Below are 54,082 nucleotides of genomic sequence, written 5' to 3'. Positions count from 1 at the left end.
CATCATCGAAGTTCACCCACAGGGTTTGCCGGCGTATCGGGTGCAACTGCCGGACGCGGCCTACAGCCTGCATGTGCAGAACAGCCTGGAGTTCGTCAGCCCCCGCATTCGCTTGCGCTACGAGGCGCTGAACCGTCCGGCACAGATTCGCCAGCTGGACCTGGCCAGCGGCGAACAGGTCGTACTCAAGCAAACCCCGGTCCTGGGTCCATTCGATGCCGATGACTACGTGAGCCAGCGGCTGTGGGCGACGGCACCAGACGGCACGCAGGTGCCCATCAGCCTGGTGGTCAAGCGCCAGGCCCTCGGCCAGCCGGTGCCGCTGTACCTGTATGGCTACGGCGCCTATGGCGAGAGCCTCGATCCGTGGTTTTCCCATGGGCGCCTGAGCCTGCTCGATCGCGGCGTGGCGTTTGCCATTGCCCATGTGCGTGGTGGCGGTGAGCTGGGGGAAGCCTGGTATCGCGCCGGCAAGCAGGAGCACAAACACAACACCTTCAGCGACTTCATCGCCTGCGCCGAGCATTTGATCGCCAATGGCGTCACCCGCGCCGATCAACTGGCGATCAGCGGCGGCAGTGCCGGTGGCTTGTTGATCGGTGCGGTGCTCAATCAACGCCCGGATCTGTTCAAGGTCGCGATTGCCGAAGTGCCGTTCGTCGATGTGCTTAACACCATGCTCGACCCGGACTTGCCGCTGACCGTCACCGAATACGACGAGTGGGGTAATCCCGAGGAGCCCGCCGTCTATGATCGGATCAGGGCCTATGCCCCGTACGAAAACGTCAGCGCCCAGGCGTATCCGGCGCTGCTGGTGATCGCCGGTTACAACGACAGCCGCGTGCAGTATTGGGAAGCAGCCAAATGGGTGGCGAAATTGCGCGCCACCAAGACCGATGACAATCCCTTGCTGCTCAAGACCGAACTGGGCGCCGGCCACGGCGGAATGAGCGGGCGCTACCAGGGGTTACGTGACGTAGCCCTCGAATATGCATTTGTTTTGAAGGTTTTGGGGTTGGTCTGAGGAACTCCGTGGGATGGCCGGGTCTTAGCTGCATGCGCAGGGCTCTGATACCACCACCCAATGTGGGAGCAAGCCTTGCTCCCACAAAGGAATCGCCTTACATCCAAACCCTTGCAACCGCCCCAGACACAAGAAAAAGACCGTGACGACATGTCAGAACCAACCTTACTGAACAACGAAATCCGCGACTGGCTGATGGACTGCGGCCTGTTCGACCAGTTGCAGCCTGTCGACTTCGCCGCGGCGTCGGGCTACTTCAGCATCAGCGCCATTGCCCAAGGGGAAGCGATTTTCCGCGAGGGCGATGCCGGCAGCTTCATGTGCATCATCCATTCAGGGCAAGTGGCCGTGCAGAAAACCGGCCCCGACGGTCAACCCGTCACCATCGCCACGCTGCGCAGCGGCCGGGCATTCGGGGAAATGGCGGTGCTGGACGGAGAACGGCGCTCGGCCAGTTGCATCGCCGCCAGTGATTGCCAATTGCTGAACCTGGGCAAGGATTCCCTGGAAAAAATGCTCAACGATGCACCGAAGATCGCCGCCAAGATCATCCGCGCCCTCGCCGTTTCCCTGTCCAAGCGCCTGCGCATGGCCGATGGGCAGTTGTTGTCGCAGCAGGTTTAGCTCTCCTCTATCAGTTGAAATGCAGAACCTGTGGGAGCGAGCCTGCTCGCGATAGCGTCGGATCAGCCAACATCAATGTTGACTGGTTTATCGCTATCGCGAGCAGGCTCGCTCCCACAAGTTTTTTGCCATTCAGTGATCTCATTAACAAGCATTGGGCCTACCCCCCCGGCGACTTGGCCTTCGGTGGTTTTGGCTCCATCCCTGGTATCGGCTGGTCCTTGGGCGGCTTGGGCATTTCGATTGGCGGCAGCAACGGCGGTCCGCTTCCGGGGCTGGGCGTGGGTACGCCGCTGGGCGTGACCGGCGGGTATGGCATCGGTGTGGGGGTGCCGGGGGAACCGGGAATGCTCGGTGGGCTCACCGGAATCGTGGGCTGCTGGGCCTGCACCCAACTTATCGAGAGCGCTGCCAGGGCAATGGCCGTTAGAATGGTGCGCTTCATCAATGGCTCCGTGGCGATTGTCTGTCTTCAGGCTAGTCCTTACCGCGCCGCTTTGCCCTTCCTTTGCATGAGACATCCATGAAACGTTTCGTTCTACTGGACACCACCCCCATCCCTGACAACGGCGGTGCCCTGTGCCTGTTCGAGTATGGCGACGACTTCGTCATCAAGATCCAGGGCGGTGACGGCGGGCAGTTGATGAATACGCGCATGCACGGGTCCGAAGACGCCCTGGCCGAGATTCCTTGCCGCAAGGTTGCCGGCCGTCCCGGCTCGCGCGTACTGATCGGTGGCCTCGGCATGGGGTTCACGCTGGCCTCGGCGCTCAAGCACCTGGGCAAAAATGCCGAAGTGGTGGTGGCCGAACTGGTGCCCGGCGTGGTGGAGTGGAACCGTGGCCCTTTGGGCGAAAAGGCCGGTCGCCCACTGTCGGACCCGCGTACCGTGATCCGCATGGAAGATGTGGCCAAGGTGCTGCAAGCCGAACCCCAGGGCTTCGACGCCATCATGCTGGACGTCGACAACGGCCCCGAAGGCCTGACGCAGAAAGCCAACAGCTGGCTGTATTCAGCCGGCGGCCTGGCCGCCTGCGCCAAGGCCCTGCGGTCCAAGGGTGTGCTGGCCGTATGGTCGGCCAGCGCCGACCGGCAGTTTTCCGACAAGCTGAAAAAGGCCGGCTTCAAGGCCGAAGAGGTGCAAGTCTTCGCCCACGGCAACAAAGGCACCCGCCACACCATCTGGATTGCCGAGAAGCTCAAGGGCTGAGCTAAACTCTGTTCAACCGTCATCAGTCTTTTTTACAAAGGTGAACCCATGAGTTCGTCAACGCCACCGTCCAACACCGCCAAGCTGGATCGCATCCTCGCCGATGCCCAGCGTGACCGGGAAATGGGTTACCGCGACAAAGCCCTGAAAATGTACCCCCACGTCTGTGGCCGCTGCGCCCGTGAGTTTTCCGGCAAGCGCCTGAGTGAACTGACCGTTCACCACCGCGACCACAACCATGACAACAACCCGCAGGACGGTTCCAACTGGGAACTGCTGTGCCTGTACTGCCACGACAACGAACACTCGCGTTACACCGACCAGCAATATTTCGGCGACGGCTCCCTGAGCACCCCGAAAATCGCCAAGGCGACCCACAACCCGTTCGCCGCACTGGCCGGGTTGATGAAAAAGGACGAGTAGCCAGCCATTTGTGGCGAGAGGATTTATGTGGGAGCAAGGCTTGCCCGCGATGAAGCCGATGCGGTCTTTCAGAATCCGAGCCGGCTGTTTCGCGAGCAAGCTTTGCTCCCACAGGATTTTGCGAACAACACGAATCCACTGTGGGAGCGAGCCTGCTCGCGATGGCAATCAAACGATCACCATCAATCTACAAGCTGCCCCCCCTCTTCCAATCCCCGTATAATCGCGCCTTTTCCCCAAAGGCACCCCGCCCGTGGCCAACAAACGCTACAGCTGCATCGGTCTGTTCAACCCCAAGTCTCCGGAAAACGTCGGTTCGGTCATGCGCGCCGCCGGCTGCTACGGCGTGGCATCGGTGTTCTACACCGGCAAACGCTATGAGCGCGCCGCGGACTTCGTCACTGACACCAAGAAAGTCCACTACGACATCCCGTTGATCGGCATCGATGACCTGAAAAAAATCCTGCCCCTGGGCTGTGTGCCAGTGGCCGTGGAACTGGTCGAAGGTGCTCGTCCCTTGCCCGAATACACTCACCCGGACCGGGCGCTGTATATCTTCGGCCCGGAAGATGGCTCGCTGGATAAAGACATCCGTGACTGGTGCGAAGACGTGGTGTACATCCCCACCACCGGTTGCATGAACCTGGCGGCCACGGTCAACGTCGTGTTGTACGACCGCATGGCCAAAGGCAATAACACCCGTTCGGGGCCGCAATTCCGCTGATCGGTGCGCAATTGGATTGAACAAGGGAATCGCTCGGGCAGTCAGTTTTATACCAACCCCACACCGGAGACAGATCATGAGCGATAACAACCCGTTCGAGCCGATTGAGACCACCCCTTTCCAATCTCATCCGCCGCAAAACGTGCATGGCTGGGAACGCATTGGCTCATTGGCCGGCGGAGTCCTGATGATGGGCAAGGGCTTGCGCCGTGGCGGCGTGATCGGTTTGGCCCAACTGGCGATCGGCGGCATGGCCCTGGCGCGCGGCATCACCGGGCACTGCTCGGCCAAGACCTTGCTGGAAAAGAATCGTCAGAACCTGCACCACGCCCGTGCCCGCATCGAGCAGGCCGGTGATGAGCTGAGCCGCATGAAAGCCAGCGCCGAGGCCGCGACCAGCACGGCTACAGTGACGGGGAATGATTCGTTGAGTTCGCCGAAGGTTGGGCTTTGATTTTATTGGCTGATGGCCCCATCGCGGGCAAGCCTTGCTCCCACATTTTGAGTGCAACGCTGGTCAATGTGGGAGCGAGCCTGCTCGCGATAGCGGTATTACTGAAGTAACCGAGTATCCAGCACAGTAGAACTCTCCCCCAGAACGCTCTCGCTGAGCTGGACAAACTCCTGGGTATCAACCGTCTCCAGACGCATGGCGGCGTGCAGCACGTCATCGAGCGAGCGCTTGTTGCGGGTTTTCAAACGAATCTCGCGGTCCAGCTCCTGCAACAGCAACACCGCCTTGGCCACCGTCGCCGGGCGGACCTGCTCGCCACGCAAGGTGCTGACGCCTTTGCTGTCCCGAGCCAACCGGTCGTTCAGGCTCTGGTAGCGCTCATCACTCATGCCGCCCGCCCGACGCAGCAATTCGATGGCGTAATACTCGGCCAGCCCTTCGCTGATCCAGTCACTGCGCTCACGATCGTTGACCCGCGCCAGCATCTGCACCAACTCGCGCAACATCGGGCTATTGCCGCGTTCGCTGACCAGCGGCGGACGACTGTGCAGATAAATCGATTCATGCCCGGCCTGGGCGCCACGCCACATCGGGTCTGACGCGCCGATGATCAGCAGCTTGCCGGGATGACGCGGCACCAACGCCTGCACTTGCGGCCAGACGAACGTCAGCAGCGTCAGCACATCCATCCGGCGCATGCCCTGGCCTTGGGGTGAGGCCACCGTCACCTCGGTCTCTCCCAGGCGTGTGCGCCGGCTGCCGAGTTTGCCGGCGAGCATCCAGCCGGTGGGACGATCGAACAGCCGCGCGGGGTTGTCGATGCGAAAGCGTTGCTTGCCGATGCGCGGCCAGGCCGTTTCGATGCTTTTCCAGCCGTCGGGCAGTTCAAATTGCAAACGTGACACCAGCTCAGTGCCATCCTGCTGATCCAACTTGGCCGGCGGCACAAGATCGTCGCCGCGCAGAAGCCCCCATCCCGGGGTCATACGGGTTTCAAACGTACCGTTCTTGCGAGTATTACTGATGCGCACGCGATAGCTCAGGCTCGCCTTGTCGGCACTGGGACGCCAAACGCCGCGTGTCTCATTGCCCGGGATGAGCTGCCATTGACCGTCGGCCTTGAAGTGGCTGTAGCGGCTGCCATCGCCGAGGTCGAAGTCCAGGCTGCGCACTGCCGAACCCCGAGCCAGGGTCAGGCGCACTTCGGCCTGATCGCTTTGCGGCAACAGGTGCACGTGATAATCCAGATCGACTTTCTGCGCCGCCCACAGCGGCCCGCACACCGCCCACAGCCCGGCTGCGAGCATCCTTTTCAATCCTGCTGCCATGGGTTCTCCCTGATGGTGCGATGCCCGGCATTCAGCCGGCGCGAAAAATCAGATGATCTTCCCAATCGTCCTCGGGCACGCTGCCTTCGGCCAGCATGCGCCCGGATTGGGAAATGCGTTCGTGGTGCACGGCATCGCGATCGCCACAGACCAGGTGGTGCCATAACGGCAGATCCTTGCCCTCACTGACCAGGCGATAACCGCAGGTCGGTGGCAACCATTTGAACTCATCGGCCTTGCCCGGTGTGAGCTGGATGCAATCGGGAACAAAGTCGCGGCGCCGGGAATAGTCGGTGCACTGGCAGGTTTTCAAGTCCAGCAATTTGCAGGCGATGCGCGTGTAGTAGACGCTGTTGTCGTCTTCGTCTTCGAGTTTTTGCAGGCAGCACAGGCCACAGCCGTCACACAGCGATTCCCATTCCTGCGCATCAAGCTGATCGAGGGTTTTACGTATCCAGAACGGTTCGACTTTGGCGGCCATGGCTCAAGCAATCAGCATCAGATGGTGAAAAGGCCGTCAGTCTAGTGCCGGGGCCTCTTCAGGCCAAGCATGGGCGACTGTCGGTAGGACGTTGTGTTGGCGAAGTCCGTAAATGGATTGGCCGAGAACATCGATGGGGTGACCGCTGAAGATCACTGTGGGAGCGAGCCTGCTCGCGATAGCGCCGGATCAGCCAGCATTGATGCCGACCGGCAAACCGCTATCGCGAGCAGGCTCGCTCCCACAAGTTGATTGGCTCGGTCTAATATCCCCGATCGAAATCCACTTCCCCGCGCAAGGTTTCGCCGGCCTGGTAGGCCCGCAGGTTTTCCAGGAACAACTGCACCATCATCGCCGGCGACGTCGGTGCCGAGCTATGGCCGGTCAACAGCAGGCCCCAGGCCGTCCAGAAAGGATGCCGCTGTGGCAACGGCTCCTGGCGGCAAACGTCAATGACGGCGCCGGCCAGGTGCCCTTCCTTCAAGGCTTGCACCAGATCGGCATCGACCACGGCCACGCCGCGCCCGACATTGATGAACAGCCCGGTGGGCTTGAATTGCCTGAACAGCGTCGCGTCGTATATATCGTGGGTGTCCGGCGTGTTGGGCAGCAGGTTGATCACATAATCCACCTCCCCCACCATGCGCGGCAGATCCTTCAGCGCCCCGACCTCGATGAACGGCGCCAGCTCACGGGCCTCGCTGGCAATGCCATACAGCTGCACACCAAACGGCAGTAGGAACTGCGCTACCCGCTGGCCGATATCGCCGGTCCCGACGATCAGTGCCTTGCGCCCGGCCAGACTCTGGCCCTGACGGTTGTCCCACTTGCGCTCGACTTGGCTGACCAGCCGCGCCAGCACCTCGCGCTCATGACCGAGCATATAGGTAAGGACGTACTCGGCCATCACCTGGCCGAAAATGCCCACCGCACGGGTCAGGCGATAATCACGCGTCAAGCCCTCGGCCAGCAGCGGCGTGATGCCCGCCCAGGTCGATTGCAGCCACTGGGGCTGATGGCCTTGACGCAACAGGGTGGCCAGCAGATCGGGCTGGCCCAGCCAGACCGGGCAGTCGGCGGCCAGTCGCGACAGTTCGGCGGAGTCGCCACTGGTCAGGACTTGGATATCGGGTGCAGCCTGTCGCAGAAGCTGGGCGTACACCGCGTGATCGTGTTCGGCAATCAGAACGCGCATGGATCAAACCTTTCAAAAACTATGCAGACGACCGCCGACAGAGTGTCGCTCCATCCTTGCGGCCATCGCCAATAAACCATTCCAGTGTTTCAAGAGGCCCGGGAAAGGTGCCTCGGGGTACCGTCAGACCGGGTCGTTGCGTCGCAGCAACTCTTCCGGAAGATGCTCGATGTATTCGTCTTCAGCCGGTGGCATCTGCAAGTGATAACCCTGGGTATCGAGGTTTTCCAGCACCAGGTTGATGTCTTCCCGCGACAGCTTGCGCTCGGGGCTCAGCACCAGGTCAAAGGCATGGATCGCCTTGCCAAAGGCAGCCATCAGGGGCTCGGGCACACGCTCCAGGGCATCGCTTTTGAGCACATACAGGTACATCTCGTTTTTCTTCGAGCTTCGGTAGATCGAGCAGATACGTTTCAAGGCTGTTCTCCGGCGGTGGCCAGGCTGTCGAGCAGCGCCTGGCCCATCAATTCGCGGCGCCAGCCACGCAGCGAATCGGGCAATTGGTAAGGGCCCTCGGGAAAGCCGCTCTTGATCAGCGCCTCGAGGGTTTTCTTGCGCAGCATCAGTTCAGGGGCGATTCCCAGGCGCTCGGCCTCAACCTGCCCCAGTGCCCGCAGACGCTTGACCAGCGCCGAAGCCTCAATGGGCAAGGGCTCGGCCACGGCTGGCGGCCATTGTTCGGGCGGCACGCTGGCGGCGCGTTTGATCAGCTCCAGCAGGAACTCGCCGTCCTGGCGCACGGTACGCGGGTGCATGTCTTCGATTTTCGCCAACGCACCGAGGTTATCCGGCTGAGTGCGGGCCAGGGGCCACAGCGAATGCTCGCGAATGACCCGGTTACGCGGCAGGTCACGAGCCCGCGCTTCCCGCTCGCGCCAGGCGCATAGCTCGCGCAGCACGGCCAGTTGGGCACGGGAAAGTTTCCAGGCCAGCTTGGCCTCGCGATAAACCTCATAGGGGTCGACTTCGCGACGCAGGTTGGCCACCAGCTCGGCGCCATCCTCCAGGACCCAGGCGTATTTTTCGTCAGAAAGCTTCGGGCGTAGCTGTACGAAAACTTCCGCCAGATGCACTGCATCTTCAGCGGCGTAGCTGATCTGCGTTTCCGACAGGGGTCTTTGCAACCAATCAGAGCGGGTTTCGCCCTTGGGCAAGTCGATGCCCAACACGTCCTGTACCAGCCGGGAATAACCCATGGAAAAACCCAGGTTCAGGTAGGCGGCGGCCAATTGAGTGTCGAACAGCGGCGCAGGCAGGCTGCCGGTCAAGCGCAGCAGCACTTCAAGGTCTTCGCTGCAGGCGTGCAACACCTTGAGCACTGCCGGGTTTTCCAGCAACGCGGCCAGGGGCTTCCAGTTGTCGATGGTCAAGGGGTCGATCAGATAGGCACGCTCGCCGTCGCCGATCTGCAACAAACCGGCAATGGGATAAAACGTGTCGACCCGCATGAATTCAGTGTCGAGGGCGACGAATGGCAACTGCTGCCATTGGGCGCAAAACTGACCGAGGCTATCGTTGTCGCGAATCCAGTGAATATCGATGGCCACACGGCTCTCCCTTGAAGAATGGCGCGCAGTATATATCGCCGTCAGCGATTGCGAGCATCCATAGAGCGGGAGCCTGAGAGAAATCGCCTGCGCGAAGGCAAGAATAGTCCTACATCGGGAATTAACCGGCCTTGCACAACGCATAAACCCGCGTCAGCGCAAACCCAGGCAGAAAATCCTGATACCACAGCAGGGTGAAACCGGCCTGGCGGAACTCGGCTTCAACTTCAGCCTTGTCGGCCAAGCCGCGGTGCGGTGCAGGTCCGATGTTGAGGCGACCTTCAATTTGCACCGACACAATCACCGTGTCACGGCTGACCCGATGAAATTCGCGCAACAGCGCCAGCCGATGCTCACTGGCCTTGACGTGCCGAAACAGTTGCAGACACAAAATACAGTCCACCGCGTTAGCCGACAGGCCGAGGGTGAATGCCGAACTGGGAAAGGTCGTGACCCGCTCCAGCAACGCGCCGCCATGGTGGGTGCGGGCGTGATCGAGCATGTCTGGCGAGGGGTCCGCCGCCAGGATCACCCGGTTGGCATGTTCGGCCAGCACCGGCCAGAACCGGCCCGCGCCACAGGTCACATCCAGCACCAGCCCCGGTTCTCCTGCGGCTTTCAAGGCATTGCGGACCAATTGCTCGTCACGCCAGAACGCCAGGCGCAGTCGCCTGGGCGCCGCTTGACGGCAAATGCGCGCGTGTTCCCGGTCATGATGCCTGGCGAACTCGATCTCTACGGGGGATGGGGGTTGCCCAGACATACCAACCGCTCTTGGGAAAGATGAATAGGAACAGGCTAACCACCCGTACGTGAAAAAAAAGTCGAGGCGCTCACTGCCGGGCCAATACCCCGTCAATGACCGCGCCACGGCAACCGGCAAACAGGTCCAGGTCCCGGTTGTAGACCTTGCTGTTGACTTCCAGCAGCCCGAGCATCGAATGAAACAGATTGTCCTGGCTCAAGGGCTTGTCCCGGCTCAGTTGCAGGCAATGGGTGTCGACGGAGAAGGACTTCTGATAGCTGTCGGAAAACCAGGCCAGCATCGCCACGTGTTTCTGTTGTTCCGGGGCGAGCATGTAGGGCGTGCCATGGAGAAACAGGTTGTACTCGCCCAGGGACTCGCCGTGGTCGGACAGGTACAGCATCGCTGTGTCGACCTTGTCCTGATTGGCCCGCAGCAGGTCGATCAGGGTCGATAACACATGGTCGGTGTACACCAGCGTGTTGTCGTAGCCGTTGACGATGCTCTGGCGGCTGCAATTGTTCAGCGCATTGCTTTGGCACACTGGGGTGAAATGTTCGTATTGCTTGGGATAGCGCTTGAAGTACTCCGGGCCGTGACTGCCCATTTGGTGGAGCACCAGTACGGTGTCCTTGTCGAGGGTGTCGATGAAATGCTGCAGGCCCTGGAGCAGAATTTCGTCGCGACACTCACTGTTGGCGCACAGGGCCGGGTCTTTGAGATTGCTGACATCCTGCACAGTGACCCGGTCGCAAGTGCCTTTACAGCCCGACTGATTGTCACGCCAGATCACCTCCAGCCCGGCGCGCTTGAGCACATCGAGCAGGCCTTCTTCGTTCCTGGCCTTGCTGGCGTCGTAGTTCTTGCGGCCCATGTTGGAAAACATACACGGCACCGATACCGCGGTTTCCGTACCGCAGGAGTGCACATCAGTGAAGGCGATCAGGCCGGCTTCTTGATTGAGTTGCGGCGTGGTATCGCGGTTATAGCCCAGAATGCCGAAGTTCTCGGCACGGGCGCTCTCCCCCACCACCAGTACGGTCAGGGACTTGCGGGCATGTGTTTGCCAGACCGGATTACGACTCGCATCCTCACCCAAGGTGATGAAGGGCTGTTTGGCCGACGCGACCTGTTCACGCAAGTACCCGATCGACGCACCGATGTAGTTGCTCGGTACCACCATCAAATGCAATTCATGATGATTGCGAAACAATGAAGACAACCCTTGGTAATTGGCCAGGGCGACCATGCCGATCACCGCCGCCGACACCCCACTCACCACTAACTTGCTTAACAGTTCTTTGGGCCAGCGGCGATAGCTGATCGGCGTTTTAAATAACAACCAGGACGGCAAAACGCCTAATAAACCGAGGTAGGTAAACAACTTTAACGACAGTAAATCACGCACCTCTGTGGCATTGGTTTCAGCAAAGTTACGAAACATCCCGGCATCGATCAGCACGCCATACTGAGCCATGAAGTACGCCACACCGGCGCTGATCAGAAAAAGCAACATCAGCACAGGCTTGAGCAGCCCACGGAACGCTACCAGTGTCAGCACCAGGTTGAAGGCGAACAACACCAGCACCGCAAACGCCACGCCGATCAGCACGCCCCCGCCGTCACCTGCCGTAATGGTATGCAGGTGCTGCCAGAGCACAACGTTGAAGCCCACTAATAAAAAGACACTGGCGACCAGCGTCACCCACTCGGGGCGCACGGGTTTAATGGTCAGCATGAGGTTTTAAAGTTTCCTGGAAGTTGCGCTAGGGAAAGCAAATACCGCAGGAAAGTTTGAAAAACTACTGTGCTACGGCAACACAAACTTTAGGCAGGGCACTATCAATTTTTCGTGAAAAAGTTGCCATTAAATAATTTTTCAAGTAGCAAGCCGCACGTCCGATCCGACGTGCAGCTTGTGGCTCAGTTCAAGCCTGATGGATGTACCAACGCCAGTCCTGCTCTCCGACCTCGCCCATGAACTGACGGTATTCGGCGCGTTTGACCGCCAGGTACACCCTGAGGAACTCATCGCCGAAGGCTTGCCTGGCCCAGGTCGAGGCCTCAAGCGTGCGTAAGGTGGTGAGCCAGTCGGTGGGCAGCAATTCGCTCGCCTGGGCATAGCCGTTGCCCGCCACTGGCGCACCGGGATCGCACTGTTCACGAATGCCACGATGGATGCCGGCCAGTATTGCTGCGGCGGCCAGGTACGGGTTGGCGTCGGCACCACAAATACGATGTTCGATATGCCGCGAAAACGCCGGCCCGCCCGGTATCCTCAGGCTCACGGTGCGATTGTCCACGCCCCAGGTTGCTGCCAGCGGCGCGTAGCTGTTGCTCTGGAAGCGCCGATAGGAATTGGCATTCGGACAGAAAATCAGCAGTGAGTCGAGCAACGTGTCGAGCATCCCGCCCACCGCATGACGCAGCAGCGGCGTGCCATCGGCGGCTTCGCTGGCAAACAGGTTATGGCCCTCGCTATCCGCCAGGCTGACGTGCATGTGCATGCCCGAACCTGCCAGTTCCGCGAAAGGCTTGGCCATGAAACACGCCTGCATGCCGTGTTTATGCGCCACGCCTTTGACCAGACGTTTGTAGCGCACCGCCTCATCCATGGCCTGCAAGGCATCGGTGCGGTGTTCGAGGGTGATTTCCACCTGGCCCGGCGCGTATTCGGAAATGGCCGTTCGGGCCGGGATCCCCTGCGACTTGCAGGCGGAATAGAGGTCCGCCAGGAACGGTTCGATCTGTTCCAGCTCGCGCAAGCCATAGACCTGCGTGGCACCGGGTCGGCCGCCATCAGCGTCCCGCGCCGGTTGCGGCCGGCCCTGGCTGTCGCGCTGCGCGTCCAACAGATAAAACTCCAGCTCCGCCGCCATCACCGGGTAATAGCCATCGGCCTGCAAAGCGTCGATCACTTGGCTGAGCAAATAACGCGGATCGGCGATGGTCGCGGGCATGCCTTCCTGAGGATGCATGCTGACCTGCACTGCCGCAGTGGGGATCAGCCGCCAGGGCATTCGCTGCAAGCTGCCGCTGATGGGATAAGCCCGGCAATCGATGTCGCCAACATCCCACACCAGCCCGGAGTTTTCCACGTCGTCGCCATTGATGGTCAACCCGAGAATGGTACTGGGCAAGGGCCGCCCACTTTCGTAAAGCGCCAGCAACTCATCCCGGTGCAGCAGTTTGCCCCGAGGCACACCGTTGCTGTCGAGAATAAACAGCTCGAACAGCTCAATATCCGGATTTTGCTCCAGGAACGCCTGGGCTTGATGCAGGGGGGCAAAAGAGAGGTGGGCAGAACTCATGAGAACGCTCGTATTTTCATGTCGGACGGGCGACAAAGCACCGTCAGCCTGTGCTCGCGATCAACGAACACTGTTTAGGATCAACAGGAAATACAAGTATCTGGAGGACGGGCGTGGCGACAATGCCAGAGTGCCCAAAAAGCCAGTTCAGAGGGTAGCGCACACAGCGTGGGAGAGACCCCGGACATAAACCTGCCCACCGGCCCCATTGCGGCGAATGAAGGGTATTGGATTGCTGCGGGCCAACCGTCCATAAAAGACATCACAGGAAACACACCCTGGCAGAGTCCCACGTCACCAAAGCCGGTTAAACCTTGATTTGATGGAGCTTGGATCGCAACGAGCTAAACAATCGGCCAGAGAATCGAATGCTGAACGATCCGTCGTGTTCATTACATTATCTGTCCCACTCGCGACCGTGAAACCGCTCGCCTGGCATTCTCCTGGGACGATCGTTCCGTTAGGATCAAAGGTCTGGTTTGCGCAAGATCCGCGCAAGGAGCACAGAGAGAGACAGAACGGATGCTGAACAGTAACTCCCTCAGAAAACTCGATATGCAAGACCTCATGGTGTTTAACGCTGTGTACGAGCAAAGCAGCGTCACCGGTGTATCCGAGGCGTTGTGTGTCAGCCAGTCAACGGTCAGCTACTGCCTCAAGAAACTGCGGACCTGTTTCGACGACGAGTTGTTCATCAACACCCGCACTGGCATGCGCCCCACTTATAAAGCCGAGGGCATGTACAAGCATGTGCGCGCCATCTTGCAGAGTATCAACCTGTGCCATGCCGGTGCGGCCACGGTTGATCCCACCCGGCAAACCATCAAGCGCCTGAAGGCTTGTCGGGATTCACCTTGAAACGCCGTGCAGCCAGGCCGCTGATAGCACCTGACCCTCAGGCGCCGACGACAGCCTTGGCATAGGGGCCTCGGTCGATGTCGAGGATTTCCACGCACAGTTGCACGGAAACGTCAGCCGGCCATTCGCCCACCTCCTGGATCACCTCCAACAGTTTTTCGGCCAACTGCTTCTTGACCTCTGGCGAACGGCCGCTCAACAAGGCCAGCTTCACGTGCACGAAACCGCGCTTTTCGAAAAGGGTGCCCACCAGGAAATTCTCGATTTTCACAGCCCGGCTTTTGATGTCCGACTCGGCAGCGAACTGACCGGAGGCCACCAGCGTATTATTCAGACGCAGCAGTACGACACCCTCGTCAAACTTGGGCAGGTTGGCGGTGTACTCCATGTGCAGGTGAGGCATGTGTTCGACTCCTGTTCGAAAATATGACGATGTGGTTTCAGCCGTCGCAACCATACCTCGACTTTACTTGGCTGACGCAGGTTTTTGTTTCGCGCAGCAGAATTTGCACCGCGCCGGCGCGCTCACGCATGAACGCTTCCAGCCGTATCAGCGTTTCGAAAAACAGCCTCAAATTGTGCATTCGGCGCTGCGCAAAAAACCTTGAAGCACACGATAAAGACGTCCGGCTTAATTCACCGTCAGAGACTTCAGCCCCAACGCCATGACTCGCTCGTCGCTCCCCAACCCCAGCGCCTTGGGACTGACCGCGTCGGGTAGATGAAACTGCACACGCACCTGCCCATCTGCGGCAATCGCTTCGCGGATGGCCGGGCTCAATGACAGCTCCAGGGTGTTCTCCTGCATGCGGGTCAGTTGCGTCGACAGGGCCGCAACGCCATTGATCGAGACCTCGATTCTCTGCCTGGTATGCAGGGGCTGTACGAACGCCGCAGCTTCGATCGAGAGGGCGCGGGCCTCAGGGGGTACACGCAATACAAGCTCTGCCTGAGCACCTTCCGACCAGGTGCCCCAATCTTCGACGCGCCCCCAGCCGCTGACCAACATCGCGTTTATTCGGTTGAACACCTGGCGCTCACCTGGCTTGACCTGCACGTCCAGCGTCTCCTGCGCTATCGGTGGGCATTGGGTACAGGTCTTCCATCCCGGTGCCAGCACCACGAGGCCATCAAGACGGGTCAGCAGATCGGTCTGACGATTAACGGTTTTGATCGCTTCGAGCGCGGTGCGGCTGTCGAGAATGTAGAGGGAATCCGCTTCATACTGACCGGTGGCGAGCATTTGGCCTGCGTGCCGTTGAGCGTGTTCGATCTCCCGAGTGCCCATCCGCCCCAAGTACACGCTATCGGTTTCCAGACCATGGTTCTGGGCGTATTGGCTGATCAACAGCCAGTTGTCCGGCTGATTCTGCGGCAACAACGACCGGACCTTGGCGTAGTGATTTGCCGCGCTGGCCCAAAACGGATCGGCCAGGGGCGTCGGCCAGCTCGAGGCGGTCGGCATCATCCGGCTCTTGCGCAGGCCTGCCCACCCGCTGCGGGTATCCAGAACCTGCACCACCAGGGCGACAGCCAGCAGACACACCGCAGCTCGTGGCTTATTGCCCCGGACCACCAAAAAGATCAGCGTAAACACGAGAATGTAGAACACCGGCCAGAACATTCTACCGGCCGCGCGAAAGACGTTCGCCAACTGCTCGATGGTTTTCGGCAACCAGTAATGCACATCCAGCATGCCAATACCGAGCTTGTTGGTCAGTGAAAAAAGCGTCAGCCCGATCAGCGCCAACAGCAATAGAGGTCTGCGACGCACGGCCTCCGCCAGGCCGGTGTTGCCTTGCAGCAGTGCCACGCCGGCGCAGATCGCCAGCATCAGCACCCCCAAACCCAGGTAATTGAAACCCTCGTAGTCCCCGGGTCCCTGGGGCATGTCGCGCAATACGTATGACCAGCCGCTGGGGTTCACCACCGACAAGAGATTCAGACGATACAAGCCAAAACCACCCGCCACGGTCCCGCCGCCCACACTGAAATAACCCGCTTGCCAGCAGCAGAATGCGACCAGCAGAAACAGCCCGGCCAGCTCAATCAAGGCATTGCGCCGGGGTAACCGACCCTTGATGGCTTTGCTGGCCAGATCAGCCAGCCAGATCAATGCCACCATCGCCAACAGATAGGCATGCACCAGCGCCGTCGCGGCCAATAGCACGCCCCAGGCCAGGCGTCGCTTTTGCAGACCGGGCCGCAACGCCAGGTACAGCGCCGCCAGGATCAGGAAATGCCCGGACAAGGAAAGATGCCCTCCCATGCGCAGAAACATCGGGGGCGAAAACACGAACAACCCGGCCCCCAACAACCTGATCCAGACCGAAGGCGTCAGCAGCCCCACCAGCTTCCAGGCAAACCAGGCCTGCAGGACAAAACACGCCAGCAGCCACAGCCCGAAATACTGGAACGTCTCGGGAAGCCAAGCATTGAAGGGCTTGAATATGAACGCCAGCAGCGGGTTGGAATCGGAAAAAATGATCCCGTTGGCCAACTCCAAGCCATAGGAAGGGTTCATGCCCAACGGAAAGGTCCAGGGCGAATCACGGAAAAACGCCCATCCCAGATAATGAGTCGCCGCATCGCCCTCCCCCAGCCAGGCGATATTCGTCGGGTTCAACACCCGAGGGCCGATGACCATCAGAAACGCCAGCACGCCCAGCAATACGGGCAACAGGGAAACCAGATAACGCTCGCCACGAACGGTCATCGATACGTCCAGAAATTATGCAAGATGAAGGTAAACACCGGGATGATCAGCGCCACGGCAGCAATGCCCGCCAGGTAATTCAGCCCCGCGCTCTGCGCCACCCAGGCCACCAGCATCGCCAGCCAGAATCCGCCGATCGACACCACCACGAAACGGCCGAGCGTGCGGCCATGCAATCGGCTGGAGAAACTCCAAAGCGTGTTGATCAGGTAAGACACCACGGTTGCCACCACAAACGCAAAACCGTTGGCCAACGGCGGGCTGGCCAGGATCAGGTGCACAAACAACACGGCAGCCAACACATGCACAGCGGTCACGAACAAGCCCGTCATGGCGAACCGCAGCCCACGTCGCAGCAACGGCGACCGCGTCCAGATCATGGTTTTTGTGCCAGACAGAACACCGTCAGGCCGGCCACGCGATTGGCGCCCATAAACGCAAGCTCCAGGCTGCACAGCGACTTCAACACGCCATTGACCAGCGGATGATGCCGAGTGAGCGAGCTGGCCGGCGCGCCGGACGTGTTGCGTTGCAACAGGCGCACGGCGGCGGCGATTGGAAACACCAGGCCGAAATAGTAAGCGCTTTTGTGCACCTGCAAACCCGCCTGGGCCACGACCCCCTCCAGTTGCCCGAGGGTGTAACGACGCTTGTGTTCCAGAAACACATCATGCCCGCTCCAGAGAAACTGGAACGCCGGCACGGTGATCAGGAAGCGGGTGCCAGAGGGCACCTTGTCGACATAAGCCTTGAGCAAGCCCATGTCATCGTCCACGTGTTCCAACACATCCATCAACAACACCAGATCCGCGTCCAGCGCGTCGATAGCGCGCCGGTAGTGGACGGGTTTGCCGGCGGTGCTGGCATCGGAGTCGGCCGGGTAACTGATGTCCACGCACCAGGCCCGGGCCGTCTCGGTATGGGACAACAAGTGATGGGAAAAAAAGCCCGATCCGGCCCCCACATCCAGCAGTGTTTTGGCCGATGTGCCTTTGAGCATGTGGAGCATGGCGCGCGCCTTGGAACGATAGTACCAATGCTGCCCGATATCGGGCCCCAGGATGTCGGTTTCCTTGAGATCCATTGTCAGTCCTTGGCGTCATAGATGCGCCGTACCAGAAAAACCGGTCGGCGTTTGGATTCGATATAGGTCCGGCCCAGGTATTCACCCAGTACGCCGATGCCGATCAGTTGCAACCCGCCCAGGAACGTGACGGCCACCATCAGGGAGGCGTAGCCTGGCAGATCGACCCCGGAAATCAGCGTCCGTAGCACAATGAACACCGCAAACGAAAAGGACACCAGCGAGACGCTAAGCCCCAGGTAGGTCCAGATACGCAGCGGTTCGGTGCTGAAACTGGTGATGCCCTCCAGGGCAAAGTTCCACAGACGCCAGCCGTTGAATTTGCTTTCACCGGCCGCACGCTCGGGCCTGACGTAATCCACGACGGTGGTTCGAAATCCTACCCAGGCAAACAAGCTCTTCATGAAGCGTCGGGACTCGGGCAGGCTCTGCAGCGCATCGACCACACAACGATCCATCAGCCGAAAATCACCGACATTTTCCGGTAGCTTGTGGTCGGCGATTTTATTGTGCAGCCGATAGAACCCGTTGGCGGAAACCTGTTTGGCCCAAGAGTCGGAGTCACGGTTTATGCGATGGCCCAGTACCACCTCGGCACCGTTGCGCCAGTGGGCGATCATTTGCAGGATCACCTCGGGCGGGTCCTGCAGGTCGACGTCGATCGGCACCACCGCCTGGCCACGAGCCGCTTGCAGACCGGCACTCAGCGCCGCTTCCTTGCCGAAATTGCGGCTCAGGTCGACGATCCGGATGCGCGGGTCGGCTCGCTGTTTTTCCAGCAACAGCACCAATGTTTCGTCGACACTGCCGTCATTGACGAACACCAGCTCCAAGGTCACCAGCGGCTCGTTCGCAAAAACCCGATCGACTCTGGCGATAAACAAATCTATGGGCTGGACTTCGTTGAAAACTGGAATGACAAGCGAAAGCGCTAGACATCCTTGCAGATCCGCTCCTGGATATTCAGTCACTTGATGGCTCTTTTTCTTATAGGTTTTTCCAGTCCCATCGGGCTCCCAGCCCCCGGGTTCCCCGGACCGGACGTCAATGACAAACGTCTGAATCGGAATGTATTAAGCAGGACCGCACAAGGCAACGCAAGAACGAAACCGGAACTTTATCCAGCCCCGCGCCCCCAAGATGACCTGTTTCCTGAAAAGGGTCGCCGGAGCAAATCCGAATCCACATCGGCAATATTTGATAACGAATGGAAACGAATTTCCCATAGCCAAAACTATCAGCTTGGCTAGGCTTGGAGCGACATGTGCAAAGCATGTCTTGAATGAATTAATCGCAGGGAGCGAACCGATGTATTTTGAGATCTACAGGCAGACCCGAGGCACCCAGAGCACTGGAAAAGGCCAATGGCGGTGGCGCTTGAGAGCCGGCAACCACGAAACGATCGCCAGCGGCGAATCCTATGTGAACAAGGCTGACTGCCTTCACGTCATCGGGCTGATCAAGAGTGCCCAGGGTGAGACACCCGTGAAAGAAATCTGAAACAGCGACGCACTGTACGACCAGTAAGCCGCCCTGCGTAACGAGCAGCTTTCTGCGTCCTGAAGAATCCGGGTCTCGCTTTTTACTGCGCCAAGGCATATCAGGCAGGTATCGTGTGCAGACAAAAGCGAGAGGCCGGTCTAAATGACTCAATCAAATCGTGATCGCGACTGGCTGGTGCGGGCTCCTGAATCGCGGAAAATGGAACGCATCGAAGCCTATTTCAGTGGCCATGGTTACACCACCCACCGGCATGACACCTACGCCATCGGCGTCACGCTTTGCGGTGTTCAGAGCTTCAACTACCGCCATAGAAAACGCCATAGCCAGCCCGGCGGAACCATCGTCCTGCACCCGGACGAAGTTCACGATGGCGAAGCAGGCACGAGCGACGGCTTTCGCTACCGGATGTTCTATGTAGAGCCCTCCGTGATCCAGCAAGTGCTGGGCGGCAAACCCTTGCCCTTCATCGAAGGAGGTTTGTCGAACGATCCTCACCTCAATGTGGCTACGCGCAGATTGTTGCGCTGCATGGATCATCCACTCGATCCGCTGGAAGAGGAGGACGGCATCTACGATGTGGCCCAGGCACTGGACAGCGCAGCGGGTAACCGGCGTGGGCGGCGATTGATCGACTACTCGGCGGCAGAGCGCGCACGACTGTTCATTCATGATGCCCTTGACCAGCCCATCAGTCTGGATGATCTGGTCCAAGCCAGTGGCCGGGATCGATGGAGCCTGTCCCGGGACTTTCGAGCGCTGTACGGCACCAGCCCCTATCGGTATATCAACCAGCGACGCCTGAATAAAGCCCGTCTTCTGGTTATCCAGGGCATGCCATTAAGTGAAGCGGCCCTGGCGTGCGGTTTTTTCGATCAGAGCCACATGACCCGGCTACATACCCAGGCTTTCGGCATTTCACCAGCACGCTGGCTGAAAATGCTGCGCTGACGTCGGGCGCCAGCCCCCACAAAAGCTGCACAATCATCCAATACCTGCTCAGGCTCAGGCAGTAAGGTCGCGCTCACCCCCTTCACAAGACGAGCATTCCCCATGAGCACTCACTACTCCCCCATCAATTTCGCTCAGAAATACACACTCTTCCAGGAACAGTGGGCCCCGAAAGTCGTGGCCGAAATGAACGACTACCAGTTCAAGATCGTCCGGCTCGAAGGTGACTTCGTCTGGCATACCCACGCCGATACCGATGAAACCTTCATCGTGCTGGAAGGCGAGCTTCGCATTGATTTTCGGGACGGCGCGGTGACGATTGGCCCAGGCGAGATGTACGTGGTGAAAAAAGGTGTTGAGCACAAGCCCAGCGCCGCACTGGAAGTGAAATTGCTGTTGATCGAACCTCGCGGTGTCATTAACACGGGCGATGAAACCAATGAGCGAACAGCGGTCAATGATGTCTGGATCTGACGTCGCCCCGTGACGTAACCGATGCCAGGAGGTCAATCGTACTCAGCCTCCTGGTGATCGCCCAACAGGCGCCGTTGGCGAGGTGTCGCGGCGGCCAGCACAGCAGGGTTGAATTGCCAGTACAGATAAGGCGAGAACTTCTGCGCGATCATCCGCCGGCCATAGTGAACCTGCAGCATATAACGTGAACGATCGACGCTGCGGTTCTCGCTGCCGGCATGCCACAACTCGCTACGCAGCACCAGCACATCCCCCGCCCGGCACAATACCGGTTGCGCGACGCGCCCTTGCCATTGCGTTTCGCCCGCCACGGGCGCCCGCCCCGCCCGATGACTGCCGGGAATGACGCAGGTGGGGCTCAGTTCGGCATTGATGTCGTCGAGGTAAAACTGTGCGGTGAAAATCTGCATCGGCAACTCGAAAGCTGGATCGGCCAGAAGCTGAGGTGGCAATGCCATTGCCAGGTAATCCAGGTGCAACGGGGCGCCGACAAAACCGGGATGGCACCGCCAGGCGGTCTGCCCAATGATGTGGCAATCATCCCCCAGAGCCGCCTCGGCCAGCTCGATCACCCCTTCCATATCGAGAAACGGCAACCAGAACGGATCGCGATTGAACACGCATTTGTAGTGATCGATCACGCCGCTGTAGTCCCAGTGCTGAGGCTTGAGGCGATCGATTGCAAGGCGCAGCTCGGTGATTTGCGCGACGCTCAACACCGCAGGCATCAGGACGAAACCGTCCTGATGCAGGGCTCGCAAGCGCTCGCTGGTGAGCGCCGCCAAGGATGGGAGGGTGGCCACCATCGCGCCTGGACTCAGGTGCGAAAACGGCCGATCAAATCCGCCAATGTCCTCGACAGCCCGGAAAGCTGCTGGCTGGCATGCATGCTCTGGGCAGAGTTCTGCGCCGCCTCGTTGGACAGGTCGCGGATGTCGGAGATGTTGCGGGCGATTTCCTCAGTGACACTGCTCTGCTCTTCGCAAGCGTTGGCGATCTGCGCGGCCATATCGTTGATCCGCTGTATGGAACCGCCCGTGCCGCTGAGCACCTGATCGACACTCGCCGCCCGCTCGACGCTGTCACGGGCCTTGGTGCTACCAACGTGCATTGCTTGCACGGCCTTGGCGACACCCGACTGCAAGCGCTCGATACGAACCTGGATATCCTTGGTCGAGTCCTGGGTCCGCGCCGCCAGCGCCCTGACTTCGTCAGCCACGACCGCAAAACCGCGGCCTTGCTCGCCGGCTCGCGCAGCCTCGATGGCGGCGTTCAGTGCAAGCAGATTGGTCTGTTCAGCGATGCCACGGATCACCTCGAGGACCGCGCCGATACTGGAGGTTTCCTGGGCCAAGGCCTCGATGGTTCCCGACGCGCTTTCCACTTCCTGGGCCAGTTGGCGGATCGATTCGATGGTGCTGCTGACAACGTCGGCACCATCACGGGACTGACTGGTGGCCTGTTGTGCAGCATCCGAGGCATTCAGCGCGTTGTGGGCGACTTCATGCACGGCGGCGCTCATCTGGGTCGCGGCGGTGCTGACCTGATCGAGTGCCGCATGCTCGCTGCTGATCAATTGGTCATTGGTCGCAGCCATGCTGGCCATGGCGCGTGCCGCGGCATCGACCTCTCCGGTCACCCGGCCCACCTCGGCGATCAGCGGCTGCAGTTTGTCGAGAAAGCGGTTGAATGCGCTGCCGAGCTGGCCCAGCTCGTCAGCCGAACGAACCTCAAGACGCGCCTTCAAATCACCGCCACCCTCTGCAATCTGCTCGACGCGGCTGAGCAAACGACGCATAGGACGCAGCACGACCATTGGCAAGGCAACAACGACCAGAATGCAGCCAAGCAGACCGATCAACAGAATGCCGCCCTGATGCACCCCCACTTCCTCGCCATTTTCTATCGCCGCGTCTCCCTCGCGGTGGGACGCCTGGTCTTCCAGCTCGCCAAGTTTGTCGATGGGATCACGCATGGCCTCGAACAGGCGTTCGCCGTCACCAAAACTCAGTTTGCTGGCCGCCTCCATATCCCCCACGGACAGCTCCATTACGCGCCTCGAAACCTGCTTCCACTTTACAAAAGCGTCATTGAACTGACTGACCAACGCCAGCGCCTCGGCACCGGGCTGCATCGCGGCATATTGCTGCACGCGATCATAAGCCTGCTTCGCATTCTCCTCATGACTGGCGCTCAGCGCTGTCAGATGCTCGTCCGCATGACCATCGAGCAGACTACGCTCGGCAACAAAAGCCTGGTAAAGATCGCGATCGGCATTGAGCAGCAAGCTGATGGCCGGCAAGTAACGCTTGGTCAGCTGTGTGCTGGACGCCGTCACCTGGTCGATGCCTCGCATGCCTGACCACCCCATCAACACCAACAACAGCGCCAGAAAAGCAATCGGCAGGGTAATTTTCCAGCGAAAGCCCAGGTCGGCAAAGAACCGCATCATGGGGGGCACTCCTTCTATGGGGGTTAGCCTTCTTATCGGCAGGCATGCCTTGAGCTATAGACCATTAGTCTGATTGACACAAAGCTTTCGGCCTGGAAGACACTGTGGTTATGCAGGTCGTGGAGGGGGTTGGCCGGGATCGAAAAAGGTGGGGAGACGCAATTGCTGCGGGGACTTTTCTGACATTTCCCGGCCACATAATTCAGGGAATCTTCTTACGCATCATCTGATTGATGATTTCTACAGAAGGGCCCTATAGTCCAAGCGTCGTTCGTAGGAGCGGCTTGGGTTTGGCGACCCATGACAAATATGCAGGAACCTCTCGCGGATTGCGGAACGCTACCGTGCGCAATATGCTGCTTTTCGGTAGCTGTGCGTGGGAGATCTTCGGATCTGCCGGTTTTTCTATTTGTCCGGTTCGCCAACCCGCGTACAGCTACCACCTTATTCGTTTGGCGACGATTAAGAAGGTCCTAAATCAAATGGAATTTAAAAAATGAATAGATACATGGCTCTTACCAGTAATGCCGACGATCAACCCCTCTTCGTCGATACCTCTGCGCCTTTGCACATACTGCTTGACACGGCGGGCTATAGAATTCGCGCAGTTACCCAGCTTTTAGAGAACCTCGCAATGCGCGGGGACATTCCCAGCGACTCGGTAATCCTTCAGGACTTTGCACAGCTGTGCTGTATCCCCTTGAGAGATGGCTGTGACGTGCTCGATGTCATAGCCCGACGATTGGATGCAGAGCCGGCCTAGTTCAAAGGGCCCCTGACGGGGCCCATTTCGTCGAAACGAGCATGGTTCGATGACACTGAAACCCTCCGGTTTGCCCGGACTCGATTAATCACATAAGCTGATCAGCATGAATACACACACCTCGGAGGCTCCGATGGATACCACAAAAAAAGTCGAGAAAGCGCGCAGAAAAGTCACTCACGAAGAGCTGACATTTCTTGACGTTCGACAAGCTGCACGTGATGGTCAGAAAGTGTTCGATAATTTTGTAATCACTGGCAAGCTTCCTATTACAAAGTAGGCGTGGATGCCAGCCGTTAAAATTTCCGCACTTTTTGAACAAACACAGAACTGGAAAAATATTGCCGCACACTTTTATAACTACAAGGTGTGCGGCGAGCTTCCGGCTATCTTTGGCAGAGATGAACAGCTCGATCTGAGCGATATGTGTCACATCCATTTGGCGAGCACTGCAGAAACACAAGCTCGTTGGACTCAAATCGGCCGCCAGTACTACCGCACAGCCCTAACAGAAGACCCTGACAACGACTTCTGGCTTATCTATGCCTATGATGATTTCAAAGATGCGTACCTAATGCTGACGATCATTGGACCAGATGCTCACAATCGGAAGGAATGGGGATCGTTTTTACGTACGGTTCATAGCGACATTGTGGAACCTTGGATCGTAGGAAAAATCATTTTTCCCGACCTAGATGAGTGACGCCGCATAGCTCTAATCAAAAATGGCTCACCATGAGTATTTGACCAGCCCTCGGACCTTTAGCATCGGACGACATCATAGCGAGCCTTTTGGCCCTAAAAATGCCCTACCCCAGAAACGAAAAAGCCCCTGAAATGTTCAACCATTTCAGGGGCTTAGTCGTATTCAATAATGGCGGAGAGATAGGGATTTGAACCCTAGGTACTGTCGCCAGTACAACGGATTTCGAATCCGTCCCGTTCGGCCACTCCGGCATCTCTCCAGTGGCGCGCATCATACCAGCACATTCGCCGGAAGCGAACCCCCGGGCGAAATTTTTTCCGTGCTATCAGATGCTTGCGTCGATTACAGCGGCACGCCCAGACGCTGGGCAACTTCTTCGTAGGCTTCGATGACATCACCCAGACCCTGGCGGAAGCGGTCCTTGTCCATCTTCTTCTTGGTGTCCTTGTCCCAGAGGCGGCAGCCGTCCGGGCTGAATTCGTCACCCAGGACGATGGAGCCATCGCTGAACACACCGAATTCAAGCTTGAAGTCCACCAGCAGCAGACCGGCGTCGTCGAACAGCTTGGTCAGCACCTCGTTGACCTTGAGGGACAACTCCTTCATGCGCGCCAGTTGCTCGGCGGTGCCCCAACCGAACGCCACAACGTGGGATTCATTGATGAACGGGTCGCCCTTGGCGTCGTCCTTCAGGAACAGCTCGAAGGTGTATGGGTTGAGCTTCATGCCCTCTTCCACGCCCAGGCGCTTGACCAGGCTGCCGGCGGCGTAGTTACGCACGACGCATTCGACCGGGATCATGTCCAGCTTCTTGACCAGGCATTCGTTGTCGCCCAGCAACTTGTCGAACTGAGTCGGCACGCCAGCGGCTTCGAGCTTCTGCATGATGAAGGCGTTGAACTTGTTGTTCACCATGCCTTTGCGGTCCAGCTGTTCGATGCGCTTGCCGTCGAACGCCGAGGTGTCGTTGCGAAACAGCAGGATCAAGCGGTCTGCGTCGTCGGTCTTGTAAACCGATTTGGCTTTGCCGCGGTAGAGTTCTTCACGTTTTTCCATGATGGGCTCCGCTTGCTAAGTAGATGGGCTAGGCGATATGTCGCCAGTTGAGCCCTGAATCTTGATCGGCCAGTTGCAGCCAGTCCGGGTCGCACCCTAGGGTGTCGACGAAACATTGCCGGGCCAGCTGCGGCAGGTTGTTCTTGCTGCTCAGATGGGCCAGGACCAGGTGTTGCAGGCCTTGCCAGCCCAACTCGGCCACCAGGAACGCCGCCTGGTGGTTGTTCAAATGTCCGTGTTCCCCGCCTACCCGCTGCTTGAGAAAGTACGGGTAGTACCCGCGCGCCAGCATGTCACGGCAATGGTTGGACTCGATCATCAATGCATCGAGATCCCGGTAGCTGTCCATCACCCTGTCGCAATACGAACCCAGGTCGGTCAGCAACCCAAAGCGCCGCTCACCGTCGCTGAACACATACTGCGTTGGCTCCCGGGCGTCGTGCGCCACGCTGACCACACTGACTTCCAGAGCACCAATGCGCAGTTGCTCGCCACCGGCGACGAAGCCAGCAGGTTCGATGGGCTTACGCAGCCCCTCCAGTGTTCCACGGCTCAGGTACACCGGCAGATTGTAGCGCCGAGACAGCAAACCCACGCCATGCACGTGGTCGGCATGTTCGTGGGTTACGAGTATCGCGCTCAATTGCGCCGGGTGCACACCCAGCCGCAACAGGCGTTTCTCGGTTTCTCGCAAAGAGAAACCACAATCGACCAGCACATACGTGCCGGCGCTGGCTATCAGCGTGCCGTTCCCTTGGCTACCGCTGCCGAGAACGGCAAAACGCATCGGATCAGCCCAGGTTGTCCTGAATCACGCTCAATACCTTGCGGGCCACATCGGCCGGCGCCACGGTGTTGATGTTTTTCTCGACGGTCACCTGAACGTTGTCACCCACCTTGCTCAGGCGAACCTGATAACGCTCGGCACGGGCTTCAATTTCTTCCTTGTCCGGCGCGCTGCCGAACAGACCGCTGAAGAAGCCAGGCTTCTCATCTTTCTTCTCGGCCTTTTCGGCGAGGTTGATGTAGTACAGGCCCAGGCTGCGGTTGATGTCTTCAACCCGCCACTCACCTTGTTCCAGCGCACGACCTACGCTCGACCAGGCGCGATCCAGGTCGGAGCCGACGTTGAGCACCGGGTTGCCGCTGCCGTCTTCGCTCAAGCTGACGCGGCTCGGGACGTCGAAGTCCCGGGATGCAAGCATCGAAACCGAACCGCCCTGTTCTGCGGTACGGCTCATGCTGGCGAGCATGTCGTCCACCAGCGCAGCGTCCAGGCCGGTGTTGACTGAACGGTTGGTGAAGGCCACATCGGCGGTGCTGCCGGCAGGACGTTCGGCGCTGACCACATAGATTTCACTGGTGTTGCGCTGCACGCCCGGCTCGATGCGAACCCGCACGCGGCTTTCGCTGTCGGCACCGACACCGGCGGCGCTCAGGCGCTTGGCCATGGCGGCGGACAGCTCATCGGCACGTTGCCAGGTCGTGGTGAATTCGCCCGTTTGCGGGCGCTGCTCATCCAGGCGGAAACCGTTGTCCTGGAAGAACTGGATCGCCACGGGCCAGACTTCGGCCGGTGGATGCTGGGCCATGACCCAGCTTGAATCGCCACTCTTCTGCAGGGTGTAGTCGCTGGCATCGGCCATGGCCGAGAGCGGCTGTGGACGGGGGACGATGTATTCGCCCTTGACGCTGTCGTCGGCCACATTACGCGGGATCGGCAACAGCGGATCCAGACGTTTGGCGACATTCACATCGGGAGGCAGTTGCATCGGTGCAGTCTGTTGCGCTTCCAGGTAATCGCTACCACGGTCGCGGAAGTAACCTTCCGGGCCCCAGACCCATCCGCAGCCACTGGTGCTGGAGATAATCAAGGCAAGTGCGGAAAGTCCGGCCATTCGCTTCATGCGTTGTACTTCCTCAATTAAACCAGGACGCCTGACTGGCGCATGGCCTGCCGAAGCGGTTCGTGACAGGCTTCGCTCAGCCAGGTGAGCGGCAGGCGGATGCCTTGATGCATCAGGCCCATTTCAACCAAAGCCCACTTCACCGGAATCGGGTTGGCTTCGATGAACAGATCCTTGTGCAACGGCATCAGTTTTTCGTTGATTGCCCGCGCGGTCTCGGCGTCGCCCTTGAGCGCAGCCTCGCACAGGTCGGCCATTTCGCGCGGAGCGACGTTGGCGGTGACGGAGATATTGCCCTTGCCACCCAGCAGGATCAGCTCGACCGCGGTCGGATCATCGCCGGACAGCACGATGAAGTCATCACTCACGCCAGCGAGGATGGCCTTGGCGCGGTCCAGGTCGCCGGTGGCTTCCTTGATACCGATGATGTTCGGCACGGTGGAGAGGCGAATCACGGTCTCGGCCTGCATGTCGCAGGAAGTGCGGCCGGGAACGTTGTAGAGGATCTGCGGGATGTCGACCGCTTCGGCAATGTGCTTGAAGTGCTGGTACAAGCCTTCCTGGGTTGGCTTGTTGTAGTACGGCACGACCAGCAGGCACGCGTCGGCACCGGCTTCCTTGGCGTTGCGGGTCAGCTCGACGGCTTCGCGGGTCGAGTTGGCGCCGGTACCGGCGATAACAGGAATCTGGCCAGCGACCTGCTTGACCACGGCACGGATGACTTCGATGTGCTCGTTGACATCGAGGGTTGCCGATTCGCCAGTGGTACCGACGGCGACAATGGCATGGGTGCCGTTTTCAAGGTGGAAGTCCACGAGTTTGCTGAGGCTGGCCCAGTCAAGACGCCCTTGTGCATCCATGGGTGTGACCAGTGCCACCATACTGCCCGCAATCATGAAACCGCTCCTGCCGGAAAAAGAGAGCGGTAATGGTACTGGCGCCAAGATGCTTGTACAAGCGAACTACCATTCCCCTTGGCGATGGTTTTCGCTACCCTTCAGGCTTTGATCGGTACCGATAAGCTCATACGCCGGTTCCCAGCCTCCGTTATTCGTCGCCACAAGCCCCATTCCTGCGTTTGTCCTGCCGCATTCCCGCCGTCCCGGAATGCAGCGCAACCCCAGGCACAGGGCTTGAGTCGTTCGTTTATCCCGGTCTGTCGCCGTGCCGAGCTGCAAAGGTGCCGACCGCTCATCGCTTTAGGAATGCTGCATGTCCACCCCCACAGTCCGCGAACAATTCCTTGTTATCAGTGCCCTTGGCGCCAACCCCATGGAGCTGACTAACGTCCTGTGCCGCGCCAGCCATGAAAATCGCTGCGCCGTCGTAACTTCACGCTTGACCCGTCATGGCGAATGCAGTGCGCTCGTGCTTGAGATTTCCGGCAGCTGGGACGCCCTGGCCCGCCTGGAAGCGAGCCTGCCGGTGCTGGCCAAGAAACACGCCTTCACCGTCAACGTGGTGCGCAGCGCCGCCCTGGAGAACCGCCCCCAGGCCCTGCCCTACGTGGCGTATGTGAGTTCGGCCTATCGCCCGGACATCATCAACGAGCTGTGCCAGTTCTTCATGGACCACCATGTCGAGCTGGAAAACCTGACCTGCGACACCTACCAGGCCCCGCAGACAGGCGGCACCATGCTCAATGCCACGTTCACCGTGACACTGCCGGCCGGCACCCAGATCAGTTGGCTGCGCGATCAGTTCCTGGATTTCGCCGACGCGATGAACCTCGATGCCCTGATCGAACCGTGGCGCCCCCAAAACCCAATGTAAGGAAGCGTTCATGGCCGTTGCCATCGACCAACCGGTTACCGATTTCCAGGCGCCCGCCACCAGCGGGCACACCGTCAGCCTCGCGGCCCTTAAAGGCAAGCAGGTGGTGATTTACTTCTATCCCAAGGACAGCACCCCGGGGTGCACCACCGAAGGCCAGGGTTTTCGTGACCAGTACGCCCAGTTCCAGGCTGCCAACACCGAAGTGTTCGGCGTATCGCGCGATAGCCTCAAGTCCCACGAGAACTTCAAGTGCAAGCAGGAGTTTCCGTTCGAGCTGATCAGCGACAAGGACGAGGCCGTCTGCCAGCTGTTCGACGTGATCAAGTTGAAAAAACTCTACGGCAAGGAATACCTGGGCGTTGATCGCAGCACGTTCCTGATCGACAAGGATGGCGTGCTACGCCAGGAATGGCGCGGCGTGAAGGTGCCGGGGCATGTGGATGCGGTGTTGGCGGCGGCGCAGGCTCTGAATCAGGCCTGAAGTTTTTTGTTACCTGTTCTGGCGCTATCGCGAGCAGGCTCGCTCCCACACTGGATTTTCGGCGTTAACAAATCCCCTGTGGGAGCGAGCCTGCTCGCGATGAGGCCACCCGCCTCACCGGATAAGTAGCGGCTGCTACAGCAACGGCGCCACCACCGGCTCACGGCTCGGCCACGCATCCAGCACAGCCTTGAACAGTGTTGCCAGGGGAATGGCAAAGAACACGCCCCAAAACCCCCACAGCCCGCCAAACAGCAATACCGCGCAGATGATCACCACCGGATGCAGGTTCACCGCCTCGGAGAACAGCAGCGGCACCAGCACGTTGCCATCAAGCGCCTGGATGATCCCGTAGACGGCCATCAGATAAATGAACTGATCGCTCCATCCCCATTGGAACAGCGCGATCAACGCCACGGGCACGGTCACCACCACGGTCCCGACATACGGCACCACCACCGAAATGCCCACCAGCAGCGCCAGCAATGCCGCGTAATTGAGCCCCAGGGCCACGAAGCCGATGTAGGTCACGCCGCCGCAGATGAAAATCTCGATGACTTTTCCGCGAATGTAGTTGGCGATCTGGCGATTCATTTCCTGGGCCACCCGGGTGATCAGCGCCCGCTCGCGAGGCAGATAGCCACGGACCCAGCGCCCGATCATTTCCCGATCCTTGAGAAAGAAAAACACCAGGATCGGCACCAGCACCAGGTAGATCATGATGTTCACCAGAAGCGGCAGGCTGGACAAAGAAAACGTCAGCGCCCACTGGCCGAACTTGCCGATCTGGCCGCGCACCACCTCTATGGCCTGCAGTACCTGTTCATCGGACACCAGATGCGGATAGCGCTCCGGCAACAGCAACAACAGCGACTGCCATTTGACGAGCATCCCGGGCAATTCATTGAACAAGGTCACCAACTGATGCCAGAGCAGCGGCATGATCACGACGACGAACACCACCAACAACCCCATGAACAGGGCGAACACCAGCCCTACCGCCATGGCGCCAGGCAGCCGCATCCGTTCCAGTGTCATGACCAGCCCCTGCATCAGGTACGCCAGCACCATCCCTGCCAGCACCGGCGCGAGCATGCCGCCCAGCGTGAGGACTGCCGTGAAGGCCAGGAACAGCAACACTGCCAGCACCACCGCCTCTTCGTCGGAGAAGTAGCGCTGGATCCAGTCGCGTAACACTTTGAACATTAAAAATCCTTAAGGGCCGCTGTTGATTTTCAGGCTTTCTTCAGCCAATAACGGTAGACGCCGTTGTCGTCTTCTTCACGCAGCAGCGTATGACCGGCCAGTCGGGCAAAGGTGCGAAAATCGCGCTGGGAGCCCGCATCCGTTGCGGTCACCTTGAGCACGGCGCCGCTGGCCAGGCGATTGAGTTCCAGCTTGGCCTTGAGCAGTGGTAACGGACAATTCAGGCCGCTGGCGTCCAGTTCGGCATCGGGGGCTACAGCATCGGTCATCGGTTCACTCCGCAGCAGGTCGTTGAGCGACTTAGAATATCTGGTCCCGGGCCTGGTGTCCGGCTACAGTAGGGTCTTTGTCGACTAAGGCTTCGTGCATGACATTTCTGCGCCCCACCCTGCTGACGCTCGCTTGCCTGCTTGCCTCACCGGGCTTCGCCGACGACCTGCCGTCACTTGGCGACGCCAGTTCTGCCATCGTCTCGCCGCAACAGGAGCACCAGTTGGGTCGCGCCTGGCTGGCCTTGCTGCGCAGTCAGGTCTCACAGCTCAACGATCCACAGCTCAAGGACTACGTCGAGTCCAGCGTTTACAAACTGGTGGAGACCAGCCAGGTCAACGACCGACGCCTGGAGTTCATCCTGATCAACAGCCCGCAGCTCAACGCTTTCGCCGCACCAGGCGGAATCGTCGGGGTCAACGGTGGACTGTTCCTCAATGCGCAGACCGAAGGTGAATACGCCTCGGTCATGGCCCACGAACTGGCGCACTTGTCACAACGCCACTTTGCCCGGGGCGTCGAAGCTCAACAACGCATGCAGGTGCCGATGATGGCAGCTCTGCTGGCCGGCATTGTGATCGCCGCCGCCGGTGGGGGTGACGCCGGGATCGCGGCCATTGCCGGCACCCAGGCAGCAGCCATCCAGGAACAACGACGTTTCTCTCGCCAGAACGAACAGGAAGCCGACCGCATCGGCATCCAGAACCTGGAAAAGGCCGGCTATGATCCGCGGTCCATGCCGACCATGTTCGAACGGCTGATGCGCCAGTACCGTTTCGACGCCAGGCCCCCTGAATTCCTGCTGACTCACCCGGTGACTGAATCCCGAATCGCCGACACCCGCAACCGCGCCGAACAGGCAAGGCCAGGTGGCATCGAGGACAGCATGCGTTATCAGTTGATTCGCGCACGGGTCAAGTTGATCTACGAAGAAACTCCGGGGCTGGGCGCCAAGCGCTTCCGGGCGCAACTGGATGAAAATCCGAAGAACGACGTGGCCCGCTATGGCTTGGCGATCGCGCAGATCAAGGGTGGCCAGCTGAATGAGGCCCGGGAAAACCTCAAGCAGCTCCTGGCCAAATCGCCCAACGAGATCATCTATAACCTGGCCCAGGTCGATCTGGATATCACCAGCAACAAGCTGCCAGACGCTCAGGCTCGCGTCGACCGGATGCTGACCCAGTACCCGGGCAACTATCCGCTGAATCAGGTGCGCGTCGACTTGCTGCTCAAGCAGAACCGCCCCGCCGACGCCGAGAAGGCTCTGGAGAACCTGCTCAAGACTCGTCCGGACGATCCGGATGTCTGGTACATGGTGGCAGAGACCCGCGGACTGTCGGGCAACATCATCGGCCTGCACCAGGCCCGCGCCGAATACTTCGCCCTGGTGGGCGACTACCGCCAGGCCATCCAGCAACTGGACTTCGCCAAACGGCGCGCGGGCAGCAATTTCCCGCTGTCGTCACGCATCGACGCCAGGCAGCGCGAGCTCATGGAGCAGGAGCGCATGGTCAAGGACATGATGGGCTGAGTCTTTTCGGACACAAAAAAACCGCCTCTTTCGAGGCGGTTTTTTTTGGGGACAGCTAAGCGATCACTCGGCCAGCTTGAAGGTAATGAAACTCGCACGGCCCTGACGCAGAACCCGCATCGAGACTGAACGATTCTTCGGCAACGCCTTGGCGATGTCGGTGAACTCCTTGGCCGAACCGATTGCCTGGTTGTTCAGGTGAGTGATGATGTCGCCTGGTTGCAGGCCGATCATGGCCGCAGGCCCCTCCTGCACCTCCTTGATCACTACACCACCTTGCAGCTCCAGGGTCCGTTTTTGCTCTGGCGTAAGCTCCGCCACAGCCACGCCCAGACGATTGCTGCTACGTTCCACGCCGGACTTGGCCAGCGAGTCCAGCTCCTTGCCTTCCTCAGGGATGGCGCCGACGGTCAATTCGACGTTTGTGCGCTTGCCTTCGCGAATCACTTCCAGATTAGCCTTGGAACCGGCCTTGAGGGCACCTACCAGATGGGGCAAGTCAGCGGACATGACGATCGGCTGGCCATTCATGCTCAGGATCACGTCGCCCACTTGCAGGCCACCCTTGGCAGCCGGACCACCCTCCTGAATCTGCGCCACCAGCGCACCGGCTGGTTTCTCCAGGCCGAACGACTCGGCCAGGTCCTTGTTCACTTCCTGAATGACCACGCCCAACCAGCCGCGGCTGACCTTGCCTTCGGTTTTCAGCTGATTGGACACGTCCATGGCGACGTCGATCGGAATCGCGAAGGACACGCCCATGAAGCCGCCCGAACGGGTATATATCTGGGAGTTGATCCCCACGACTTCACCGTCGAGGTTGAACAACGGCCCACCGGAGTTGCCTGGGTTGATCGGCACGTCGGTCTGGATGAACGGCACGTAGTTTTCGTTTGGCAGGCTGCGACCGATGGCGCTGACGATGCCCTGGGTTACGGTATGGTCGAAGCCAAACGGCGAACCGATGGCCACGACCCACTGGCCGGCTTTCAGGTTCTGGGATTTGCCCAGCTTGAGCACGGGCAGATCTTTCCCTTCGATCTTCAGCAACGCCACGTCAGAACGCGGGTCAGTGCCGATCAGCTTGGCCTTGAGCTCACTGCGGTCTGCCAGGCGCACCAGGATCTCGTCGGCATCGGCAATCACGTGGTTATTGGTCAGGATGTAACCGTCGGGCGAAATAATGAAACCCGAGCCCAGGGACTGCGCTTCACGCTGACGGCCACCGCCGGGCGAACGCGGTTGCGGCATCCCGCGCTCGAAGAACTCGCGCAACATCGGCGGCAAACCTTCCAGGTCCGGCATCTGCTGATCCATCACCCGGCGTTCCGGCAATTTCTGGGTGGTACTGATGTTCACCACCGCAGGCGAGGCTTGCTCGACCAGCTCAGTGAAGTCAGGCAATTCGACCGCCATAGCGGGAACGGCCTGACCGAGCACAAGCACAGTGGCAAAGATGGAAAGATAGGTTTTCAAGCGTGGTATCGACATACGGCTCCCGTTACGACGAGCGTGGTTAAGCGATATGGAGCAAGAAATACCAGAGGAAGATACGCCGGTATTTTTGTTCCGCAAACAGGCAAGGCCAGAGCCGAGCGGCTCTGACCTATAGAAAAAAAATTGAAGTTTTGCAAATGAAAATACTGACAGAAAGTTTCGGCATTTCGATCAAGTCCCGACGCTGTAAGCCTCTTGCCCAATCGAACCACCCTGGCAGCTATTGAGTCGCCGTGGCATCGGAACGCATGGAGAGCGCGATCCGTTCCGCTGTGCCGATGGGAATTTCGCCGACCACCGTGACCATCATTTCGCCCTGGGGCGTCGTGAGTCGACGCGAAACAGCTGCTGTCGGGCCGAGCTGCGTACGCGTGTCGGTGACGGTCGCGCCGTTCAACGGTTCCAGAAACACCGAGAAACGAGCCAAGCCATCATCGTACATCAGGCTATTGACCTGAACGTTGGTTTCCGGATCCTTTCTCAGCGCACTGCTGGTCAGTTCGAAGCCCGGTGGAAGCCAGTCCGAACGCCATGCAGTTTTCGCCATGGCACTTTTAGCTGGGGTCTGCGCTACTACCTTGCATTCGGCAGTGGCTTGCAGATCAGCGTCGGACGGTGCCGTGATATTCAAACGTGTGAACTGGAAACGCTCGAGCAGCTGGCCCTTGTCATTGAGCAACAGAGACTTGAGCGGCAGGCCGGTCTCTCGGTCCAGATGCAGTTCGAAACCATAACGATGCTGGTCCTTGGGCGTCAGCGCCACAATCACCGCAGGGCGCCCGGCCACGCGCGACTTGCCAATGACGGCAAGATCATACCAATTCTTGAGTTTTTGCGGATCGAGCGCACGTGCCGTGCCTTCAGGCGTATTCCCCACCCCAGCGATCAAGGAGCCGCTTACGCATTGAGTACGTCCATCAATGCGCAGGACTTCCTGTGCCGACCCATCGAGCTGGAGTAACCGCTCGCGGACTTTGCCATCCTGGACACGATGCCAGATGTTATGGGTAGAAAAACTACCGTTACGCTCGTAAACGAAAGTGCCCTGGAAGCTTTGCTGTTGCTCGGCCTGACTCAGACGATTAAGCCAGTCCTGAGCTTCACCGGCATAGGCTGGGATAACGCACCAGCCACCCAACAGAAGCGAAAATAGAGGTATGGCGCGCAATGGTCCTCCTTAGCGGTTTTCCAGACTGGCTGCACGGGCGTAAGGCAGCGCGCTTTCAGTACCTTTCAGGGCTGCTTCCTGGGCATGCTGACGCAGGTAGTTGGGCAGACGCTGATCATGCCAGCCTGGTTGGCCTTGCAGCACACCGTTGGCCATTGGACCGGCGACTTCCGAGCTTTCGCTATAACCGGCCAACACTGCCGGGCCCTTGACCTGTGGAGCGGCCAAGCCAGGCTGATTGGACTGCTGGGCCATTTGCACACCGGCGATCTCATCCTGGTTGTAGAGGCGAACCCCGGCCAGCACGGCCACCGTAACCGAAGCGGCAACCGCAAGACGACCCAGGCTGCGCCAAGGGCTGCGGGAGGCTTTGGCCGGAACAGCTTCATCAGCCAGAGCAGCAGATACAGCCGCAGCGATGTCCAGACGCGGAAGCAGCAGGTCCTTGTGCATGACAGCCCGGGCGATCTGGTAACGAGCCCAGGTCTCACGGGTTTCAACATCGTCGAAGGCATTGAGTACCCGACGCAATTCCAATTCGTCCGCTTCGTTATCCATCACTGCGGACAGCGATTCCTGCAGGGCTTCACGACTCATGGCGTTCCTCTCTTGGCTGTCGCCGCTGTCTCAGTTTTCCTGCAACAAAGGTTGCAGGGCTTTATCGATGGCCTCCCGAGCGCGGAAAATCCGGGAGCGCACGGTACCCACCGGACACTGCATGACGCTGGCAATGTCCTCGTAACTCAGACCGTCGAATTCACGTAAAGTTAGAGCCGTACGCAAATCTTCGGGCAGTTGCTGGATGGTCCGATGGACAGTGCCTTCGATCTCATCCCGCAGCAACGCTCGTTCCGGTGATTCAAGATCCTTGAGGCCGTGATCGCCATCATAGAACTCTGCATCTTCAGAACTCACATCGCTATCCGGCGGCCGGCGGCCGCGTGAAACCAGATAGTTTTTCGCCGTGTTAATGGCGATGCGGTAAAGCCACGTGTAAAACGCGCTATCTCCGCGAAAATTACCAAGCGCACGGTAAGCCTTGATGAAGGCTTCCTGAGCAACATCCTGGGCTTCATGGGTGTCGTGCACAAAACGCACGATCAACCCGAGAATTTTGTGCTGGTATTTCAGCACTAGCAGATCGAAAGCTCGCTTGTCGCCGCGTTGAACGCGCTCGACCAGTTGCTGATCCTCTTCCTGGGTTAGCATGAACACTCCTCGATAAGCTCGAAGGAGGCTTGCATTACTAATCGACCGGGCTTGCAACCATAGACTCGGGCTTTTCGCAAAAGTTCTCCCCTCCAAGCAAGTTTCCGGCGCGCTCTGATCCGGCACGCACGAAAAACGCAGCACGAGATTCCCCGGCTGCGCGAATAATCTGTCGCCGGGCCTGTCGGCAAAGATTCAAATCCTAATCTTGCACCAACCCGACGCTGTTCCCTTTTGCAGACAACCGTCTATTGAACCCAGTCGCTCGGCAAAAGTTCCAACTATTTATAGCCTTGTGTGTGGAACATCGAGCAACCCTGACGAGATAAACAGCCTTTCATCCTCGAAACGGTCGCCTTGTCGCCCATCCACCAAAATCGTGATCCGACGAAGCGTCACGGTTGTGTCATTCTGGTTTCACATTGCCATGAATACGCCGCTATTGTGCCGATCCCCCTCTCTATATACTAGTGGGCTGCATGGCTGCCTGACCCCATTGAAACGGATGTCTTGCGCCAACCCCGACCCGGGTCGTTTTGAGCGGAAACCTTTCGAATGAGCCAACAGTTCCAACACGATGTTCTGGTAATCGGCAGCGGCGCCGCCGGATTGAGCCTGGCGTTGACACTGCCTGAGCATCTGCGCATCGCAGTACTGAGCAAAGGCGACCTGGCCAACGGTTCGACATTCTGGGCCCAGGGTGGCGTCGCGGCCGTGCTGGATGACACCGACACTATTGAATCGCATGTCGATGACACCCTCAATGCCGGGGGCGGCCTGTGCAATCCAGAAGCCGTGCGTTTCACCGTCGAGCACAGCAGGGAAGCCATACAGTGGCTGATCGACCAGGGCGTCCCCTTCACGCGTGACGAGCAATCCGGTACCGAAGACGGTGGTTTCGAGTTTCACCTGACCCGCGAGGGCGGTCACAGCCATCGGCGCATCATTCACGCTGCCGACGCCACCGGTGCGGCGATTTTCAAGACGTTGCTGGCCCAAGCCCGCCAGCGGCCCAATATCGAGCTTCTGGAGCAACGCGTCGCGGTCGATCTGATTACCGAAAAACGCTTGGGCCTAGACGGTGATCGGTGCCTGGGTGCCTACGTGCTCAACCGTGGCACCGGGGAGGTCGACACCTACGGCGCCCGCTTCGTGATCCTGGCCTCCGGCGGTGCCGCGAAAGTCTACCTTTACACCAGCAACCCCGACGGCGCATGCGGGGACGGCATTGCCATGGCCTGGCGTTCAGGCTGCCGGGTGGCGAACCTGGAATTCAATCAGTTCCACCCCACATGCCTCTACCACCCGCTGGCCAAGAGTTTCCTGATCACCGAGGCCCTGCGCGGCGAAGGTGCTCACCTGAAACTTCCTAACGGCGAGCGTTTCATGCAGCGCTTCGATTCCCGCGCCGAACTGGCGCCCCGGGATATCGTCGCCCGGGCCATCGACCACGAAATGAAGCGCCTGGGCATCGACTGCGTCTACCTGGACATCAGCCACAAGCCCGAAGCATTCATCAAGAGCCATTTCCCCACGGTGTACGAGCGTTGCCTGGAGTTTTCCATCGACATCACCAAGCAACCGATTCCGGTGGTGCCAGCGGCGCATTACACCTGCGGCGGGGTGATGGTCGACCAACAGGGGCGCACTGACGTACCGGGCCTGTATGCCATTGGCGAAACCAGCTTCACCGGCCTGCACGGCGCCAACCGCATGGCCAGCAACTCGTTGCTGGAATGTTTCGTCTACGCCCGCTCGGCGGCAGCGGACATTCTTGAGCAATTGCCGCAGATCGCCGCCCCATCCGCCCTGCCCTCGTGGGACGCCAGCCAAGTCACCGACTCAGACGAAGATGTGATCATCGCTCACAACTGGGACGAACTGCGGCGCTTCATGTGGGACTACGTTGGCATCGTGCGCACCAACAAACGCCTGCAGAGGGCGCAGCATCGGGTGCGGCTGTTGCTGGATGAAATCGATGAGTTCTACAGCAACTACAAGGTCAGCCGCGACCTGATCGAGTTGCGCAACCTGGCCCAGGTCGCTGAACTGATGATTCGTTCAGCCATGGAACGCAAGGAAAGCCGCGGGCTGCACTACACGCTCGACTACCCGGGCCTGCTGCCCGAAGCGTTGGACACTATCCTGGTGCCGCCCACCTACGCCGGCTGAACTTGAGCCGAACCCGCAGGCGCCGATGCAGATCCGGCGCCAGCGCATCGCGGGGCACACACAGCGAGCGGACCCGCCACTCCCCCCGCAGGCGAAAACGCAGCACGATAATCATCGGCAACGCCAGGCTGTCAGGGCGCAATTGCACCGCCTGCCAGCCAGATGCCCTGTTCCACAGCTGCCAGCCATCGGCGTCACGACGCAACCGGCAAAAAGCCTGATGGTGGGTCAACAATAGATGCCGCGGTAGCGTCCAGGCACCATGGGCCAGGCACAGCAGCACGCCGAGGCTGATTAACCAGAACGGGACGGACAACAGCAACAACGAACCCAAGGCAAAGGCCTGGGCCAGGAGATAGGCCGCCAGCAGTTGCCCGGAAGCCTGCCAGCGGCATTCAAAGCGATTACTTGGGCTGGACACGGTCCAGAATCATCCGAACCATGCGCTGCAGCTCCGGGTCTTCGGATTCGCTGCGTTCCATGAACCAGCCGAACATGTCCTGATCCTCGCACTCGAGCAGACGCACGTAGCACGCACGGTCGACGTCGTTAAGGTGGGGATAAACTTCTTTCACGAACGGCACCAGCAACACGTCAAGCTCAAGCATGCCGCGGCGGCTGTGCCAGTAAAGGCGATTCAGTTCAACATCTTCGACCATGGAGCGCTCCTCAAATAGAGCGCAAGTATACAGGCCCCGCCGCGATGGAACAGACGGCTCGGGTCGGGCACCACCGATCCTTTGTGAACTACCCATTTCAAGGGCGCCCCCTTATGATGTCCACCAGACTTTTTACCCTGCGATGACCCATGGCTGATTCCGCTTTTTTCTGCACCCTGTCCCACGAAGGCGTTCTCGCGGTCCGCGGCGTGGACGCTGGCAAATTCCTGCAAGGCCAATTGACCTGCAACCTCAACTACCTGAGCGAAAGCCGGGCCAGCCTCGGTGCCCGCTGCACCCAGAAGGGCCGGATGCAATCGAGTTTCCGCATCCTGCTCGAAGGCGATGGTGTACTGATGGCAATGGCCAGCGAATTGCTCGAACCGCAACTGGCGGACCTGAAAAAGTATGCCGTGTTCTCCAAATCCAGACTGACCGATGAAAGCACCGCCTGGGCTCGCTTCGGCCTGGAGAACGCCGACACGGCGCTCGCAGCCTTGGGCCTTGAGCTGCCGGCCGAGACCGACAGCGTCGTTCGTCATGATGGCCTGATCGCCATTCGCGTCTCTCCGAACCGCGCCGAACTTTGGGCGCCCGCCGAACAGGCCGACCCGCTGTCAGCCCGGCTGCGCGAACAGTTGACCGAGGGCGAGCTGAACCAGTGGCTGCTGGGTCAGATCCGCGCCGGGATCGGCCAGGTCATGCCGGCTACCCGCGAACTGTTCATTCCGCAGATGCTCAATCTGCAAGCCGTCGGCGGCGTCAGCTTCAAGAAAGGTTGCTACACCGGCCAGGAAATCGTCGCCCGCATGCAGTACCTGGGCAAACTCAAGCGGCGCCTGTATCGGCTGCAAATGGATGCCGGTGAACTGCCCGAGCCTGGCACTCCCTTATTTTCACCCACGCACGGCAGTTCTATCGGTGAAGTGGTGATGGCCGCTCACGCCGAACGAAACATTGAACTGCTGGCAGTGGTACAGGCCGAAGCTGCAGAAGATGACAATTTGCACCTCGGCGCGCTGGAAGGCCCGGGCCTGCAATTGCTCGACCTGCCTTACGAACTGGACCGCGACCGCGAAATCCAGCGCTGATCGCAGCATTTTGTCGTAATACCCTAGAGAAACGAAATGAGCGATTTGGCGGATAAGGTCCAACGGGATTTGGTGGAGGCCATCGATAACGATGACCTGGTTCTGCCAACATTACCGGAAGTGGCCCTGCAGATTCGCCGGGCCGCCGAAGACCCGGAAATCAGCGTCAGCAACCTGAGCAAGGTGATTGGTCGTGACACGGCGCTTTCGGCGCGCCTGATAAAAGTGGTCAACAGCCCACTGCTGCGTGCGACCCAGGAAGTCACTGACCTGCACACAGCCATCACCCGGCTGGGAGTCAACTACAGCAGCAACCTGGCCATCGGCCTGGTCATGGAGCAGATTTTCCATGCCCGTTCCGAAGTGGTGGAACAGAAGATGCGCGAAGTCTGGCGTAAAAGCCTGGAAATCGCCGGTGTCTGCTATGCGTTGTGCCGGATCTATACGCAACTCAAACCCGATCAGGCCGCGCTGGGTGGGCTGGTGCATCAGATCGGCGTACTGCCGATTCTCACCTACGCCGAAGACAACAATGAATTGCTGTCTGACCCGGTCAGTCTCAATCACGTCATCGAGACGATTCACCCGGTGCTGGGAGACAAGTTGCTCAGTGTTTGGGAGTTTCCAGAAAGACTGGTGAAGCTGCCGGGGCTGTATCTGGACTTCACCCGAGATTCGAAGCAACTCGATTACGTCGACCTGGTGCAGGTTGCTGCGTTGTATTGCTACAAGGACTCCGACCACCCTCTGGGCAGGATCGATGCCTTCGGGGTACCGGCCTTCAATAAGCTGGGCATCGACCCGGAAAACAAAGCCCGGTGCGCGGAGATCGAAGAAGCGCGGTCGATGTTTTATTAAGCAACCAGGCTCAAGCCCCCGAACTTGAGCTCAGGCACTGAACCTGTGGCGAGGGGATTTATCCCCGCTGAGGCGCGAAGCGGCCCCTGGCGTTCTGTCTGATACACCTAAATCGCCAGTTTGGGGCTGCTTCGCAGCCCAGCGGGGATAAATCCCCTCGCCACAATAGGGCTTGGCTCGGGTTCAATCGGAACCGGGGATAAAGCTCACCCTAACTTTCAAACCACCCTCCTGCCCATCATGCAGCGTGATTTGCGCCAGGTGCGCACGGCAGATTTCACCGACGATCGCCAACCCCAGACCCGAACCGGCCACTTGCTGATTGCGTCGATAGAAGCGCTCGAACACGCGGTCTCGCTCATGCGGCGGGATGCCCGGCCCGTCGTCCTCGACCTCAAGCACCGCAGGCGCTGTGACCCGCAGAATCACATTGCCGCCCGATGGGGTATGGGCCAGGGCGTTGTCCACCAGGTTGCTCAACAACTCGTTCAACAAGGTCGGCTCACCTCGCAGCCATACCGGTTCGTCGGCTTCCAAAGCCAACGCCACGCCACGGGCATGGGCCAACGGGGCCATGGCCATACCCAGCTCCCGTGCCAATTGGCTGAGATCAAGCAACTGCGCGCCGCCCTCGGCGATGGCCCGGGCACCATTTTCGACACGCGCCAGGGACAGCAACTGATTCGCCAGATGGGTCAACCGATCCGTGCCTTGGGCCGCGGTTTCCAGGGTTTCACGCCAGATTGCCGGCTCGCTGGCGCGTAGCCCCAGCTCAAGCCGGGCCTTCAGCGCAGCCAAAGGCGTGCGCAGTTCATGGGCGGCGTCGGCGATGAATTGCGCCTGGCGCTCGAATTGCCCGCGAAGACGCTCGGTGAAATGGTTGAGGGCCCGCACCAGTGGCCAGAGTTCATGCTGGACCTCCACCAGGGGCAATGGCCGCAAATCATCCGGCTGACGCTCCTCCACCGCCGTGCGCAAGCGCTCCAGGGGGCGCAAGGCGGCACTGACGGCGAACCACACCATCAGAAGCGCGCCCACCGCCAGCATACCCAGGCGCAACAGTGTGTCGGCCATCAAGCCGCGGGCCATGCTGATCCGCGCCTCTTCGGTTTCCGCCACGCGAATCTCCGCCATGCCGTTCATGTTCGGTTCACTCACCGCCTTGAGCAGGCTCACCACCCGCACATCCTGCCCCTGATAGCTGGCGTTATAAAAGCGCGCCAGGGCCGGGTAATCGTCGGTACGCGGCGTACCGGGCGGGGGACCTGGGAGGTTTTCGTAGCCGGAAATCAGCTTTTGGTGGATGTCATTGACCTGGTAGTAAATACGCCCGGCGCTGTCGTAGGCAAAGGTATCCAGGGCCACGTAAGGCACATCCGCGCTGAGGCTGCCGTCGCGTTGCGACAGGCCGGCGGCGATGGTCCGGGCCGAGGCCAGCAGCGTGCGGTCGTAGGCCGTGTCCGCGGCTTCGCGACCGTTCCAATAGGCACTCAGGCCACTGGCGAGCATCAGTACCACCAACAGCAGTGCCAGGTTCCAGAGCAGTCGCCAACGTAAACTGTCGGGCTTATGCATCGCGGGTTTCCAGCAGGTAGCCGAGGCCACGGAATGTCACGATCGCCACGGCATGGCCGTCGAGTTTCTTGCGCAGGCGGTGGACGTAGATTTCGATGGCATCGGGGCTGGCCTCTTCGTCCAGGCCGAACACCTGGGCCGCAAGCTGCTCCTTGCTCATCACCCGCCCTGGCCGGGCGATCAACGCCTCCAGCACGGCCTGTTCGCGGGAAGTCAGGGTCAGCAATTCGTCGTCGAGGGTGAAGCGGCGGGTGTCCAGGTCATAAATCAACCCACCACAGCGCTGCTGGCGTTCGCCCCCCAATACGCTACGGCGCAACAGTGCCTTGACCCGAGCCTCCAGCTCCGTGAGCTCGAACGGCTTGGCCAGGTAATCGTCAGCGCCCAGGTTCAGACCATGGACCCGGTCCTTGACGTCGCTACGGGCAGTCAGCATCAACACCGGCAAGGTCTTGCCGCGGGCCCGCAGCCGGGCCAGCACCTCGAAACCGTCCATGCGTGGCAGCCCTACATCAAGAATCGCGACCGCGTACTCCTCGCTGCTCAAAGCCAGGTCGGCCGCCACCCCGTCGTGCAGCACATCCACGGTCAAACCGGTGCTCTTGAGCGCCTGGGCTACACTTTCGGCCAGCTGGAGATGGTCTTCGACGAGCAGGACACGCATTGGATTTCACCTCGATTCAGGGATGGTCGGCACCATTCTGTGGCGCGGAGTTTACAGCCGCATCCACCTCTGTGAAGCCAAAAACATCGTGAAAGCTTTTGAAAGGTTAGCGAAAGGTTGGCCGGTTACAGTCCTCCAACGGCAAGTTTCGACTGCCGGTCGCGAGGCACCTCGCGAACGAAAAACGCCCCGAAGCGTTTTCGCCAAATAAGAACAATAGAGCGGAGTATTCACCATGCTGTCCATACAGCCCCAGGCCCCGACGCCTGCTCGCCCTTCCCGCCTCAACCAGATCGCCTTCACTTGCGCCGCCGCTTTCGCCGGTCTTGCACCGTCGTCTCTGTGCGTCTACGCCACGTGACCTATCGCTCCTGATGGCCCGCTGTCGATTCCCGAAGGGTCCGACAACGGCAAATGTGCAACACACAACAACAACTCCTGTGGAGACAAAAATGAACCTATCACTGCGTAAAGTAGCCCTGGCCGCTGGTTGCCTGATGTTCGCCGGGCAGTTGCTCGCCGAACCCAAGCGTCCGGAATGCATCGCCCCGGCCGCGCCTGGCGGCGGTTTTGACCTGACGTGCAAATTGGCCCAAAGCGCCCTGGTGAACGAAAAACTGCTGACCAAACCGATGCGTGTGACCTACATGCCCGGCGGCGTCGGTGCAGTGGCCTACAACGCAGTGGTCGCGCAGCGCCCGGCCGACGCCGGCACGCTGGTGGCCTGGTCCAGTGGCTCGCTGCTGAACCTGGCCCAAGGCAAATTCGGGCGTTTCGACGAAAACGCCGTTCGCTGGTTGGCAGCCGTTGGCACCAGCTATGGCGCCATCGCGGTCAAGAGCGATTCGCCCTACAAGAACCTCGATGATCTGGTACAGGCACTGAAGAAAGATCCAGGTTCCGTGGTCATCGGTTCCGGCGGCACCGTGGGCAGCCAGGACTGGATGCAAACCGCGCTGATCGCCAAGGCCGCCGGTATCGACCCGCGCAAACTGCGCTACGTGGCGCTCGAAGGCGGTGGCGAGATCGCAACGGCACTGCTGGGCGGCCATATTCAGGTAGGCAGTACGGACATCTCCGACTCCATGCCACACATCCAGAGTGGCGACATGCGCCTGCTGGCGGTGTTCGCCGAGAAGCGCCTGGATGAGCCGGAAATGAAAGACATCCCGACCGCCCGTGAACAAGGCTACGAGATCGTCTGGCCAGTGGTTCGTGGCTTCTACCTCGGGCCGAAGGTCAGCGATGAAGACTACGCCTGGTGGAAAAACGCATTCGACAAGCTGCTGGCTTCCGAAGACTTCGCCAAGCTGCGTGACCAGCGCGAACTGTTCCCGTTCGCCATGACCGGTCCGGAACTGGACACCTACGTGAAGAAGCAAGTGGCCGACTACAAGATGCTGGCCAAAGAGTTTGGCCTGGTCCAGTAATCGCCTCTGTTCTCGCGGCGGCGCCTGCATCACTGCGGCGCCGCCCAGGAGTTAGTCATGCTCATCCAACGTATTTTCGCTTCAGTGCTGCTGCTGGTTTGCGTCGGCCTCGCGCTGATGGCCTGGCCCTACCAGGCAGCCTTTTCCTATGAACCGGTCGGGCCGCGCGCCTTCCCCTTGCTGATGATCGGGCTGCTGAGCCTGGCCCTGCTTTATATGGTGTTTCGTCCGACGCCCATCGTGCACAGCGACGAAGATCCGCAACTGGATCGCGAGACCCTGCAGAAAATCGGCATCTGCGTAGTGCTGCTGCTGATATTCGCCGGGACCTTCGAACCCCTGGGTTTCATCCTCGCCAGCATTTTGGTCGGGGTTCCGATGGCGCGCCTGTATGGCGGTCGTTGGGTGCCGAGCGTGGTGATCATCAGCCTGATGGCCATCGGTCTCTATCTGTTGTTCGACAAGCTGATGGACGTGCCGCTGCCCCTGGGCCTGCTCGACGTCCTGGAGAATTGATATGGATACCCTGAATTATCTCGGCCAGGGTTTTGGCGTTGCACTGACCCCCTACAACCTCGTTACCGCCCTGAGCGGCACCCTGATCGGCACCGTGGTCGGCCTGCTGCCGGGCCTGGGCCCGATCAATGGCGTGGCGCTGCTGATCCCGATTGCATTCGCCCTCGGTCTGCCACCGGAGTCGGCCCTGATCCTGCTGGCGGCCGTATACCTGGGTTGCGAATACGGCGGACGAATCAGCTCGATCCTGCTCAACATCCCGGGTGAAGCCTCCACCGTCATGACCACCCTGGACGGTTACCCGATGGCCCGCAAAGGCATGGCCGGCGTCGCCCTTTCGCTGTCGGCGTGGAGTTCGTTCCTCGGTGCATTCATTGCCACTTGCGGGATGGTGCTGTTCGCCCCGCTGCTGGCCAAATGGGCGATTGCCTTCGGACCGGCGGAATACTTCGTCCTGATGGTGTTCGCCATTGTCTGTCTCGGCGGCATGGCCGGAGACCGCCCGCTCAAGACCTTCATCGCGGCGCTGATCGGGCTGTTCCTGTCCTGCGTCGGGATTGACGCCAACAGCGGCGTCTACCGTTTCACCGGGGACAATATCCATTTGACCGACGGCATCCAGTTCGTCGTGCTGGTGCTGGGCCTGTTCTCCATCAGTGAAATTCTGTTGCTGCTGGAAAAGACCCACCGCGGCCAGGAAGCGGTGAAAGCCACCGGGCGGATGATGTTCAACGTCAAGGAAGCGGCGTCGGTGTTCTGGGTGAACATGCGATGCGGCGTGCTTGGCTTCATCATGGGCGTGTTGCCAGGTGCCGGTGCGACGCTGGCCAGTGCCGTGGCGTACATGACGGAAAAACGCATCGCCGGTGCAAGCGGTACGTTCGGCCAAGGTGACAAGCGTGGCCTCGCCGCCCCGGAAACCGCCATCGGCGGCGCCGCCTGCGGTGCGTTGGTGCCGATGCTGACCCTGGGTGTTCCGGGTTCCGGCACCACGGCGGTGATGATCGGCGCGCTGTCGCTGTACAACATCACCCCGGGTCCGCTGCTGTTCCAGCAACAACCTGACATCGTCTGGGGCCTGATCGCCTCGTTGTTCGTCGCCAACATCATGCTGGTGATCCTCAACATCCCGATGATCCGCGTCTTCACCCGTATCCTGGCCGTGCCGAACTGGGCATTGGTACCGGTCATCGCGATCATCACCGGGATCGGCGTCTACGCGGTGCACGCCACCACGTTCGACCTGTTCCTGATGATCGGCATCGGCATCTTCGGTTACATCCTGCGCAAGCTGGACTTCCCGTTGTCGCCGGTCCTGTTGGGCTTCATCCTCGGTGGCCTGATGGAACAGAACCTGCGTCGTGCGCTGTCGATTTCCAACGGTGCGCTGGAAATCCTCTGGTCGAGCCCGATCACCCTGGGTTGCTGGGTATTGACCGTCATCATGCTGCTGATGCCATTGCTGCGGATCTGGCGCCGTCGCTCGGCTCAACGTCGCGCCCTGGCCAATGTCTAAAGCAACACTCAGACAATGGTGGGGAACACCGCTGGTCGGTCTGGCCGGCGGTTATCTGGCCAGCCTGATCGGCTGGCCTTTGCCCTGGATGGTTGGCTCGTTACTGGCAATCATCCTGGTGCGCTGCCTCACACCGTGGCAACTGATGGAAATCCCTGGCGGCCGTAAATGCGGCCAGTGGGTGGTCGGCATCGGTATCGGCCTGCACTTCACCCCGGTGGTGATGGAGCAGGTGCTGAGCCATTTTGGCCTGATCTTCTTCGGCGCGCTGATCACCAGCGTGTCCAGCGTGGTGAGTGTGTGGCTGATGCGCCGCACCGGCGAAGACCGCGCCACCGCTTTTTTCTCCAGCATGCCGGGCGGTTCCGGCGAGATGGTCAACCTCGGTGCCCGCAATGGCGCCGACCTGAGCCGCGTCGCTGCCGGCCAGAGCCTGCGGGTACTGGTGGTGGTGCTGTGCGTACCGGCCGCTTTCAAATACTTGCTCGGCGAAGGCGCCCCGGTGCAGCACGCTGCCACGGTGGATTGGCTGTGGCTGGCGCTGCTGTTCCCGGCGGGCGCCCTGCTCGCCTGGGGCTGGGAGCGTTTGCGCCAACCCAACCCGTGGCTGTTCGGACCGTTGCTGGTGAGTGCGGCGGTGAGCATCGGCTGGGATCTGCACATCGGCCTGCCCGACGGTGGCAACCAGATCGGCCAGTGGTTGATCGGCAGCGGATTGGGTTGTCATTTCAACCGGCAGTTCTTCCGCCGCGCGCCGTCGTTCATGGGACGAACGCTGATCGGCACGGTGTTGACGATGCTGATCGCAACCCTCGCGGCTCTGGGCCTGAGCACGCTGACCCACCTGGACTTGCGGTCACTGACCTTGGGCATGATGCCCGGCGGTATTGCGGAAATGAGCCTGACGGCGGAGACGCTGCAACTGTCGGTACCGCTGGTGACGGCGTTGCAGGTGATGCGACTGCTGTTTGTGCTGTTTCTGGCGGAGCCGTTGTTCAGGTATTGGATTCGCAAGCCGGGTTCGGTCTGATCGTCCGCGGCGCCTTCATCGCGAGCAGGCTCGCTCCCACAGAATATTGCGGCGTACACAAATCAGTGTGGGAGCGAGCCTGCTCGCGATGGGGCCCGTCAGCTGGGCGCATTAAACCGGCGGCAACCGCCAATCAATCGGCGCTTCGCCCTGTTGCTCAAGAAACTTGTTGGCCCGACTGAAATGCCCGCACCCCAGGAAACCGCGGTAAGCCGACAGCGGCGACGGGTGGACGGAGGTCAGCACCAAGTGTTTGGTGGCATCAATCAGCTTCTGCTTGCCTTGGGCATGAGCGCCCCACAGTAGAAAGACCAAATGCGGCTGGTGCTCACTGACCACTTCAATGACCCGATCAGTAAAGTGCTGCCATCCCTTGCCCGCGTGGGAATTGGCATTGGCACGCTCCACGGTCATGGTGGTGTTGAGCAACAACACCCCCTGGTCGGCCCAACTTTGCAGATAGCCGTGATTTGGGATGTCGATATTCAGGTCGCGTTTCAATTCCTTGTAGATGTTCACCAGCGAGGGCGGCGCCGGCACGCCCGGCTGCACTGAAAAGCACAAACCATGAGCCTGGCCTGGGCCGTGATAAGGGTCCTGGCCGAGGATCACGACCTTGACCTTGTCCAGCGGGGTAGAGTTGAGGGCATTGAAAATCAACGATGCCGGTGGGTAAATTTCCTTGCCGGCGGCGTACTCCCGACGCAGAAATTCACGCAACTCTGCCATATAGGGCTGGTCGAACTCGGCACGCAGGGCTTGCTTCCAGCTCGGTTCGAGTTTGATACGGTCGTCAGCAGTCATGGTTGCACCCGGTAAAAACAATGGGCGCACCCTAGGAAAGCCTACATGGCTTGTCAATTGATCTGACGCAGAACCGGCACTTTCCTACGCAGCGGTCATACTGATCATTCAAATTTCTGATCGAGGTCACGATGAATCTGCACTTCGAAGAACTCACTGGCATCAATGGCGCCCGTATCGGCATCGCCACCCTGGATGCTGAAAAATCCTTGAATGCCCTCTCCTTGCCGATGATCAACGCCCTGCGCGATCGTCTCGACGCCTGGGCCAGAGAACCGCAAATCGTCTGTGTATTGTTGCGTGGCAACGGCGCCAAGGCGTTTTGCGCCGGCGGCGAAGTGCGCAGCCTGGTAGAGGCCTGCCGCGCTCAACCAGGTGAAGTACCGCCCTTGGCGGCGCAATTTTTTGCCGCGGAGTACCGACTGGACTTCAACCTGCACACTTTTCCCAAGCCCTTGGTGTGCTGGGGCCATGGCTACGTGCTTGGCGGCGGCATGGGGTTGTTGCAAGGCGCGAATATTCGGATCGTCACACCGAGCACGCGCCTGGCGATGCCGGAAATCAGCATCGGCCTGTACCCGGATGTCGGCGCCAGTTGGTTCCTGTCGCGGCTGCCCGGCAAGCTTGGCCTGTTCCTGGGCCTGACGGGCGCCCATATGAATGCCCGGGACGCCATTGACCTGGGTCTGGCCGACCGTTTCCTGTTGGATGAACAACAGGACGATCTGATCGAAGGCCTGCTGCAACTCAATTGGCAGGAACAGACGCCCATGCAGCTCAACAGCTTGCTCAAGGCCTTGCAACAGGAAGCCGTCGCCCAATTACCCGAGGCGCAATGGCTACCGCGCCGGCAGAAAATCGACGAATGGCTGGATGTCAGCGATGTACGTTGCGCCTGGAAAACCCTCAGCCTGCTGGTGGACCATTCAGACCCATTGATCGCCCGGGCGGCCAAGACCATGACCGAAGGCTGCCCGCTGACTGCTCATCTGGTCTGGGAACAGATCGCCCGAGCCCGGCATTTGTCATTGGCAAGTGTGTTGCGCATGGAATACACCTTGAGCCTCAACTGCTGCCGACACCCTGAATTCAGCGAGGGCGTGCGGGCGCGGCTGATCGACAAAGACCACAAGCCCCGCTGGCACTGGCCGGACATCAACCATGTCCCCGCAGCAGCGGTCGAGGCGCATTTTCACAAGGCCTGGGAAGGGCGGCATCCGCTGGCGGATTTGTCTAATGAGTAAAGAACCTGGGTGGCACACCCGTGAGAGTGACATTCTGTGAGAGCGACATCTGTGGGAGCAAAGCTTGCTCGCGATAGCGGTATGCCAGTCACCGGGAAGCTGACTGATCCCCTGTCATCGCGAGCAAGCTTTGCTCCCACAAGTGTTATCCCATCGGGTTTGTTACAGGCACAAAAAAGCGGCGCTCAATGCGCCGCTTTTTGCTGCCGATGAATCAGCGGTGGTTACGCCGTCCATCATGATCACCGCGTCCCCGATGATCACGTCCGCCTCGGCCACGACGGTCGTCATTCCAGCCGCCTCGGTTATGGCCGTCCCAGCCGCCCCGGTGTGGATGAGACCGGTATGCCGTGCGCGGTGGCGAGTAATAGCGTGGACCGTGTTGGTAGTAGCGCGGCGCCGAGTAATAGCGCGGTGCCGGTTGGTAATACCGCGGTGCGTAATAGCCGCGCGGTGCCGAGTAGTAGCTCCCGCCACCGTAATAGACCGGCGCCGGTGAGGTGTAGACCTCGGAACGGTAGTAGCTTGAGCCTCCGTCGTAAGGAACACATGCCGAAAGTGTCAAACCCAGAAACGCAATGAGCAGAAGTCGTCGATACATGGCGGCCTCCTGGACCGCTAATGAGCCACATCAGCGACGCTGGCGGGCGGCAGTCATCTATTGGGTGACTGACGATTAATCTGACAGCGAAATCCGAATCTGGTGCGCCACGGCAATAAGTTGAAACATGTGCTCCGCGCCTCATCCCGGTGCAGCAAAGCACCACAACCATGCACAAACCCACTGGCGACGCCGCGCTGATCTCTCCCCACCCGCTTTGGACCGGGCCTTTACGCTACTTGGCACGGCTCTCGCTTTAACAAACTCCGTGCAGGAGTCATCACAGGTTCGCGGCACCACAATTTGCAATGGCTGACTAGGGTTCCGGCTCGCCTCTGGCGAGTGGCTGGTCCGAGAGTTGGCGACCTCCAGTTGAGGTTACACGGCGGGACAAAAGCCCGGGAGACAAGCCACCGTTCGCGGTGCCGCGTTGCTCCTGTCCGCCCTTGATCAACTGGAGAACCACCATGCTCAAGCTTCGTCTTTGCGCCCTGCTCCTCGCTACGTTCTCGGCCCTCGTAAGCCCCTCGTCCCCTGCCGCGCAAAAAGACCATTTCAGCGTCTGCTGGACCATTTACGCCGGATGGATGCCCTGGGAGTACGCCGGCAGCCAAGGCATTGTCGATAAATGGGCGAAAAAATACGGCATCACCATCGATGTCGTGCAGCTCAACGACTACGTCGAATCCATCAACCAATACACCGCCGGTCAGTTCGACGGCTGCACCATGACCAACATGGACGCCTTGACCATTCCCGCCGCCGGCGGCGTGGACAGCACCGCGCTGATCGTCAGCGATTTTTCCAACGGCAATGACGGCATCGTGCTCAAGGGTGACGGCAAGAAAGTCGCCGACCTCAAGGGCATGGACGTCAACCTGGTGGAGCTGTCGGTCTCCCATTACCTGCTGGCCCGCGCCCTGGACTCGGTCGGTCTGACCGAGAAAGACCTGAAAGTCGTCAACACCTCCGATGCCGATATCTCCGCGGCCTTCAATACCGACCAGGTCAAGGCCGTCACCACCTGGAACCCGATGCTCTCGGACATCAAGGCCCAGCCCGGCGTGAGCGAGGTGTTCAATTCCAGCCAGATCCCGGGGGAGATCATGGACATGATGGTGGTCAACACCCAGACCCTGCAGGACAACCCGGCCCTGGGCAAAGCGTTGACCGGTGCCTGGTTTGAAGTGGTGGCGCTGATGGATGCAAAAAACGCCGCCAGCAAGACCGCACTCGAACACATGGCCAAAGCCTCGGGCACCGATCTGGCAGGATTCCAGTCGCAACTGGACACCACCAAGCTGTTCGCCACGCCCAAGGAGGCCCTGAGCTTCGCCACCAGTGAGCAACTGCCTGCGACCATGCGCAAGGTCGCCGAGTTTTCGTTTCAGCACGGTTTGCTCGGCGAAGGCGCCAAGGACACCGACGCGGTCGGCATGACGTTTGCCAATGGCGTGACCAGCGGCGACAAGACCAACCTCAAGCTGCGCTTTGACCCGACCTACGTGCAGCTGGCCGCCGACGCCAAGCTGTAAACCGGAGGAGCTGGCATGCGCCTGATCAACCGCTATCCGGATCGCCCCAGCCGCCTGTTGTTGGTGATCCTGCCCTTCGCGCTGGTGCTGTTCGCCTACTTTATGGGCTCGGCCGAACGGTTGACGGACAACCCCAACGACAAGCTGCTGCCCAGCGCGGTGCAGATGGCCGATGCGGTCAAACGCCTGGCCTTCACCGCTGACGTGCGGAGTGGCGATTACCTGCTCTGGCAAGACACCGCATCGAGCCTGCGCAGACTGGCAATCGGCCTGGGCATCAGCGCCTTGGCCGGCCTGTGCCTGGGCATCGCCGCCGGCACGCTGCCGCTGTTCGGCGCGCCGCTGTCGCCGTTGCTCACCGTGCTGTCGATGGTGCCTCCCTTGGCGATCCTGCCCATTCTGTTCATCGTCTTCGGTCTGGGAGAATTGTCGAAAGTGATGCTGATCGTCATTGGCATCACCCCATGTCTGGCCCGGGACCTGGAACAGCGCGCCCGGGAAATTCCGCCCGAGCTGCTGATCAAGGCCCAGACCCTCGGCGCTTCGACCTGGACCCTGATGCTGCGGGTGGTGCTGCCGCAACTGCTGCCACGCCTGTTGATTTCCCTGCGGCTGATGCTCGGTTCGGCCTGGCTGTTTCTGATCGCCGCCGAAGCCATCGCCTCCACCGATGGGCTGGGCTATCGGATTTTCCTGGTGCGCCGGTACCTGGCGATGGATGTGATCTTGCCGTACGTGGTGTGGATCACCTTGCTCGCCTGGCTGATGGACTGGGGTCTCAAGCACCTGACCCGGCGAGCGTTCCCCTGGTATGAGGGGGCGAAGGCATGAGCTTCATCAAGGTCAATAACGTCTGGCAGCAGTACGCCGATCAGGTGGTGCTCGAACGCTTGAACCTGAGCGTCGCCGAAGGCGAGTTCTGCACGCTGGTGGGGGCGTCGGGTTGTGGCAAATCAACCTTTCTGCGGCTGCTGTTGGGCCAGGAGCGCGCCAGTCGCGGGCAGATTCTGCTGGACGGTGAGCCTCTGGCCGGTGAGCCGGATGCCAGCCGTGGCGTGGTGTTCCAGCGTTACTCAGTGTTCCCGCACCTGACGGTGCTGAACAACGTTGCCCTGGGCCTGGAACTGCCGCGCTCGCCGCTGCTGGGGCGCCTGTTCGGCAGCGCCAAACGCCAGGCCCGTGAAGAGGCCGCGCATCTGCTGAACAAGGTTGGCCTCGGCCATGCACTGGACAAATACCCGGCGCAGTTGTCCGGGGGCATGCAACAGCGGCTGGCCATCGCCCAGGCGCTGATCATGAAACCCCGTGTCTTGCTGCTGGACGAACCCTTCGGCGCACTCGATCCCGGCATTCGCAAAGACATGCACGCCCTGTTGCTGGAGCTGTGGCGCGAGACCCGCTTGACGGTGTTCATGGTCACCCATGACCTGTCCGAAGGATTCAGCCTCGGCACACGCCTGCTGGTGTTCGACAAGGTTCGCGTCGATCCCCATGCCCCCGGCGCCTATGGCGCGCGCATCACCTACGACATTCCACTGAACAGCGACCGCCGCACCGCCCGTGCCGCCGTCGACGCCCTGCCCGCCGAACTGGCCGGCGCATTGCGTATCGCTTGAAAGGAGTTTTCCCATGACCGATTCGACCCAATTGTTTCCTCCCTTCGCCGAAGAGCTGCTGCCCGGTGGCGGCCACCGTTCCTTCGTGCTCAAGCGCGGT

At 60.0% G+C, this 54,082-nt stretch carries 60 protein-coding genes, 1 tRNA gene, 2 pseudogenes and 1 riboswitch (2 of these 64 only partly in view); of the genes and pseudogenes, 29 read left to right on the top strand and 34 right to left on the bottom strand.

Annotated features, from left to right (window positions below):
* Both MKS85_RS17645 and MKS85_RS17640 read left to right on the top strand, forming a co-directional pair.
* Positions 1 to 1,024, top strand: partial view of a S9 family peptidase gene (locus MKS85_RS17645; RefSeq protein ID WP_139050904.1) — the final stretch only. The gene continues 1,031 nt to the left of window position 1, outside the view; 1,024 of the gene's 2,055 nt are visible here — the last part of the coding sequence; the start codon falls outside the window, past its left edge; the stop codon is at positions 1,022 to 1,024.
* Between the two features lie 150 nt (positions 1,025 to 1,174).
* Positions 1,175 to 1,648 (top strand): cyclic nucleotide-binding domain-containing protein, encoded by a 474-nt coding sequence (locus MKS85_RS17640; RefSeq protein WP_047228036.1) that lies wholly within the window; start codon positions 1,175 to 1,177, stop codon positions 1,646 to 1,648.
* A gap of 160 nt (positions 1,649 to 1,808) precedes the next feature.
* Here the strand turns inward: MKS85_RS17640 and MKS85_RS17635 are convergent, their stop codons facing one another.
* Positions 1,809 to 2,093, bottom strand: coding sequence for a hypothetical protein (locus tag MKS85_RS17635; protein ID WP_076385928.1), 285 nt, complete (start codon positions 2,091 to 2,093; stop codon positions 1,809 to 1,811).
* A 78-nt stretch (positions 2,094 to 2,171) separates the two neighbouring features.
* Between MKS85_RS17635 and MKS85_RS17630 the strand changes: the two genes are divergently transcribed.
* From MKS85_RS17630 to MKS85_RS17615, 4 genes are all read left to right on the top strand, one after another.
* Entirely contained in the window at positions 2,172 to 2,858 is a 687-nt protein-coding gene (locus tag MKS85_RS17630; RefSeq protein ID WP_047227938.1) for a spermidine synthase, read from the top strand.
* Between the two features lie 48 nt (positions 2,859 to 2,906).
* Positions 2,907 to 3,281 (top strand): YajD family HNH nuclease, encoded by a 375-nt coding sequence (locus MKS85_RS17625; protein ID WP_003184246.1) that lies wholly within the window; start codon positions 2,907 to 2,909, stop codon positions 3,279 to 3,281.
* A gap of 253 nt (positions 3,282 to 3,534) precedes the next feature.
* On the top strand, positions 3,535 to 4,005 hold the full coding sequence (locus tag MKS85_RS17620; protein ID WP_003198862.1) for an RNA methyltransferase: 471 nt from the start codon (positions 3,535 to 3,537) through the stop codon (positions 4,003 to 4,005).
* Positions 4,006 to 4,081: 76 nt separating this feature from the next.
* A complete protein-coding gene (locus tag MKS85_RS17615; protein ID WP_047227940.1) occupies positions 4,082 to 4,459 on the top strand; it encodes a DUF2892 domain-containing protein in 378 nt (125 codons plus the stop codon).
* 98 nt (positions 4,460 to 4,557) lie between these two features.
* Here the strand turns inward: MKS85_RS17615 and MKS85_RS17610 are convergent, their stop codons facing one another.
* The 8 genes from MKS85_RS17610 to MKS85_RS17575 all read right to left on the bottom strand — a co-directional run bounded on the left by MKS85_RS17610 (position 4,558) and on the right by MKS85_RS17575 (position 13,066).
* Positions 4,558 to 5,787 carry a hypothetical protein gene (locus tag MKS85_RS17610; protein WP_188252108.1) on the bottom strand — a complete coding sequence of 410 codons (1,230 nt, stop codon included), beginning with the start codon at positions 5,785 to 5,787 and terminating at the stop codon, positions 4,558 to 4,560.
* A gap of 31 nt (positions 5,788 to 5,818) precedes the next feature.
* Complete coding sequence (locus tag MKS85_RS17605; protein ID WP_047227942.1) at positions 5,819 to 6,268, bottom strand: YcgN family cysteine cluster protein; 450 nt, start codon at positions 6,266 to 6,268, stop codon at positions 5,819 to 5,821.
* Between the two features lie 262 nt (positions 6,269 to 6,530).
* The gene (locus MKS85_RS17600) at positions 6,531 to 7,463 is read right to left on the bottom strand and encodes a D-2-hydroxyacid dehydrogenase (RefSeq protein ID WP_047227943.1); all 933 of its coding nucleotides are present in this window, start codon (positions 7,461 to 7,463) and stop codon (positions 6,531 to 6,533) included.
* Between the two features lie 123 nt (positions 7,464 to 7,586).
* Positions 7,587 to 7,880, bottom strand: coding sequence for a YcgL domain-containing protein (locus MKS85_RS17595; protein ID WP_047227944.1), 294 nt, complete (start codon positions 7,878 to 7,880; stop codon positions 7,587 to 7,589).
* Positions 7,877 to 9,010 (bottom strand): ribonuclease D, encoded by a 1,134-nt coding sequence (gene rnd / locus MKS85_RS17590; protein WP_139050906.1) that lies wholly within the window; start codon positions 9,008 to 9,010, stop codon positions 7,877 to 7,879. The genes MKS85_RS17595 and rnd overlap by 4 nt, the downstream gene beginning before the upstream one ends.
* Positions 9,011 to 9,131: 121 nt before the next feature.
* Positions 9,132 to 9,773 (bottom strand): class I SAM-dependent methyltransferase, encoded by a 642-nt coding sequence (locus MKS85_RS17585; RefSeq protein WP_047227946.1) that lies wholly within the window; start codon positions 9,771 to 9,773, stop codon positions 9,132 to 9,134.
* A gap of 70 nt (positions 9,774 to 9,843) precedes the next feature.
* Positions 9,844 to 11,493, bottom strand: coding sequence for a phosphoethanolamine transferase (locus tag MKS85_RS17580; protein WP_188252107.1), 1,650 nt, complete (start codon positions 11,491 to 11,493; stop codon positions 9,844 to 9,846).
* 190 nt (positions 11,494 to 11,683) lie between these two features.
* Entirely contained in the window at positions 11,684 to 13,066 is a 1,383-nt protein-coding gene (locus tag MKS85_RS17575) for a glutamine synthetase family protein (protein ID WP_188252106.1), read from the bottom strand.
* A 522-nt stretch (positions 13,067 to 13,588) separates the two neighbouring features.
* Between MKS85_RS17575 and MKS85_RS17570 the strand changes: the two are divergent.
* Positions 13,589 to 13,891 (top strand): annotated as a pseudogene (locus MKS85_RS17570) (LysR family transcriptional regulator); the annotation flags it as partial.
* 70 nt (positions 13,892 to 13,961) lie between these two features.
* On the opposite strand, the gene MKS85_RS17565 reads toward MKS85_RS17570, so the two are convergent.
* Positions 13,962 to 14,327 carry a 5-carboxymethyl-2-hydroxymuconate Delta-isomerase gene (locus tag MKS85_RS17565; RefSeq protein WP_047227950.1) on the bottom strand — a complete coding sequence of 122 codons (366 nt, stop codon included), beginning with the start codon at positions 14,325 to 14,327 and terminating at the stop codon, positions 13,962 to 13,964.
* Here MKS85_RS17565 and MKS85_RS17560 point away from each other — a divergent pair.
* Positions 14,326 to 14,532: a hypothetical protein gene (locus MKS85_RS17560; RefSeq protein ID WP_188252105.1), complete on the top strand. Its 207-nt coding sequence runs from the start codon at positions 14,326 to 14,328 to the stop codon at positions 14,530 to 14,532. The genes MKS85_RS17565 and MKS85_RS17560 overlap by 2 nt on opposite strands.
* Positions 14,533 to 14,555: 23 nt before the next feature.
* On the opposite strand, the gene MKS85_RS17555 is transcribed toward MKS85_RS17560, so the two are convergent.
* From MKS85_RS17555 to MKS85_RS17540, 4 genes are read right to left on the bottom strand one after another with little or no spacing between them, the layout of a single operon-like run.
* A complete protein-coding gene (locus tag MKS85_RS17555; RefSeq protein ID WP_188252104.1) occupies positions 14,556 to 16,640 on the bottom strand; it encodes a DUF6311 domain-containing protein in 2,085 nt (694 codons plus the stop codon).
* Positions 16,637 to 17,020, bottom strand: coding sequence for a GtrA family protein (locus tag MKS85_RS17550; RefSeq protein WP_076385942.1), 384 nt, complete (start codon positions 17,018 to 17,020; stop codon positions 16,637 to 16,639). The genes MKS85_RS17555 and MKS85_RS17550 overlap by 4 nt, the downstream gene beginning before the upstream one ends.
* A complete protein-coding gene (locus MKS85_RS17545) occupies positions 17,017 to 17,724 on the bottom strand; it encodes a bifunctional 2-polyprenyl-6-hydroxyphenol methylase/3-demethylubiquinol 3-O-methyltransferase UbiG (RefSeq protein WP_139050910.1) in 708 nt (235 codons plus the stop codon). Before MKS85_RS17545 ends, MKS85_RS17550 begins: the two co-directional genes overlap by 4 nt.
* A 2-nt stretch (positions 17,725 to 17,726) precedes the next feature.
* The gene (locus tag MKS85_RS17540) at positions 17,727 to 18,695 is read right to left on the bottom strand and encodes a glycosyltransferase family 2 protein (protein WP_310663042.1); all 969 of its coding nucleotides are present in this window, start codon (positions 18,693 to 18,695) and stop codon (positions 17,727 to 17,729) included.
* A 337-nt stretch (positions 18,696 to 19,032) separates the two neighbouring features.
* Between MKS85_RS17540 and MKS85_RS17535 the strand changes: the two genes are divergently transcribed.
* The 3 genes from MKS85_RS17535 to MKS85_RS17525 all read left to right on the top strand — a co-directional run bounded on the left by MKS85_RS17535 (position 19,033) and on the right by MKS85_RS17525 (position 20,649).
* Positions 19,033 to 19,224 (top strand): DUF1508 domain-containing protein, encoded by a 192-nt coding sequence (locus MKS85_RS17535; protein WP_047227955.1) that lies wholly within the window; start codon positions 19,033 to 19,035, stop codon positions 19,222 to 19,224.
* A 144-nt stretch (positions 19,225 to 19,368) separates the two neighbouring features.
* Positions 19,369 to 20,175, top strand: coding sequence for an AraC family transcriptional regulator (locus tag MKS85_RS17530; protein ID WP_139050912.1), 807 nt, complete (start codon positions 19,369 to 19,371; stop codon positions 20,173 to 20,175).
* Positions 20,176 to 20,277: 102 nt separating this feature from the next.
* Positions 20,278 to 20,649: a cupin domain-containing protein gene (locus tag MKS85_RS17525; RefSeq protein WP_076385948.1), complete on the top strand. Its 372-nt coding sequence runs from the start codon at positions 20,278 to 20,280 to the stop codon at positions 20,647 to 20,649.
* A 32-nt stretch (positions 20,650 to 20,681) separates the two neighbouring features.
* On the opposite strand, the gene MKS85_RS17520 is transcribed toward MKS85_RS17525, so the two are convergent.
* The 3 genes and pseudogenes from MKS85_RS17520 to MKS85_RS29000 form a co-directional block, all read right to left on the bottom strand.
* Positions 20,682 to 21,455 (bottom strand): phytanoyl-CoA dioxygenase family protein, encoded by a 774-nt coding sequence (locus MKS85_RS17520; RefSeq protein WP_188252102.1) that lies wholly within the window; start codon positions 21,453 to 21,455, stop codon positions 20,682 to 20,684.
* A gap of 11 nt (positions 21,456 to 21,466) precedes the next feature.
* The gene (locus MKS85_RS29005) at positions 21,467 to 22,246 is read right to left on the bottom strand and encodes a methyl-accepting chemotaxis protein (protein WP_409078014.1); all 780 of its coding nucleotides are present in this window, start codon (positions 22,244 to 22,246) and stop codon (positions 21,467 to 21,469) included.
* 78 nt (positions 22,247 to 22,324) lie between these two features.
* Positions 22,325 to 23,098: pseudogene (locus tag MKS85_RS29000) on the bottom strand (MCP four helix bundle domain-containing protein); the annotation flags it as partial.
* A gap of 499 nt (positions 23,099 to 23,597) precedes the next feature.
* Here MKS85_RS29000 and MKS85_RS17510 point away from each other — a divergent pair.
* Positions 23,598 to 23,864 (top strand): hypothetical protein, encoded by a 267-nt coding sequence (locus tag MKS85_RS17510; RefSeq protein WP_047227960.1) that lies wholly within the window; start codon positions 23,598 to 23,600, stop codon positions 23,862 to 23,864.
* Positions 23,865 to 24,150: 286 nt separating this feature from the next.
* Positions 24,151 to 24,567 (top strand): type II toxin-antitoxin system YafO family toxin, encoded by a 417-nt coding sequence (locus tag MKS85_RS17505; RefSeq protein ID WP_047227961.1) that lies wholly within the window; start codon positions 24,151 to 24,153, stop codon positions 24,565 to 24,567.
* A 172-nt stretch (positions 24,568 to 24,739) separates the two neighbouring features.
* On the opposite strand, the gene MKS85_RS17500 is transcribed toward MKS85_RS17505, so the two are convergent.
* From MKS85_RS17500 to dapA, 5 genes are all read right to left on the bottom strand, one after another.
* Positions 24,740 to 24,829, bottom strand: a tRNA-Ser gene (locus tag MKS85_RS17500).
* A gap of 83 nt (positions 24,830 to 24,912) precedes the next feature.
* A complete protein-coding gene (gene purC, locus MKS85_RS17495; protein WP_025212375.1) occupies positions 24,913 to 25,626 on the bottom strand; it encodes a phosphoribosylaminoimidazolesuccinocarboxamide synthase in 714 nt (237 codons plus the stop codon).
* Positions 25,627 to 25,654: 28 nt separating this feature from the next.
* Complete coding sequence (locus MKS85_RS17490; protein WP_188252100.1) at positions 25,655 to 26,413, bottom strand: MBL fold metallo-hydrolase; 759 nt, start codon at positions 26,411 to 26,413, stop codon at positions 25,655 to 25,657.
* Between the two features lie 4 nt (positions 26,414 to 26,417).
* Entirely contained in the window at positions 26,418 to 27,533 is a 1,116-nt protein-coding gene (bamC, locus tag MKS85_RS17485) for an outer membrane protein assembly factor BamC (protein WP_047227963.1), read from the bottom strand.
* Positions 27,534 to 27,550: 17 nt separating this feature from the next.
* Positions 27,551 to 28,429 (bottom strand): 4-hydroxy-tetrahydrodipicolinate synthase, encoded by an 879-nt coding sequence (gene dapA / locus MKS85_RS17480; protein WP_076385956.1) that lies wholly within the window; start codon positions 28,427 to 28,429, stop codon positions 27,551 to 27,553.
* Positions 28,430 to 28,745: 316 nt separating this feature from the next.
* On the opposite strand from dapA, the gene MKS85_RS17475 reads away from it, so the two are divergent.
* Both MKS85_RS17475 and MKS85_RS17470 read left to right on the top strand, forming a co-directional pair.
* Entirely contained in the window at positions 28,746 to 29,306 is a 561-nt protein-coding gene (locus tag MKS85_RS17475; RefSeq protein WP_047227965.1) for a glycine cleavage system protein R, read from the top strand.
* A gap of 10 nt (positions 29,307 to 29,316) precedes the next feature.
* Positions 29,317 to 29,790: a peroxiredoxin gene (locus MKS85_RS17470; RefSeq protein WP_139050915.1), complete on the top strand. Its 474-nt coding sequence runs from the start codon at positions 29,317 to 29,319 to the stop codon at positions 29,788 to 29,790.
* Positions 29,791 to 29,925: 135 nt separating this feature from the next.
* Here MKS85_RS17470 and MKS85_RS17465 read toward each other — a convergent pair whose 3' ends face one another.
* Positions 29,926 to 30,996 carry an AI-2E family transporter gene (locus MKS85_RS17465; protein ID WP_139050916.1) on the bottom strand — a complete coding sequence of 357 codons (1,071 nt, stop codon included), beginning with the start codon at positions 30,994 to 30,996 and terminating at the stop codon, positions 29,926 to 29,928.
* A 29-nt stretch (positions 30,997 to 31,025) separates the two neighbouring features.
* Positions 31,026 to 31,265, bottom strand: a complete 240-nt coding sequence (locus MKS85_RS17460; RefSeq protein ID WP_047227968.1) for a sulfurtransferase TusA family protein — start codon at positions 31,263 to 31,265, stop codon at positions 31,026 to 31,028.
* 98 nt (positions 31,266 to 31,363) lie between these two features.
* Here MKS85_RS17460 and MKS85_RS17455 point away from each other — a divergent pair, with 98 nt between their 5' ends.
* Positions 31,364 to 32,797, top strand: a complete 1,434-nt coding sequence (locus MKS85_RS17455) for a M48 family metalloprotease (protein WP_076385958.1) — start codon at positions 31,364 to 31,366, stop codon at positions 32,795 to 32,797.
* Between the two features lie 63 nt (positions 32,798 to 32,860).
* Here MKS85_RS17455 and MKS85_RS17450 read toward each other — a convergent pair whose 3' ends face one another.
* From MKS85_RS17450 to rpoE, 4 genes are all read right to left on the bottom strand, one after another.
* The gene (locus tag MKS85_RS17450; RefSeq protein ID WP_047227970.1) at positions 32,861 to 34,288 is read right to left on the bottom strand and encodes a DegQ family serine endoprotease; all 1,428 of its coding nucleotides are present in this window, start codon (positions 34,286 to 34,288) and stop codon (positions 32,861 to 32,863) included.
* Positions 34,289 to 34,514: 226 nt separating this feature from the next.
* Positions 34,515 to 35,462 (bottom strand): MucB/RseB C-terminal domain-containing protein, encoded by a 948-nt coding sequence (locus tag MKS85_RS17445; protein WP_139050917.1) that lies wholly within the window; start codon positions 35,460 to 35,462, stop codon positions 34,515 to 34,517.
* A 9-nt stretch (positions 35,463 to 35,471) separates the two neighbouring features.
* Positions 35,472 to 36,059 (bottom strand): sigma-E factor negative regulatory protein, encoded by a 588-nt coding sequence (locus MKS85_RS17440; RefSeq protein WP_047227972.1) that lies wholly within the window; start codon positions 36,057 to 36,059, stop codon positions 35,472 to 35,474.
* A 30-nt stretch (positions 36,060 to 36,089) separates the two neighbouring features.
* Positions 36,090 to 36,671 (bottom strand): RNA polymerase sigma factor RpoE, encoded by a 582-nt coding sequence (gene rpoE, locus MKS85_RS17435; protein WP_003172477.1) that lies wholly within the window; start codon positions 36,669 to 36,671, stop codon positions 36,090 to 36,092.
* 555 nt (positions 36,672 to 37,226) lie between these two features.
* Between rpoE and nadB the strand changes: the two genes are divergently transcribed.
* A complete protein-coding gene (gene nadB, locus MKS85_RS17430) occupies positions 37,227 to 38,843 on the top strand; it encodes an L-aspartate oxidase (RefSeq protein WP_047227973.1) in 1,617 nt (538 codons plus the stop codon).
* On the opposite strand, the gene MKS85_RS17425 is transcribed toward nadB, so the two are convergent.
* Both MKS85_RS17425 and MKS85_RS17420 read right to left on the bottom strand, forming a co-directional pair.
* Positions 38,812 to 39,264 carry a protein YgfX gene (locus MKS85_RS17425; RefSeq protein ID WP_160891828.1) on the bottom strand — a complete coding sequence of 151 codons (453 nt, stop codon included), beginning with the start codon at positions 39,262 to 39,264 and terminating at the stop codon, positions 38,812 to 38,814. The two genes, nadB and MKS85_RS17425, sit on opposite strands and share 32 nt — an antisense overlap.
* A complete protein-coding gene (locus tag MKS85_RS17420) occupies positions 39,248 to 39,502 on the bottom strand; it encodes a succinate dehydrogenase assembly factor 2 (protein WP_007930227.1) in 255 nt (84 codons plus the stop codon). Before MKS85_RS17420 ends, MKS85_RS17425 begins: the two co-directional genes overlap by 17 nt.
* Positions 39,503 to 39,651: 149 nt before the next feature.
* Here MKS85_RS17420 and MKS85_RS17415 point away from each other — a divergent pair, with 149 nt between their 5' ends.
* Together MKS85_RS17415 and MKS85_RS17410 are read left to right on the top strand one after the other, a co-directional pair.
* Positions 39,652 to 40,593, top strand: coding sequence for a folate-binding protein YgfZ (locus MKS85_RS17415; RefSeq protein WP_310663040.1), 942 nt, complete (start codon positions 39,652 to 39,654; stop codon positions 40,591 to 40,593).
* Positions 40,594 to 40,629: 36 nt separating this feature from the next.
* Complete coding sequence (locus MKS85_RS17410; RefSeq protein ID WP_047227976.1) at positions 40,630 to 41,451, top strand: HDOD domain-containing protein; 822 nt, start codon at positions 40,630 to 40,632, stop codon at positions 41,449 to 41,451.
* Positions 41,452 to 41,634: 183 nt separating this feature from the next.
* Here the strand turns inward: MKS85_RS17410 and MKS85_RS17405 are convergent, their stop codons facing one another.
* Positions 41,635 to 43,026, bottom strand: coding sequence for a sensor histidine kinase (locus tag MKS85_RS17405; protein ID WP_047227977.1), 1,392 nt, complete (start codon positions 43,024 to 43,026; stop codon positions 41,635 to 41,637).
* Positions 43,019 to 43,690 carry a response regulator gene (locus tag MKS85_RS17400; protein WP_047227978.1) on the bottom strand — a complete coding sequence of 224 codons (672 nt, stop codon included), beginning with the start codon at positions 43,688 to 43,690 and terminating at the stop codon, positions 43,019 to 43,021. Before MKS85_RS17400 ends, MKS85_RS17405 begins: the two co-directional genes overlap by 8 nt.
* Before the next feature lie 235 nt (positions 43,691 to 43,925).
* Between MKS85_RS17400 and MKS85_RS17395 the strand changes: the two genes are divergently transcribed.
* The 5 genes from MKS85_RS17395 (at position 43,926) to MKS85_RS17375 (ending at position 48,182) form a co-directional block, all read left to right on the top strand.
* Positions 43,926 to 44,051, top strand: coding sequence for a hypothetical protein (locus tag MKS85_RS17395; protein ID WP_256676726.1), 126 nt, complete (start codon positions 43,926 to 43,928; stop codon positions 44,049 to 44,051).
* Positions 44,052 to 44,142: 91 nt separating this feature from the next.
* On the top strand, positions 44,143 to 45,120 hold the full coding sequence (locus MKS85_RS17390) for a tripartite tricarboxylate transporter substrate binding protein (protein ID WP_047227979.1): 978 nt from the start codon (positions 44,143 to 44,145) through the stop codon (positions 45,118 to 45,120).
* A gap of 57 nt (positions 45,121 to 45,177) precedes the next feature.
* Entirely contained in the window at positions 45,178 to 45,636 is a 459-nt protein-coding gene (locus MKS85_RS17385; protein ID WP_047227980.1) for a tripartite tricarboxylate transporter TctB family protein, read from the top strand.
* Position 45,637: 1 nt separating this feature from the next.
* On the top strand, positions 45,638 to 47,152 hold the full coding sequence (locus MKS85_RS17380) for a tripartite tricarboxylate transporter permease (RefSeq protein ID WP_047227981.1): 1,515 nt from the start codon (positions 45,638 to 45,640) through the stop codon (positions 47,150 to 47,152).
* Positions 47,145 to 48,182 carry an AbrB family transcriptional regulator gene (locus MKS85_RS17375; RefSeq protein WP_310663039.1) on the top strand — a complete coding sequence of 346 codons (1,038 nt, stop codon included), beginning with the start codon at positions 47,145 to 47,147 and terminating at the stop codon, positions 48,180 to 48,182. Before MKS85_RS17380 ends, MKS85_RS17375 begins: the two co-directional genes overlap by 8 nt.
* A gap of 111 nt (positions 48,183 to 48,293) precedes the next feature.
* On the opposite strand, the gene ung is transcribed toward MKS85_RS17375, so the two are convergent.
* Positions 48,294 to 48,986: a uracil-DNA glycosylase gene (ung, locus tag MKS85_RS17370; protein ID WP_047227983.1), complete on the bottom strand. Its 693-nt coding sequence runs from the start codon at positions 48,984 to 48,986 to the stop codon at positions 48,294 to 48,296.
* Positions 48,987 to 49,117: 131 nt separating this feature from the next.
* Here ung and MKS85_RS17365 point away from each other — a divergent pair, with 131 nt between their 5' ends.
* Entirely contained in the window at positions 49,118 to 50,230 is a 1,113-nt protein-coding gene (locus MKS85_RS17365) for an enoyl-CoA hydratase/isomerase family protein (RefSeq protein ID WP_047227984.1), read from the top strand.
* Between the two features lie 214 nt (positions 50,231 to 50,444).
* Here the strand turns inward: MKS85_RS17365 and MKS85_RS17360 are convergent, their stop codons facing one another.
* A complete protein-coding gene (locus MKS85_RS17360; RefSeq protein WP_076385969.1) occupies positions 50,445 to 50,831 on the bottom strand; it encodes a hypothetical protein in 387 nt (128 codons plus the stop codon).
* A gap of 305 nt (positions 50,832 to 51,136) precedes the next feature.
* Positions 51,137 to 51,238, top strand: a riboswitch (guanidine-I (ykkC/yxkD leader).
* Between the two features lie 60 nt (positions 51,239 to 51,298).
* Here MKS85_RS17360 and MKS85_RS17355 point away from each other — a divergent pair.
* The 4 genes in view from MKS85_RS17355 to MKS85_RS17340 are tightly spaced (at most 15 nt apart) and all read left to right on the top strand, a layout consistent with a single transcriptional unit that may run on beyond the window.
* Positions 51,299 to 52,366, top strand: a complete 1,068-nt coding sequence (locus MKS85_RS17355; protein WP_188252098.1) for a putative urea ABC transporter substrate-binding protein — start codon at positions 51,299 to 51,301, stop codon at positions 52,364 to 52,366.
* A 15-nt stretch (positions 52,367 to 52,381) separates the two neighbouring features.
* Complete coding sequence (locus MKS85_RS17350; RefSeq protein ID WP_047227986.1) at positions 52,382 to 53,197, top strand: ABC transporter permease; 816 nt, start codon at positions 52,382 to 52,384, stop codon at positions 53,195 to 53,197.
* Positions 53,194 to 53,982: an ABC transporter ATP-binding protein gene (locus MKS85_RS17345; protein WP_047227987.1), complete on the top strand. Its 789-nt coding sequence runs from the start codon at positions 53,194 to 53,196 to the stop codon at positions 53,980 to 53,982. The genes MKS85_RS17350 and MKS85_RS17345 overlap by 4 nt, the downstream gene beginning before the upstream one ends.
* 13 nt (positions 53,983 to 53,995) lie before the next feature.
* On the top strand, positions 53,996 to 54,082 hold the start of the coding sequence (locus MKS85_RS17340) for an urea amidolyase associated protein UAAP1 (protein ID WP_047227988.1). The gene runs 639 nt beyond the window's last position; the window shows 87 of its 726 coding nt (coding positions 1-87); the start codon lies at positions 53,996 to 53,998; the stop codon falls past the right edge of the window.

Origin of the sequence: Pseudomonas sp. JL2 (assembly GCF_031570495.1) — a bacterium.
GTDB classification, from domain to species: domain Bacteria; phylum Pseudomonadota; class Gammaproteobacteria; order Pseudomonadales; family Pseudomonadaceae; genus Aquipseudomonas; species Aquipseudomonas rhizophila.
This window is presented reverse-complemented; position numbering and strand designations above follow the sequence as displayed.

Coding starts and splice junctions, on each gene's coding strand:
- MKS85_RS17365 (WP_047227984.1), top strand. CDS start 49,118: ATGAATCTGCACTTCGAAGAACTCACTGGCATCAATGGCGCCCGTATC.
- MKS85_RS17580 (WP_188252107.1), bottom strand. CDS start 11,493: ATGCTGACCATTAAACCCGTGCGCCCCGAGTGGGTGACGCTGGTCGCC.
- MKS85_RS17450 (WP_047227970.1), bottom strand. CDS start 34,288: ATGTCGATACCACGCTTGAAAACCTATCTTTCCATCTTTGCCACTGTG.
- MKS85_RS17605 (WP_047227942.1), bottom strand. CDS start 6,268: ATGGCCGCCAAAGTCGAACCGTTCTGGATACGTAAAACCCTCGATCAG.
- MKS85_RS17550 (WP_076385942.1), bottom strand. CDS start 17,020: ATGATCTGGACGCGGTCGCCGTTGCTGCGACGTGGGCTGCGGTTCGCC.
- MKS85_RS17465 (WP_139050916.1), bottom strand. CDS start 30,996: ATGTTCAAAGTGTTACGCGACTGGATCCAGCGCTACTTCTCCGACGAA.
- MKS85_RS29005 (WP_409078014.1), bottom strand. CDS start 22,246: ATGGCTGCGACCAATGACCAATTGATCAGCAGCGAGCATGCGGCACTC.
- MKS85_RS17410 (WP_047227976.1), top strand. CDS start 40,630: ATGAGCGATTTGGCGGATAAGGTCCAACGGGATTTGGTGGAGGCCATC.
- MKS85_RS17390 (WP_047227979.1), top strand. CDS start 44,143: ATGAACCTATCACTGCGTAAAGTAGCCCTGGCCGCTGGTTGCCTGATG.
- MKS85_RS17615 (WP_047227940.1), top strand. CDS start 4,082: ATGAGCGATAACAACCCGTTCGAGCCGATTGAGACCACCCCTTTCCAA.
- MKS85_RS17510 (WP_047227960.1), top strand. CDS start 23,598: ATGAATAGATACATGGCTCTTACCAGTAATGCCGACGATCAACCCCTC.
- MKS85_RS17420 (WP_007930227.1), bottom strand. CDS start 39,502: ATGGTCGAAGATGTTGAACTGAATCGCCTTTACTGGCACAGCCGCCGC.
- MKS85_RS17565 (WP_047227950.1), bottom strand. CDS start 14,327: ATGCCTCACCTGCACATGGAGTACACCGCCAACCTGCCCAAGTTTGAC.
- MKS85_RS17525 (WP_076385948.1), top strand. CDS start 20,278: ATGAGCACTCACTACTCCCCCATCAATTTCGCTCAGAAATACACACTC.
- MKS85_RS17395 (WP_256676726.1), top strand. CDS start 43,926: ATGCTGTCCATACAGCCCCAGGCCCCGACGCCTGCTCGCCCTTCCCGC.
- MKS85_RS17355 (WP_188252098.1), top strand. CDS start 51,299: ATGCTCAAGCTTCGTCTTTGCGCCCTGCTCCTCGCTACGTTCTCGGCC.
- MKS85_RS17380 (WP_047227981.1), top strand. CDS start 45,638: ATGGATACCCTGAATTATCTCGGCCAGGGTTTTGGCGTTGCACTGACC.
- MKS85_RS17560 (WP_188252105.1), top strand. CDS start 14,326: ATGTGTTCGACTCCTGTTCGAAAATATGACGATGTGGTTTCAGCCGTC.
- MKS85_RS17625 (WP_003184246.1), top strand. CDS start 2,907: ATGAGTTCGTCAACGCCACCGTCCAACACCGCCAAGCTGGATCGCATC.
- MKS85_RS17345 (WP_047227987.1), top strand. CDS start 53,194: ATGAGCTTCATCAAGGTCAATAACGTCTGGCAGCAGTACGCCGATCAG.
- MKS85_RS17385 (WP_047227980.1), top strand. CDS start 45,178: ATGCTCATCCAACGTATTTTCGCTTCAGTGCTGCTGCTGGTTTGCGTC.
- MKS85_RS17440 (WP_047227972.1), bottom strand. CDS start 36,059: ATGAGTCGTGAAGCCCTGCAGGAATCGCTGTCCGCAGTGATGGATAAC.
- MKS85_RS17475 (WP_047227965.1), top strand. CDS start 28,746: ATGTCCACCCCCACAGTCCGCGAACAATTCCTTGTTATCAGTGCCCTT.
- bamC (WP_047227963.1), bottom strand. CDS start 27,533: ATGAAGCGAATGGCCGGACTTTCCGCACTTGCCTTGATTATCTCCAGC.
- MKS85_RS17400 (WP_047227978.1), bottom strand. CDS start 43,690: ATGCGTGTCCTGCTCGTCGAAGACCATCTCCAGCTGGCCGAAAGTGTA.
- MKS85_RS17460 (WP_047227968.1), bottom strand. CDS start 31,265: ATGACCGATGCTGTAGCCCCCGATGCCGAACTGGACGCCAGCGGCCTG.
- MKS85_RS17545 (WP_139050910.1), bottom strand. CDS start 17,724: ATGGATCTCAAGGAAACCGACATCCTGGGGCCCGATATCGGGCAGCAT.
- MKS85_RS17360 (WP_076385969.1), bottom strand. CDS start 50,831: ATGTATCGACGACTTCTGCTCATTGCGTTTCTGGGTTTGACACTTTCG.
- MKS85_RS17455 (WP_076385958.1), top strand. CDS start 31,364: ATGACATTTCTGCGCCCCACCCTGCTGACGCTCGCTTGCCTGCTTGCC.
- MKS85_RS17415 (WP_310663040.1), top strand. CDS start 39,652: ATGGCTGATTCCGCTTTTTTCTGCACCCTGTCCCACGAAGGCGTTCTC.
- MKS85_RS17490 (WP_188252100.1), bottom strand. CDS start 26,413: ATGCGTTTTGCCGTTCTCGGCAGCGGTAGCCAAGGGAACGGCACGCTG.
- MKS85_RS17640 (WP_047228036.1), top strand. CDS start 1,175: ATGTCAGAACCAACCTTACTGAACAACGAAATCCGCGACTGGCTGATG.
- MKS85_RS17555 (WP_188252104.1), bottom strand. CDS start 16,640: ATGACCGTTCGTGGCGAGCGTTATCTGGTTTCCCTGTTGCCCGTATTG.
- dapA (WP_076385956.1), bottom strand. CDS start 28,429: ATGATTGCGGGCAGTATGGTGGCACTGGTCACACCCATGGATGCACAA.
- MKS85_RS17405 (WP_047227977.1), bottom strand. CDS start 43,026: ATGCATAAGCCCGACAGTTTACGTTGGCGACTGCTCTGGAACCTGGCA.
- MKS85_RS17610 (WP_188252108.1), bottom strand. CDS start 5,787: ATGGCAGCAGGATTGAAAAGGATGCTCGCAGCCGGGCTGTGGGCGGTG.
- nadB (WP_047227973.1), top strand. CDS start 37,227: ATGAGCCAACAGTTCCAACACGATGTTCTGGTAATCGGCAGCGGCGCC.
- MKS85_RS17505 (WP_047227961.1), top strand. CDS start 24,151: ATGCCAGCCGTTAAAATTTCCGCACTTTTTGAACAAACACAGAACTGG.
- MKS85_RS17530 (WP_139050912.1), top strand. CDS start 19,369: ATGACTCAATCAAATCGTGATCGCGACTGGCTGGTGCGGGCTCCTGAA.
- MKS85_RS17635 (WP_076385928.1), bottom strand. CDS start 2,093: ATGAAGCGCACCATTCTAACGGCCATTGCCCTGGCAGCGCTCTCGATA.
- rpoE (WP_003172477.1), bottom strand. CDS start 36,671: ATGCTAACCCAGGAAGAGGATCAGCAACTGGTCGAGCGCGTTCAACGC.
- MKS85_RS17535 (WP_047227955.1), top strand. CDS start 19,033: ATGTATTTTGAGATCTACAGGCAGACCCGAGGCACCCAGAGCACTGGA.
- MKS85_RS17600 (WP_047227943.1), bottom strand. CDS start 7,463: ATGCGCGTTCTGATTGCCGAACACGATCACGCGGTGTACGCCCAGCTT.
- MKS85_RS17630 (WP_047227938.1), top strand. CDS start 2,172: ATGAAACGTTTCGTTCTACTGGACACCACCCCCATCCCTGACAACGGC.
- MKS85_RS17350 (WP_047227986.1), top strand. CDS start 52,382: ATGCGCCTGATCAACCGCTATCCGGATCGCCCCAGCCGCCTGTTGTTG.
- MKS85_RS17575 (WP_188252106.1), bottom strand. CDS start 13,066: ATGAGTTCTGCCCACCTCTCTTTTGCCCCCCTGCATCAAGCCCAGGCG.
- MKS85_RS17470 (WP_139050915.1), top strand. CDS start 29,317: ATGGCCGTTGCCATCGACCAACCGGTTACCGATTTCCAGGCGCCCGCC.
- ung (WP_047227983.1), bottom strand. CDS start 48,986: ATGACTGCTGACGACCGTATCAAACTCGAACCGAGCTGGAAGCAAGCC.
- MKS85_RS17375 (WP_310663039.1), top strand. CDS start 47,145: ATGTCTAAAGCAACACTCAGACAATGGTGGGGAACACCGCTGGTCGGT.
- purC (WP_025212375.1), bottom strand. CDS start 25,626: ATGGAAAAACGTGAAGAACTCTACCGCGGCAAAGCCAAATCGGTTTAC.
- MKS85_RS17520 (WP_188252102.1), bottom strand. CDS start 21,455: ATGGTGGCCACCCTCCCATCCTTGGCGGCGCTCACCAGCGAGCGCTTG.
- MKS85_RS17585 (WP_047227946.1), bottom strand. CDS start 9,773: ATGTCTGGGCAACCCCCATCCCCCGTAGAGATCGAGTTCGCCAGGCAT.